Origin of the sequence: Chroococcidiopsis sp. CCNUC1 (genome assembly GCF_023546805.1) — a bacterium.
GTDB classification, from domain to species: domain Bacteria; phylum Cyanobacteriota; class Cyanobacteriia; order Cyanobacteriales; family Chroococcidiopsidaceae; genus Chroococcidiopsis; species Chroococcidiopsis thermalis.
The window spans coordinates 4,670,871-4,727,462 of the sequence record NZ_CP097480.1 but is presented as its reverse complement, the minus strand read 5'-3'; the positions used below and the strand labels follow the sequence as shown (position 1 = coordinate 4,727,462).

Sequence of the window (56,592 nt, the reverse complement as noted above, 5' to 3'; positions counted from 1 at the left end):
AGAGCATTCAAGCAATGCCCGTAATTCCCGCAGTACCCGCACCTGTAGTGACTCCAACAACAACTTCACCATCAGATAATTCCACCAATCTCAATCAACCAACTAACTCTCAACCAACCAACTCTCAACCAACTAACTCTGGCGATTCGGGTAATATTCCCGAATCTGCCGCACCAACTCAACCCGAAAATAACTCAACTTGGTAGTGGTTAAGTCAGTGTAGAGACGTTACATGTAACGTCTCTACACTGACAACTGATGCGTCAGCTAGTTCAAAATGATGAGAAAATACTTAAACAACTCATCATAGAAATTTACAGCTCGTCATTATGGCTCAGATTCAGTTTTCTAAAGGTGTTACCGAAGAAACAGTCCCAGATGTACGCTTGACGCGATCGCGAGATGGGAGTAATGGTACGGCAACTTTTTATTTTCAAAACCCCCAAATTTTGAGCGAGGGTAGCAATGAAGAAGTGACGGGGATGTACTTGATTGATGAAGAAGGGGAACTTGTGACCCGCGAAGTCAAAGGAAAATTTATCAACGGTAAACCAGAAGCCATTGAAGCGATCTACCTGATGAAATCGACCGAAGAGTGGGATCGGTTTATGCGGTTTATGGAAAGATACGCCAACGAACACGGCTTGGGATTCAACAAATCGTAGTTTTTTAGAAATCTGTGACACATCAGCCTCACCCTGACATACCAGGATTGACAGTCAGTTGTGCTGTTATCACCGTCAGCGATACCCGTTCACCAGAAACAGATAAAAGCGGTCGCCGAATCGAGCAATTGCTCGTAGCAGCGCGTCATACTGTGGGATTTTATGCGATTGTTAAAGACGAACCAGAGCAAATTCGATCGCAGATAGAATCGTTCAGCCAGCGTGTAGATTTAGATGTGGCAATTTTTAATGGGGGTACGGGTATCGCCCCCAGAGATACAACCTACGACGCGATCGCCTCTTTACTAGAGAAAACTTTACCAGGATTTGGCGAATTATTTCGGTATCTGAGCTATCAAGACATTGGTTCCCGCGCCATAGCTTCGCGAGCGATCGCGGGTGTATATCAGGGTAAACTCATTTTTTCGCTTCCAGGTTCTACTAACGCCGTACAACTGGCAATGGAAAAGCTAATTTTGCCAGAGTTGACTCATTTAGTCAGACAGTTACGCAAGTAGTTGGCGATCGCCGATCGATGTGCAGACATCTAGCAAAAGATATAAGTAGAAATATAAAATTTTGTCTCTCCACCATTCAAAAGAACTGACAAGTTAATCTAAATATTTCTCATAGTAATCTTTTCGTAACTTGCATAAACTGCTAGGCATAGTGTAGCGGTTGTTGCATTTTTATCGATGGAATTAAGCTTGCAATTTGACTGCGATCGAGCAAATTGTCGAGCTTGCCATGCTCTCTTTTCTACATTCTTCTAGCTTAAATTGCCAAAACTAGAAGTAAAAAGACAATCTTCGGGTTTTTAAGTACAAACAAATTGCTGGTCAAAAATATTTTTGGCAAAAAATGTGCTTAGGCTCTATGCAATTTCAGTCATAAAAGTTAAGAGGATTCTTGTTGAATGGCAACGTCTGAAAATGACAATAACGGTAACGATATGACCAACAGTGAAGATACACCTTTTGCTGTTGGATCGAACGTTACATTGCAACTTCCTGCTGATAGCAATCTACCAACTGATAGTAGCGAACCCTTTGCTGTAGGTACGAATATGACAATACAATTCACAGATGAGAGCGGTCAACCACAAGGCGAACAGTTAAGTTCGGATAACATTGTAGGAACAAACTCAGCCCCTTGGGGCGATCGCGAGACTTCGAGCGATTCAGGTGAAACATCAGAAGGTAGCGATTCTCTAACTGGTGGTGCTACTGGCGATTCCGGTAGTTATACATGGGATTTTAGTCAGGTATCTGGCGGGGAGTCCAACCCCGATAGTGAAGGTAGTGAAGGTAGTGAAGGTAGTGGTGACAGCACTGGGATGAGCGACAGCACCGATATGGATAGCCTCTTTCAACGATCGCCTTGGGGTTCGTTGCAAGAAGTTGGCATCGACAGCTTTGAAGATGTCTTCGGCAATGTTGGCGCTTCTGGTGGTGGTGAAAACCCCTTCGGTGGCGGTGCTGGCGGTGGCGAAAATCCCTTCGGCGGCGGTGCTGGCGGTGGTGAAAATCCCTTCGGCGGTGGTGCTGGCGGTGGTGAAAATCCCTTCGGTGGCGGGGGCAATCCTTTCGGCGGTGGTGCTGGCGGCGGATTCATGTAGTTCTGTGGCGCGATCGCCGTTTAACTGATCGCGATTCTCAGTCCAGTGCATAAAACTTGTAGGGGCGCACAGCTGTGCGCCCCTACGAAATATCCCTACAAAATGTCTATGTCTACGCCCCTACGAAATTTTTATGGTTTGTTTTTCAATCGCTCAAGCCAGCCAAATAGATACCAAAGCCAAAAAAGCATTAATTGCATAGAATACGGCAACCACTTGTAGTTCCGACCATCCAGACAATTCTAAATGGTGGTGAAAGGGAGCCATTTTAAACAGACGCTTTCCTTTACCATCGGCTCCTTTGGTGGCTTTGTAATAACTAACTTGTGCGATCACTGATAAAGATTCGACAAAAAAGATCCCACTGAGAATAAATAGCGCCCAGAGGGTGTTACTCATGAGAGCGACTCCTGCTAACGCGCCTCCTAGTGCTAAAGAACCCGTATCTCCCATAAAGACGCGAGCGGGATTGCGGTTATGTACTAAAAAGCCGATACAGCTACCGCTCAAACAAGCACAGAAAATTGCCAAACTGGGGAAATTAGGCGCGACGATCGCTCCCAATCCTAAAAGCGCGATCGCTACCGTTCCTCCTGCCAAACCATCCACACCGTCGGTTAAATTAGTGGCATTGCTTTCCGCAGTCAAGACAAACACTGCTAACGCCCAGAATAGCAAACCCAAGGGTAAAGCAAGCCCAAACGGTAAAGCGATCGTCGTCAGATCCCCCGATCGACTCCACAGCCACAGGCAATATAGGCAACCGAAACCAACTTGCAGAGCCAGTTTCAGACGTGGGGAAATACCTTTATTAGACTGGCGACGCAAAATTTGCCAATCATCCAACCAGCCAATAAACCCGTAACCGACCGTAATTCCAGCGATCGCCAATACAGGGGCGAGGTTTTGGATTCCCAGCACCAGCGCCGATAAGATGATGCTAGCGATGACCGCTACAGGTACAAAAAATATGCCACCCATCGTCGGCGTACCTGCTTTTTTTAAGTGTGCTTGGGGACCGTCTTCGCGAATGACTTGTCCGGCTTTTAACTGCTGAAGGATCGGGACTATCCAAAAACCAACTGCGGCAGTGACAGCAGCGCAGAATAAGAAAGGAAAAGTTAGCGATCGCCCTTGCCAGGGTAGGCGCTGCGCTGTTAGATCGAGAGTCAGCGAGGCGGTAGCGAGTGCAAGGCTTAGGACGATAAGCAGTCTCGTACCGGAGAGATGGAAAGACCAGAAAGAAGATGATTTCGCGTCCACAACAAAGTTGCCTTTTGACTAGATACGTGCTGAGGACATTATCGGAACTGAATCGAAAGTGCTGCCTTGAAAGTATTTAAATGTAATATTTTTGAAGAGTCATTGGTCATTGATTCTTCATCATTTGTGAGTTGCTAATGACCAATGACAGATGACAAATGACTCTCAGCTACGCATCATCAGCTTCATCAATATCTCCTAAATCATCGTCATCATCGTAGAAATCGCCAACATCATCACCTTCAAGCAAGTCGAGAGAAGAGTCGCCGTCTTCCACTTCGGTTAGCAGATCTGGTTCCTGAACGCCATCGCGGGGGATCAACCGACCGTTAGATTGCAACCAGTCAATGAGTGACGATTCTTGTTTTAAAGGAATGACACGAGCTGGCTGTTCCCGTGGTTCTTCTCTAAGCGGAGAGTTGTGCATACCTAAGCTTTATCTAGACAGGGGGATGTAATTATACACCTAAAGTTTATCACTTGGTAATTGGTAGTTGGTAATTGGTAGTTGGTTGTTGGTTGTTGTAAGTGACAGATGACTGCAATAACAGCTCTGACAAAAAGATTTATCTAATAATAGATAGCAAAAACTACGTAGCTCCGTATGATGAGATTATATATAGCAATCCAAATTGATTTTTGAACGTTTCCCGTGTAGAGACGTTACATGTAACGTCTCTACACCCGACCAAGAGGAGATAAAAATGTTAGGAAAAGAAACACTTTTGGAAAAGATTGCTGGTAAGAATCGCGGGTTGTTATCAACAGAAGTAGATAAACAAGCTGTCCTTGCCGCGATCGCTCAGTTAGAAGACCGTAATCCTACACCTCGTCCGGTAGAAGCTAGCGAACTTTTGAATGGAGACTGGCGCTTGCTCTATACGACAAGTAAAGGATTGTTAAATATCGACCAATTCCCATTACTCAAACTCGGACAAATTTATCAATGCGTTCGCGTTCAAACTCAAAGTCTTTACAATATTGCCGAGGTTTACGGTTTACCTTTTCTTGAAGGGGTAGTTAGCGTTGTAGCTAAATTTACTCCTGTCTCCGAACGCCGGATTGAAGTTAAATTCGAGCGATCGATTATTGGGTTACAACGCTTATTTAGCTATCAATCTCCTGCTAGTTTTATTCAAGAGATAGAAGCAGGAAAAAAATTTCCGGCTTTGGATACCAAGATTAACAGTAACAGACAACAAGGCTGGGTAGATATTACCTACCTTGATAGCGATTTACGCATCGGACGGGGGAATGAGGGTAGTATCTTCGTGTTAACTAAAGTTTAATTTTTGAGATTATAGTCATTATTTCAATCTGGCAATTCACCGAAGCGTTCTCGGTAGCGTGCCAACATAGACTCTAACTCTATTGCCTGTTGTTGCGCTGCTTGTGCTTGCTGTTGCGCTGCTTGTGCTTGCTGTTGCGCTGCTTGTGCTTGCTGTTGCGCTAGTTCTCTTTGCTGCTGTTCGGCGATCGCCACTTCTTGCGGAGTCGGTATTAATTGACCATCAGGAGTAAAAAACCTTAATTTCTCTTCATAAATTCCCAAGTACAACTCTAGCTGCTGACTCCACAACCAACCTTGAGGATTTGGCTGTAGTTCTTGGTATTGACCTCCAACCAATTGAAAGCCCTTAAATTCAAAAGTTTTTGGGTCGAACCAGAAATATTCTGGAGTGCGAAAAGTATCTTGGTAAATTTGTTTTTTTAAACCCCTATCAGTTTTGGCGGTTGTATCGGAGAGAACTTCTACGATGACATTCGGATACTTACCATCTTCTTGCCAAACAACCCAGCTTTTGCGCGGTTTGCGTTCTGTACCCAGCACGACAAAGAAATCGGGACCCCGAAATTGTTCTGATTTAAGTTGGCGAGGACTGTAGTATATGGTGAGATTGCCGAAAGCATAGAAATCTTGACGGTCTTTCCACCACAATTCCAAGCATTCAATTAGCAGTAGCAGTTGGCGTAAATGCAGTTCGCTTTCCAAAGGCGGTTCGTCACTCCATAAGTCCCCAGGAGGAAAGATAACATCTTCTGGTTCAATTTCTGGAGTTTCTAGGTCTTTTGCCAGGGACATCGCATTTAAACCTGGGAATGCAGACACACGTATTATAGTCTAGTGCAAGAAGGCAGCAACGTTTGATAACTGATAACTGAAACTGACTACCGATCGCTAAAATTTGCCGTGTAGAGTTTCGCACCTTGGAAATTCGCGCCAGTTACAACAGCACCGTCAAAAATTGTACTTGCTAATTGTGCTTGTTGAAAATTAGCACCTTTTAAATTTGCATCAATTAAACTTGTATCGCTAGCCAAAACTTTCTGCAAATTGGCTTTTTGTAAGTTAGCACCCTCTAAATCTGCACCTTCTAAATTGGCATTTGTCAGGTTAGCACCTGATAAATTTGCATTTCGCAAATCCGCACCAATTAAATGAGCGCCACTCAAATCTGCCCCAGAAAGATCGCAACTCGGGCATTCTCCGGTTGCCAGTAATTGTCTGACATGAGCTGGGTTTTCTGCCCGTACAGGAGTCGCAATCGAAAGAGCAGCGATCGCAACCGTAGTAGAGAGCATTGCTAGTTTCATCTTGCTTCACCTCAATTCACGGATGCAGCTATCTAGTAGCTTGTTACTAGGATCGCGCAACTAAAATGCTATTTCCATCAGGCAATAGGTGGAACTGGATAGCAATTATACTCAACCTTAGAGAGAAAATATCAAGGCTTGCAGCAAAAAAGATGTATTTTGTCAATAGCCTTGCACCTAATTTTTTGTCAACATTCCCAGATTTGGAACGCGCACGTTGCTCGCTATTTCCAGAGGGCGATCGCTAATCGCGCGACTAGGTTGAGGCACGACTGCTACTAAATATTTTTGTACTAGCTCGCCCAACACAGCAACCCCGCGATCGATGTCTGCAAGGGAATTAGAAAAATTTAAGCGCAGGGCTGGATAACCTTGGTGATTGGGAAAAAATGCCGTTCCAGAGGCGACAAGAATCTTACGAGATAATGCTTCTCGACAAATCGCTTGTACGGATATACCTTCTGGTAAATGTACCCAAAGAAATAGCCCTCCCTGGGGAATAGTCCAACTGGCTTGGGCAGGAAAATAACGCTCTAAAGCCTGAAGCATGGCGTTACGGCTGTGAAGATGGTTTGTCCGCAAGCGGTTGAGATAGCGACGATAATGTCCGCCAGCCAAAAACTCGCTGACAATTGCTTGCGAAACTGTAGATGAGTGCAAATCTTGCAGAATTTTCTGTTCTAAAATTGGTTGATAATGCTTGCCCGTCACAACCGTGTAACCGACTCGCAATCCAGGCATTAAAGTTTTAGAAAACGTACTAATATAGGTGACAATATCGCTGCGATCTAAAGCTTTAATTGGAGCTGCAACAGGCTCAGATTCAAAATTTAGCGCTTCATAAGCATTATCTTCCAAAATGGGACATTCGTATTGTTGAGCCAGAACTAACAATTTTTGGCGATGAGTTTGGGAAGTCGTAATCCCAGTCGGATTGTGTAAAGTACTAATTGTATAAATTAATTTAGGGCGATGACTGCAAAGATATTGTTCCAGTAACTCCAAATTCATACCTTCTGCTGTCATGGGAATACCAATAACTTTAACGCCCAAATTTGCTAGTATTCCCAAAGCTCCGTGATAGGTAGGCGTTTCAACTATTACCCAATCTCCAGGCTGAAGATAGTAACGCATTGCCAGCGATAATCCTTGTTCCGAACCATTGGTCACGATAATTTCTTCAGGGGAAACTTCTAGACCTTGGTTTAATAGCATCTGAGCTATTTGTTGGCGTAAAACAAGCTGTCCTTGTGGCAGATCGTAGCGAAATAAAGTATCGGTAGAATTGGCGATCGCTCGTTTGGCAATGCGTTGAAAATTAGCCGATTCTTGTGTTAGAGGAAATCCAGAACTAAAATTAATAATGTCTTTTTGTTGTTGAGCTTGCAAAGTAGCCATAATTTGCTCGCAAAAAGTTTCTCCCGTTTCAGAAATCGTCACTTTTTGAGTTGGAGCAAAATGCGATCGCCATTGTGGTGAGGATACAGTATTGCTGACAAAATATCCCGCACCTGGACGAGATTGAATTAAACCGTCAGCTTCTAATACAGCATAAGCCTCAACAATCGTCAATTTATTCACACCAACACTTGCTGCTAAATTCCGAATTGAAGGCAATTTTTCCCCAGGTGGGAGTTTACCAGATTGAATCAAACGACTCAAATAATTGCGAATTTGTAAATAAAGCGGTTGGGAAGAATGGCGATTTAAAATAATTTTCATAATAAATTGGTAATGGGTAATGGGTAATTGGTTATTTCACTTGTCACGCACCACTGATAACTGATAACTGACTTGTGTACGGGCGGGTTTTGACCAAAAATTTACCGTTTTAATTGTCAATCTATTGGCTAAACCCGCCCCAACGATAACTGATAACTGATAATTGCACTATAAAAGATTTTTCCAAACTGTACCCGGTACAATTCAGTGTATTTGAACTAGGACAGCTGAGAATTGCGATCGCTGTACTGGTAGATAAACTGATTTTTCTGTAGCAATCCTAGATGAATCGTGAAATCGGTTGTCCGTGTAGAGACGTTACATGTAACGTCTCTACACGGGAAACTGTCAGGAGATCGCCAGTTATTGAGCCAAGTTTAATCCATCACCTTCAATACATCTCTTGGCAAGAGCTTATCTTTAAACCAAACAATCCTAGCTGGCACATCATTCATTTTGACACCTGCTTTTTCTAAATTCAATCGTTCGGAAATTGCCAAAATCAAATTATCGGATTGAGCGCGACGAACTTGAGAAAATTTCTTTTGTAAATATTCCGGTCGCCAGTACCCCACAATTTCTAACAAAAATACTCGTCCGTCAGGATGTACCAAACGAAAATCGGGAATCATGACGCTACCAGGAATTGGAATTAGATCGACTTCTCGCTCTAGTACCCATTCGGTTTTTGTAGCATTCCAACGCTCGACAAAAGCCGCTTCTAGCATACTGTCATAAGGTTTACCTGGTGGATAATGAGAGACTAAACCGCACTCAGAATTCAGCGTAAATCGTCCTGTTTTCCAGTTATTAGTGTAGAAATCGCGGGTTTGTAAAATTGCGCTCAAACTCCATTTGGTGACGTGGAGTAAAGCCGGAATAAGTTTGGCGATCGCCAGCCCATATCTCGTACTAGGATTAAATAAACTCGCCGGACCATCAACCGTAATTGTAAATCCGTGGTCGGCATCTCCTTCGATGTATGCCATTAATTGAAATAATTTGAGATAGCGAAATAACAGCTTGTATTCTCCTGGAACGTTGCGATGAGCGTTGAGAGTCAGGTGGCTGGCGCGATAAAATACCCCTTGAACTTGGGATAAATTGTAGCGGTGCAGTAGTGCTTCTGGTGTTGGCGGCTCGAACCGCGTCATGATGCGATTTTCTGCTAAGTCTGCATACAAACCCGTGCGAATTTGTTCGGGGAAGACTTCTTTGTCTAATTCGCGGCTGAGTTGTAATGCTAACTGTTCTAATACCTGGTGGCTTTGCTGGGGACTGGGAGCCGATTGTGCTGCAAGGGCGAAGACTCGTTCGCGCAGCATGGGTGGTTCTAAGGGGCTGACAATTTCAAATTCACAGAAGCTACTACGCAGGAGATAAGCTAAGCCGCGTTTGAGGCGATAATCCGGGCTATCTCCTTCGAGTTCTTGTAGTTGTCGGTCGAGTGCTGCTTGGATATTACCGAGATTTTCTTGGAATGTGGTAATAATATCAGTGGCGATTTCTAGATTGTGTTTGTCTATTTTGAGCCGTTTAGGGGTGATTTCTTCCCCGTTTTGGCGGTGCATGAGTAAGTCGGTTGGAAGCATAGATTAAGATTTGGTCGCGCAAAGACGCAAAGGCGCAAAGGGACAAAGTTATTCTTCGGTTTCTAGGGAGTTATTATCGTCCCATTTTCCTGAAGATTCAGCGGCGCGTTGGCTGGTGCGATCGCCACTTCCATAGGTAATCTGTTTGGTAGGTAAGATCTCTAACTGCGTAACTTTCCCCTCACTCCTTGCCCCTCGCTCCTCACTCCTCTTCACTCCTCGTCTCCTCACTGAAGTTCTTTCTTCGCTGGTGTCTTCGGCTACGACTTCATACATGAGGGCAAATTTGTCTTTGTCTTTACCTTTACGTAGAACTCGCCCTAAGCGTTGAATGTATTCCCGTGCTGAGCCTGTACCGGATAAAATAATGGCAATTCTGGCGGCTGGTACGTCTACACCTTCGTTGAGAACGTGGGAGGCGATGAGGGTTTTGTATTCCCCTTCCCGAAATTTAGTTAAAACTTCGTGGCGTTCTTTGACGGGGGTTTGGTGGGTGATGGCGGGAATGAGAAATTCTTGCGAAATGCGGTAGACTGTGGCGTTGTCGGCGGTGAAAATTAGCGTTCGTTCTGGATAGTGTTCTGCTAACAAGTCGGCGAGAATTCTGATTTTGCCATCCGTACCTAAAGCAATTTCTTTGGCTTGACGGTGTGCTATCATGGCTCTGCGTCCGGCGGCGGATCTGGCACTAGCTTGGACGAATAATTGCCATCCTTTAAGGCTACCAAGAGAGATTTTGGCTTCGCGGAGAAAGTCGTTACGGGTTTGAATCAGTTGGTTGTAGCGATCGCGTTCGTGTTGTGATAGTTTGACTTTAATCTGCACGACTTCGTGTTCTGCCAGCGCTTTACCGGCTAAATCTGCGGCAGTTTTGCGATAGATTTCTTGTCCGATGAGCAGATTTAAGTCTGAGTGTTTGCCATCGGTGCGTTCTGGGGTTGCAGTCAGTCCGAGACGATATGGTGCGATCGCGTATTCGGCAATGACGCGATTAAAATCTGTGGGTAGGTGATGGCATTCGTCAAAGATCAACAGCGCGTAACGGTTGCCTAATGCTTCGGCATGAATTGCCGCACTATCGTATGTCGATACTAATATGGGCGTGCGATCGCGGGAACCACCCCCTAATAATCCCACTTCAACATCGGGAAATGCTGCTGTTAAGTGAGCGTACCACTGGTGCATCAAATCCAAAGTTGGCACGACAATCAACGTGCTGCGGGGAGTGGCTTGCATCGCCAACTGCGCTAGATAAGTTTTCCCCGCCGCTGTTGGTAACACGACAACTCCCCTACGTCCGGCTAGTTTCCAGGCTGCCAATGCCTCGCTTTGATGCGGATATGGCTCCATTTCCATGCTAGGAGATAGTTCTAGCGGTTCAAAGGCTTTAGCTTCGTCGCTAAAGTAACTTCCTTCTGCTTGTAGTGCTTCTACAACTTGGCGATATTGAATGGCGGGAATGCGAAATTTTTCTACCCTGTCATCCCACGTCGCATAGTCCATCCACGATTTACCTCTGGGTGGTGGGTGCAAAATTAACGTACCGCGATCGAACGATAAAGTAGGAGTACGAGGCATTAAAAAAAGTTGTAAGTCGTAAGTTGTAAGTCGTCAGTGATGAGCAGCTGACAATGAGTGCTGATGTTTGTTTACTTTACTCACTCTATAAAGAGACTGGAACGGCTGGCAATAATCAGTTATCAGTTATCAGTGAAGAAAGGGTGTAGGGTGTGGGAAATTTGTTGTTGGTTGTTGGTTGTTGGTTATCGCTCCTCTGCTCCCCTGCTCCCCTGCTTCCTTGTCCCCCTTGTCCCCATTTTGAATGCGCGAGCGTGAATTTTGTCTCCGACTCCCGACTCCCGCCTACAATTGCGGTTACTTACGTAAATCTACGCCAGTATAGTTCACACTTCGCAAAATATGAATCATAATATACAAACTTGAGTTAATTAGCATCTCACTTGTTTAGATAGCAGTCGTTGCAAGGTAGGGAAGTTATGCTAGGGCAAGCTTGGAAAAAATTACTTTGGCTGACGATAGTTTCGCTCTGTATCAGCATAGCCGTGCCAATTTTTGCCCAAAACTCTCCTGTCAGCGCTTATCAATCTAATTACTGGCAGCCAGTATCGCGAGTGAATCCTGGTGGTCCTGTTAATGTGATGTTAGTTAATCGCACCAAGTCACCTTTAAAATACAATTTTCTCGACGATCGCGACGAGAAAGATTTACCAGTCGGGGACAGCGTTCAAGAAAAAATTTCCTTCCTCCCCATCGATGTTGCTATTTACGATCCCGCACCTCAAACTCCTACTAGCAAGACTGGCGGATTGAAGTATAAAACGACTGTTGATAAACAAAACAATGATGTGACAGTCCAAGTTTTATCTAGAGAAGATAGCAGAATGAGTGTAGTCAGAATTGCTAAGAGTGGATCGATTTACATTTTTTAGAAGAGCATTTATTAGAAAAACCTAACAAAAAATATTACTATGCCGCGACACAATCCCTACAACTTGCAGATGGAAATTACTCGCTTGTTCGAGCAGGGACAATCGTTTTTTGCCACAATCAAGGTGCAAGATTGGTTAAAACAACGTAACGAAAATCCTGCTGACTACGACATTCTTTTCCATCAAAAACCAGCTCCACCTGGCTCCAAAGCCGTCATTGCAGTTGAAATCGAACTACGGCGCAAAGACGGACAACCAGTCGATCCTTGGTTGCAAGAACAAGCGAATTTACATGCATAAAATTGGGAGCAGGGAGCAGAGGGAAGAGAGCTGAGGGAGACAAGGGAGACAGGGGAGACAAGGGGGACAAGGGAGAAAACAACCAAATAGCCATCAACTCACTTTTCGAGCCAATTCACTTACAACCGCAGCTAATTTATCGGGATTGACTGGCTTGGCAATATGTTGTTGAAAACCTGCTGCTAAAGCGCGATCGCGGTCTTCTGTTCTAGCATAGGCTGTAAGCGCGATCGCGGGAATTTGTCCGCCTTGTTCTGGTGGTAGTTGTCGCAAGCGATGAATCAAAGCATATCCATCCTCTTCTGGCATTCCAATATCGCTGACGAGGACGTGCGGCTGAAATTGAGCGATCGCCTCAATTGTCTCCCGGGCAGTTTCACGAGTCACGACTTTAGCGCCATACTGGGTCAAAACTGTATTGAGTAAGTCTCTGGCATCGGCTTCATCATCGACGACGACAATCCGTAAACCGTCTAGGGATGGAGGCGCGATCGCAGTTTCTTCTTTTTGGCTGTGAGGTTGCTCTGGCTCATTCAGATTGTAATCTACGGCGCGAATTGGCAGAGCGACAGTAAATGTAGCCCCTTTACCCAATCCCGCACTTTCAGCTCCTACCGTACCACCATGCAGTTCTACCAATTGACGCACGATCGATAAACCCAGTCCTAAACCACCATACTCTCTGGTCGTAGTGCTGTCTGCTTGCAGGAAGCGATCGAAGACGTGGGGTAAAAACTCAGGACTAATACCTTGTCCGTTATCAGCAACTCGTACTTGTACTTGAGAATCAAACTGAAATAAACGCACTTCAATTCGTCCGTCTCTGGGAGTAAATTTAACGGCATTAGCAAGCAAATTCCAGAATACCTGCTGCAAGCGATTGGCATCTCCCATGACCGATCCAATGCTAGAATCTAATTTCGATTCAATCTGAATGTTTTTGGCTGTTGCTGCGGGTAAGACGGTTTCAATCGCAGCAACGATAACTGGTACGATGTCTATCGTACGGATCTCTAAATGCAGCTTTCCCGTAACGATCCGCGACATATCTAAAATATCTTCGATCAACTGCGCCAGAGATTTGGTGTTGCGATCGATAGTCTCTAAAGCGCGTGCTGTCGTCTCTTCATTAAACTTGCGGTTACGAAGTAACTGCGTCCACCCCAGCATTGCATTTAAAGGCGTGCGTAATTCGTGAGATAGAGTAGCCAAAAACTCGTCCTTGATTCGGTTGGCTGTTTCTGCTTCTTCGCGAGCTACCTTTTCCCGTTGTAACAATCGTTCTCGTTCTACTTCTGCTTGCTTGCGTTCCGTAATGTCCGTATGAACGCCGATCCATTCCCTCACGCTACCATCTGTTTCTAAAACTGGCACGCCACGGGCATTCATATACCTATACTCGCCGTCATAGCGCCGCACCCGATGCTCCATCTCGTACACGCTGCGATGAGCCAGAGCTTTTAACCATGCTTGCGCAGTGCGATCGCGATCTTCTGGATGAATCGCTGCAATCCATCCCCATCTCTGATACTCTTCAAACTTTTGTCCGGTAAAAGCACTCCATCCAGGCAGTTCGGTAACGACTTCCCCTTCTGCTTTGGTATCCCAAATAATGTTTGTCGTCGCTTCTACCAAAGAACGATAACGTTCTTCACTCCAACGTAGAGCTTCCTGCGCAGCTTTACGATCGCTCAAATCTAGAATAAAGCCGATAATTTCTGGTTGAGGCGTATTTGTATCTGCTAACAAAGCTGCACCAATTAGAATTGGGACTCGCGTACCATCTTTACGGATATATTGTTTCTCAAATGGAGCTGCAATTCCGCGTTTTTTCAGTTCTTCAGCTGCTTGAAGATCTAAAGGAAGAAACTCCGCAGGAGTTAAACTGTCCCAATGCAATCTCCCTGCCAGCAAATCTTCTCGCTCGTAACCTATGAGTTGGAGAAAATAGTCGTTTGCGTAATGAATTTTTCCCTGAAAGTTCCCAAAGGCAACGCCAAAAATATTTGACTCTACCAAACGTCGAAACCGCTTTTCACTTTCTGTAAGAGCTGCTGCCGATCGCTCGGCGGCTTTGCGCGACGAAGAGAGCGAGTGTGTCATGGCAAATAGAATCATACTCATTGCCACTCCAATAAAGGCAACGAAAGGCGCAAGATCGATGTCTGAAGCTAGTTCTAATTCAGGGCGAGAGGTAAAAACTAAACTCCAAGTACGTCCGCCAAGATCGATCTTTTTGTGAGTCTGAAATTGCGGGCGATCGCGGTTATTTAGCGTATGAGATCTGGATGAGTGTAGCAAATTTGCCGAGCTGACATTGTGACTATCGTAAATTTCAAAATTCACCAAGCGGTCTTCATCGCCAAAAATACCATTCATCAGATCGTCAGCCCGAAAAGGACTGTAAATAAAACCCATTAACTCTGTTTGCCTTTGCCTTTTTGTGGCGGGAATATTACCACCACGGTAAACCGGAACATAGATTAGAAAACCCGCTTGCTTGTGTTTGTCAATTTCTTGAACTAAAGTCACTTTACCTGAAGCAGCGGGAATACCAGTATCGCGGGCGCGTTCCATCGCAGCGCGGCGCACTGGCTCGGAGAACATATCGTAACCAACTGCAACTCGGTTGCGACGATCTTGTGGTTCTAGATAAATAATGGCATGATATTCCAAACGAGGATAGTTGGGGCGGATATTGAAGTTAGCGATTCCCTGTTGCCGCATCTGGGTGACAAAGGCATCTTTCGCTGCTGCTGGCACTCGCGCCGAATAGCCAATTCCTTGAATCCCAGGATAGCTACCGCGCAATTTCATCCGATTCACAAAAGCCCGAAATTCTTGCGATGTTACTGTTTCACTCGCGGCAAATAGACCACTTCCTGCCCGCAACAGAGTTATGTAAGCCTCAATCCGATCTTGAATCTTGGCTTGAGTTGTTTGGACATCATTTTCAAACCGCAACCGCTCTTTATTTTGAACCGTACTCGATACATAATAAGTAGCTGCCGTAGTAAATAAGAGCGAGATCGTCAAAACAAAATAGGGAATCCAGCTTCGACGTGGTTGTAAATACCTCCCAAATAAGTTTGCTTTCATTCGTCGCTTCAAATTACAGAATATCAGCCTAAGATAGCAATAAAGCTTAGTCATAGTCGCGCGTGACTTTTCAGGCGATCGCACCCCCGATCTACACTTGACTGCTTAAGACTCCATATATTGCTACAGACAATATTAACCAATTATAAAAATAATCTGATAATTTCTCGCTCATCTCTACACCCCACACCCTTTCTTCACCGATCGCTTTGTAGAGACGTCACATGTAAAGTCTCTACACTGGTAACTGTACGAGCGGGTTTAGCATATAGATTGACAACCAAAGCTCTAAATTTTTGGTCAAAACCCGTTCCTACGATAACTGATAACTGATAACTGTTATCTGTATTCAGACAGACATTTAACTCTTCAATCGCAACAATTGAATCTCTGTTCGTTGGTTCCGATTATCATAGGGAGAAATATCCCCTCTGAGTTGGCTAAAACCTTTTCCTACTGCAAACATTTTGTGTTGCAGACCGCGTTGTTTGAGATAATTAATAACTTCTTGCGCTCTTTGCTGACTTAATTTTTGATTCAAATCGGCTAATCCTTTTCTAGAAGTATGACCGATTACTCTTATAGCTACAGTCTGCGAATTAAACTCGGCTATTTGCTTAGCCAATCTATCGAGTGTTTGCTTACCTTTCCTAGTGAGTGTAGTCGAGCCAAATTGAAACTCTATCTCTCCTTGTACGCGCAAATTTCCCAGATTAGAGGCAGTTTCAAATTTAGAATTAGTATCGTTCGCTACTCCTTCTAGTAGACTATCAGCTAGTTTTGGATTGTCAGAGCGGATCGAACTAATGAGTTTCTGGGTATGACTAGCGGCGCGATCGAGGAACTGGTAAGTAAATAAGTTTTGAGGAGCTGGAGGCACTTGCTTCATCCTACCTGTTAGTGCCAACACCGCAGCTGTAGAATTTATTCTTTTTTCTAGCGTGCCATCCCTCATCCAGTTTTTCGCCTCAACTGACGTAAAAAAATCAATTCCTTGCATGACCGTTGTTGCATCGCTAGCTGATAAATTACCATCTCGAGCGATTTGATTTTGCAACAACAGACGATCGCTAGTGGATGTATCAATTAAACGATAATAAGCTTCTAAAAAAGCTGAGATTTTTTCAGGTTGCGATTGGAGAAGGCGATCGCCAGCAACAATAACATCGACAATTGCACCTGGAGTATCTCGACTTGATAAGACTACTGTATATCCTTGTTGCCGAGCTTTCGTGACAAAAGGTTCCCAAAGTATAGCTGCTGCTAGATTTGAATTAGATTGCAATTGCTTCCAGGCATCAGCAGCATCGACTACTTTTATTGTTTGAAAATCTAATAATCTAAATGCTTCAAATTTAGCATCTAGCAACAAACCTAGATATTCACTGGGAGAATCGCCAGCAAAAATAATGCTTAGCTGGTTCTGCGATCGCCTCTGCTGTACTAATTGGTTCAGAGCTTGGAGCGATCTGAGGTTAGGATATTGTTTCGTGTTTAAAACAACTGCATCACCTCCGATTGTATGGTTAATCAAACCAACTATTTTCCCTTGGGGTTTTTGTTTTAAAAACTGATCTAGAGTTGTGACTAAGAAATCGGCTTGTCCTTCATTTAAAAGTCGAGCGCGTCTAGCTTGATTAAATTCATCTTTATAGTGCGCTTCAATTTGAAATTCTTTGAGTGCTTGCCGCAATCGATCGCTCCGAAAAGTACTGTAGCCGCTAAAGGTGTCGCCCAAAATTACGATTGCTTTTGAGTTACCCCGATCTCCTAACCGCTGAAAATTTTGAGTGCTAACGCTTTGACTGCGCCAAAAGAACAAGCTTCCTCCCAGTAGCAGTGATAGTATTGACACTAATGTCAACCAAGTATTAGGCAGATAAAACCGATACCGAGTTGTTTTTTTACTATTAGATACACTATTTCTAATAGTACTATTGCTATTTAAAGCATAATTTAGCTCTAGTGGCTGCTTGCATAAATCGCACCGAATGGCAGTAATAGAATTGCCATCATAGCCACAGTTATGACAAGTTATGGATGATTTTGGTGGTTTTGGAGCCATATTTCTGCTTGACAAAAACCAATTATTTGCTTAACTATTTTGGTCTAAAATTTCAGCTCGATTAATTTTTAGTAAATATTGGTAGCACTCTATATATACTTCCATACAAACTGGATGCAGTTTTATCAAAATTTCCTGACACAATAATTCTGTTTGAGTCCAGCTTAAACTATGCCATTTTTGCAGAGGACAGCTTACTGTTGCTTCTATCTCGCTAAGTAATTTGATTATGTCTACCTTTTGCTCTAAGCGCTGTTTTAAAATAGGTGCAAAGACTGGCTCTTGAGGACATTGTTGGCTAAACCAACTTTCCAAAATCGTCAGAGAGCGATCTGTATGAGTTATGGAGGCAACGCGATCGCCTGTCTGTTGTATGAGCTGGCTAACTAATTGACCGAAGCGGTCGTAAATTTCAGCATTAAATGTAAAGTAGTATCGCTTGGCAAGCGCTTCTACAACTGCTTCCCAGTCAGTCTGTCGCCGACCGAATTGCCGATCGCGCGGTTCAATTCTGGTTTTTAAATTGCTGTAAGCGCGTTCCGCTGCCATCGCTTTTTGCAATAACTCTTGTTTTTGAGCCTCGCATTCCTCTGCTAATCGCTGGAAGATCGCGCTCAAAGTTTCTAATACTCTTAGCACCGAGCGCGAACCGGAGTGCTGTAGTGAGTTGAAGAACTCCTGCATCTGAACTTGGTGCTGCGATCGCATGGCTTCCACATTGGACTGTAATTGCGCTCTGAAGCCGTCGGCTGGGTAAGAAGCTGTGCGTTGAGTAAATTCAACTAGATCGGCAGCTTTCTGCTCGATCCATTCTTTGATATCAGAATCTGAAGATTGCCAGCCGAATTTGTCAATCGACTTCACGTTCGCCACCAACTCTACAGAAATCAGCGTTCCTTGCTCCATCCGATCCAGAGCTGTAACAATGGGATAACTATTTTCTGTCTTGATGAACCCCAGTCGATCGAGAATTGTCCCTACAGCAATTTGCTCTGCCGAGCGATCGCGCCATTGTGCAATCAGTTGAGCTGCCAACCAGTAACTCCATAACTTCAGATCGGGTACTGGTAAGCGGACAGGTAGGAATTGTAAGTCAGCCAACTGCTGATAACTTTTTTTCACCCTAGAAAGTAGATGGTGTAATAGCGCAACGCTCTCCTCGTCCTTGCTATTGAAGTTAAAGAGTAAAATAGCATCTTCCTGTTTACCATCATGAGGCTGCCAGCTTTCTAGCACCATGTTCCAAACTCCAACTACACAAATATGAGTGCGTAGCGGCTTCCCAAAGGGAAGTTCGCTGGCGCGGACTGAGGAAATTTACAGCTTTTGAACCTGTGTGGTGCGCTTCGCACAGTGCCAGCGCGATCGGCAGGTTGTATCTGTATAGTTCCACGACTCGCAGTCGCCAAGTACAAGTAGATATTTCCTAAATTATTTCAACTTGTTGCATAAATATATTCTATCGACTGCAAATAAAATGAGTTACGCATTGTGTTTTCATAGCAAAGTAAATATGTTTCTATGTTGCCCTTTATACAATACTGATTATGGCTCTGCATATGTTGGTAATGCTTTGGAATTACTTGACTGCCTCGAATCCAATTCTATCGATTTAGTTATTACTTCTCCACCTTTTGCCCTACAACGTGAAAAGAGTTATGGTAATGTCGAGCAAGAGGCTTATGTAAATTGGTTATTTAATTTTTGTGAAAAAGTCTATCGAGTCTTAGCACCACACGGTAGTTTTGTCCTCGATTTAGGAGGAGCATATCAAAGTAAACGTCCCGTGCGATCGCTCTATAATTACCGTATTTTAATTAAACTTTGCGACGAGCTAGATTTCCGTCTTGCAGAAGAGTTTTTTTGGTATAATCCCTCAAAATTACCATCTCCGATTGAGTGGGTCAATAAACGCAAGATCCGCACTAAGGATGCTGTCAATACTATTTGGTGGTTATCAAAAACTGATAATCCCAAAGCTAATGTGAGTAATGTACTCGTGCCTTACTCAGAGCGCATGAAAAAATTACTCCAGAATCCAGAAAAATTTTATCAACCAAAAGAACGTCCATCAGGACACGATATCGGTAAAGCTTTTGCTAACAATAATGGAGGAGCAATCCCTTCTAATTTATTACAAATACCCAATACTGAAAGTGGCTCTCGTTACATCCAATTATGTAAAGCAGCTAAGATTGGCGCACATCCAGCACGTTTTCCGCAGAAACTTCCCCAGTTCTTTATTAATTTTTTGACAGAACCAGGCGATACAGTCCTCGATATCTTTGCAGGTTCTAATACTACAGGTGTAGCAGCCGAATCATTACAACGACATTGGATCGCGTTTGAACAAAATAGATCGTATCTCGCAACTTCTGCATTTCGATTTGTTGATGCTAATCTGAATCAATCACAAGCTAATACTCTATACACTCAGTTGATGTCAAGTTCGCAGACAGTAGCTTTGAAGTGATTCGATACTCATCGCATAGTTGATTAAATATTGTTACTAATGTTTTCTCAACGCGATCGCATCTAAAAATAGATTTATTGCATCAAAATTAGAATTGTAAACCTTTGACTGGATATTTTGTTATTTCTGATAGATTCAACTCGGTCTATCTAAAATAGGTATTTATCAAATCGAGTTATTTCTACAAAAAAAATAAGTCGATCCGGCTAAACTTTAAATTTTAGTGCGATCGATCGCGTTCGTCAATATTACCGAGGCGATCGCTAATCGTGCCGACCTAAAACTCATTATTATAGTGAAGTTATATGACTTAATTCTATGAAAATAAAAGTTAAAATCTCTTATCTCTCGCTCTGCTATTTAGTAACGGGATTATTATTTTATCTAAATACAGTTGTCAAGGCGATCGCTATTTCACATACAAGCATAAAATCTTCTCCTCAGATAAATAAAATCAACTTATATAACATTCCCATATATGATGTCGAAGCTCTCATCCCTAGCGATCGTACAACTGTCGATTTGATGCAAATTGTACCACCAATTCGTTTGGTCGAACTGAGTCAGAAATTTAAAATAGCATTACAAAAAAAATCCGATAGTGAATGGTTATCGAGCTTAATCAAAAATACCTCTGCCGGACAACCTCTACCTTACGATTCTCGGCTTGGTGTTTCTAAAACTGAGTATCAAGAATTTCTTAGCCTCTCTCACAAATTAATCATGAAGAAGATAGGAACGTCTATGTTACAAATCAAACGTGAGGGGAATAAATACGTATTTTTAGGTAATAATTCTTTATCTGATTTAGCCGGAATCACACTCGATCTTGACCGCAATCTTCTAGAAACTCCGTATGGGACAACGGTAGAAATATTAGAAGTTGTAGCTGATGCAGAGCGACAACGCCTGACTGGTGCGTGGAGTGGATTCATGTGGAAATTAGAACAATTCGATCGCCATACTAACTCTAATATTAAAATCCAATTTAGTTTGGGTAGAATGACGCATAATGGACGAGGAATTTTGCATTACGGCATCACTAGAATTAGCGGTCGTGCTGTGGCAAAATCTACTCTTCTCATCCTTCAGTACGATTTAGTTTCATTCCATTAATTCGATAGAGTTTGAGTTTTTCATACGTTATTTAATTTTCGATACTCATCGATTTACCTTGCCAAGCTTTAACATATATTTATTTTTCTATCTGTAAAATTACTGAATAAATGTGGACTTTATGAATTAGTTTAATAATTCCTAAAAGTGAGTCATACTAGTGTTGTCCATGCCACCTTCAGTGTGATTCATTGAAAAGTTATACAGCTTTGTTTTGAAAACTATGCAGAATCAAAAATCCAAATTCATCACGGATTATTTGAAAGTTTGCAGTAGGTGAAACTAAGTTGAAATAGCAATTTGAATTCGATTTAAGCTGTTCGTTTGTAGATGCTTGTATTAATTATAAAAAACTGGGGAAACTATGTATAAAAGATTATTATTATCGAGTGTCAGTGTCATTACAGCATTACTGGCGATCGCCGCTCCGCGCTCTCTAGCCGAACCGTCAAGTTATTCTATTTGGTCTGACTCTACACCTTTAAATGCAGTTGTAGACAAAGATACTAAACCTGTGGAGCTAGGTCTAAAGTTTCGTAGCGATGTAGATGGGGAAGTATCGGCAATTAGATTTTATCGAGCCGTAGCAAACGAAAGCGGTTACTTCGTTCATCTTTGGTCTAGTACTGGAGAATTACTCGGTACGGGCATGGCTTTTGAAGGACAGCAACCTGCTCCAGGTTGGCAAACCGTACAATTCTATCCACCCATACCAGTTAAGGCGAAACAAATATATATTGCTTCTTATTACGTCAACTCTGGGCGATATGTCGCCAGCGAAAAATTCTTCGAGAATGCTGGGGTAGATAATGGGTTTTTACACGCTCTGCGTAATGGTGAAGCTGGAAGTAACAGTACATACATTTACGGTTACGGCGGTGGTTTTCCAACTCAGTCATACAATAGCACTAACTACTGGATAGATGTTGTCTTCAAACCTAAAACAACGAGTATTTGGACTGATTCTGTAGCTCCATCTTCCATTGCCACTTTTGATTCTAGAGCAATAGAGGTAGGTGTAAAGTTTAAAGCCACGAAAGAAGGCTTTGTGACTGGCATTCGATTCTACAAAGCCGCGACTAACACTGGTACGCACGTCGGCTCTTTATGGACTGCTGGGGGTCAGCTCGTCGCACGCGGTACGTTTGTTTCCGAAACAACTTCTGGCTGGCAACAACTTAAATTCGACCAGCCAATTCGGATCTCGGCAGATACGATTTACGTAGCTTCCTATCACGCTCCAAAAGGTAACTACGCTTACACGCTGAATCACTTTGCCAGCCCTATGAGCAATTCTGGTTTGCAATTTCTTGATGGTAATAATGGCGTGTATAAATACGGTAACTCCAGTTTCCCCAGCCAAACATATAAAAGTAGCAATTACTGGGTAGACGTTCTATACACTCCGATTGGAGATTAATCGGCAGCTCCTACTGCCTCAATCGCAGCTTCTAAGGCGATCGCCACGTGCGTCCAATGAGTACCCCCTTGACAAAAGATCGCGTATGGCTCCCGTAAAGGACCATCAGCCGAAAATTCCGAGGTACTGCCATCAATAAACGTCCCCCCAGCCATCACTAACTCGCTCTCATAACCAGGCATTTCGGCGGGTACGGGGTCGAGATAAGAACCGATGGGCGAGTTTTGCTGAATTGCCCGACAAAAAGCCACTAATTTTTGTGGCGAACCCAATCGAACTGCTTGAATCGTGTCTCGACGCGGAACCAGTGGGGCGGGATTCACCGAATATCCTAACTTGTCGAACACGTATGCAGTCAGGTGATTACCTTTCATCGCCTCTCCTACCATTTGTGGAGCGAGAAATAGTCCCTGAAACATCAGTCGATGCTGGTCGAATGTCGCCCCGCCAGCACTACCAATTCCTGGGGCTGTGAGGCGACAGGTAGCTGCTTCTACGAACTCTTCTTTCCCTGCGACATAGCCGCCAGCCGTGACAATCGTGCCACCAGGATTTTTAATCAAAGACCCCGCCATCAAATCCGCACCGACCGCCGTAGGTTCTCGATCTTCAATAAATTCGCCGTAGCAGTTATCGACAAAACAAACTGTATTCGGGTTTTGCTGTTTGACGATGTGGACGATCTTTTCAATCTCGGCAATGGAAAGGCTAGAACGCCAGGAATAACCGCAAGACCGCTGGATCGAGACTAAACGGGTGCGATCGCGCACCGCCGTTTCTAACACCTGCCAATCAATCGTTCCGGCTGCGGTTAGATCTATTTGGCGATAATTAATGCCAAACTCTATCAAGGAGCCTTGTCCGCTGCCCCTAAGCCCGATCGCTTCTTCCAGCGTATCGTAGGGCGCACCTGCAACCGCCAGCATCTCATCCCCTGGGCGCAATACACCGAACAAAGCACAGGCGATCGCGTGGGTTCCAGAGACAAACTGGACTCTCACTGCGGCTGCTTCTGCTTGCATCACCTCAGCAAATACCCGATCTAACGTCTGACGACCCAGATCGTCGTGACCGTAGCCGCTGACAGAAGCAAAATGATGCGCCCCCACCCGCTGGTGGCGAAAAGCACTCAGCACTCGTTGAAGATTTTGCTTGACCTGAGCGTCAATTCCAGAAAAAATCGGAGATAGTGCCTGTTCTGCTAGTTGCAGCTGTTCGTAGCTGTTCATCGTCAAATTTATCGCTTTAGATTAACTTAATAGGTGGATCTTTGATTCTGGCAGATCGGACGCTAGTTTTTGAATTTAGGTTATCGCATGACGATTGCTACCCCAACCAAACTGACAATCAACTGGGTCAATACCCTATTTTTTATTGGTTTGCATTTTGGAGCTTTATTTGCTCTACTCCCTAGCAACTTCAGCTGGCAAGCAGTTGGTGTTGCCGTGTTTCTCTACTGGGTCACTGGCGGTTTGGGAGTTACTCTAGGCTTTCACCGTCTTGTCACCCACCGCAGCTTTCAAACTCCAAAATGGCTGGAGTATTTCTTGGTCTTTTGCGGAACACTCGCCTGTCAAGGAGGACCGATTGAATGGGTAGGGACGCACCGCGCCCATCATCTTTACTCCGATACCGAACCCGATCCCCACGACTCTAACAAAGGTTTTTGGTGGAGTCACATCGGCTGGTTAATTTATCGCAGACCGATTGAATTAGATCTTGCTCGTTTTACAAAAGATATTGCTGGCGATCCAGTTTATCAATTTCTAGAAAAAAATATGATTTTCATCCAGATCGCTCTGGGTGTCGTCCTATTATTACTTGGTGGCTGGTCATTTGTCGTCTGGGGAATTTTTGTGCGAGTCGTGTTCGTCTACCACTGCACCTGGTTGGTAAACAGCGCCACGCATAAATTTGGCTATCGCAGCCATGAATCCGGCGATCGCTCGACCAACTGTTGGTGGGTAGCCCTGTTGGTGTTTGGCGAAGGCTGGCACAACAACCACCACGCCTTCCAATACTCTGCCCGACACGGCTTAGAGTGGTGGGAAGTCGATCTCACCTGGATGACGATCTGCTTGCTACAAGCTCTTGGCTTGGCTAAAAATGTGAAGCTGGCTGAAAAGTAGTGGTTAGTAGCTAGTGACTGGCGGCTAGTGAATAAAATTCTTCCTTAACAGATGTGAGTGAGAGTTGTAGCTGGAGTGCTACTTGTAGTCCATCTCCTTGCTTACCTTTTCATTTCTATCTGTCTCTAACCGCTAAGCACCAGCCACTAGCCACTAGCCACTAGCCACTCTATCTGTCTCTAACCGCTAACCACTAGCCACTAGCCACCAGCCACTAAAATCTACTATTCCCCTGCACGATATGCTTTACCGTCGTCAGGCTTTCGGGGCTAATTAGTCCTCGGCGGTGTCCTTTCTGATTTGACATGCCCAAAAAGATCGACTCTCCTCGGGCGGGATTGCGGCAAAAGCGCGGGGAGGCGTTGATATAAGTGGAGGCGCTATTCACCCGCAAAGCAAAGTGACGGCTTTCTTGATAGGACTCAGTAACGATGCAGTCGGCATGACCGCTACTATAACGATTGATCCACGAAATGGCTGCTTCTAAGTTGTCTACTACCTTAAAAGCTACTGTTTTGTTTAAATATGATTGACTCCACTCAGAATCCTTTGCTAGTTGTAGCTGGGGAAATGCTTCAACTAATGCGGTATCTCCCCTAACTTGAAAACCTTTTTCTTGCAAGCTGTTCCACAGGGTAACGAGGGACGAGGGATTGGTGGTGCGGTGAATCAAGACTTTCTCGATCGCATTGACCGGATCGGGTTCGCTAGCATGACTGTCTAAAATCGTCCAGCGCATCATTTCAATGCTGCCAGATAGCGACCAGTAAAGGTAACAGTTCCCCATCGCCGATTTCAAAACTGGGGCGGTGGACTGTCGCACGACTTGCTGAACTAAGCTGGGGCGACCGTAGGGAATGACAAGGTTGATGTATTGGTCTTGGGTAATTAATTCCTGTGTTAAGCTCCCTTCCTCTGTCTCAATTCTTTCCAGACAACCGGAAGGCATTCCGCTTTCCTCTAAGGCAATTTGCAGAACCTTGGCAATAGCAGCATTAGAGTGACTGGCTTCTCCTCCACCTTTGAGAATGAGGCTGTTACCAGTTTTGATACACAGTCCTGCGGCGATCGCCCCAAGTTCTGGAAATGCTTCGTAAACTAAGGCGATCGTTCCCAACGGCATGAGCTGGCAGTAAGTTTGAGAATCGGCAAGCTGGTAGTCAGCATTTCTAATCCGTCGCAAAGGGTCTGACAGTTCGCTCAGACGTTGCAAAATTTCTACCGCAGCTTGGAGGCGTTCGGGAGTCAACTTCAGCCAATCCACGATTAATTCTGGCACTGCCATTTCGCGACTAGCTTCCAAGTCCAAAGTGTTGGCTTCCAAAATGTCATCGAAAGATTGCTTGAGTGCTTCTGCCATCTTTTGCACGGCACGGCTGCGGTCTGCTCCCTTACTAATTCCTAGTTTTAGGGAAGCTCCGTAGGCGCGACGAGCAGTAGCGACCAAGCCTGAGTGAGTATGAGATGTGTCACCTGTCATCGACTTAACGTCTGTAAATCAGCCAGACCATTAGTGCTGGCAGTACTGCTAGCAGTACTGCTACTAATGCCCATACTAGAATACTGGCATGGTGTGGCGATCGCAGTGCCAAAGGCAACCAAAAAATTAGCAGCCCAAACACTACTAATAGTGCTACTGGAAGATAGCTCTGTCCCAAACGTGGCTTAGCTACGCTCCAGCGATTGCCCAGCCAGCGCCATGCTCTCTTGTAAGGGTAGCTAGTGGATAATTGTTCTAATACATACCCGTTTTCTTCCACAACGAAGAGTTGCTGACAGCGATCGCAACCAAACGCTTCTGTCAGCGTAATCGGAATTAATCGCCCGTGTCGGCGACAGGGACAAGGGTAATCTACACTCAGATCGATTTTTTGGGTCTTTTGAGGTTGCACGAGCCGCCGTAGAACCAAAATGTGGCTATCCTACGAGTTTACATAATACTTTCTAAGTCTAACCAAATAATTCTCAGCTTTCCATTACATTTTCCAAATGCCAAGTTATTTACTCTCGACTTAGATTGCTTCTTGTTGCTTAACGCAACGCGAGGTTAGTAGGTTTTCCCTCCTATCTGAGATTCTAGAACAGATAAAATTCGCTTTGACTCTAGGCAGAGCGATTATTTAATTAACTTATTCGTTCTAAATCTTTTCTCTTCTATTTTTCAATTTACTTTAAGCGGGTAACGCGATTCGAACGCGCGACATCAACCTTGGCAAGGTTGCGCTCTACCACTGAGCTATACCCGCAATTTACTGTGCATTTATTAATGTCTCAGATTTGGCTGAGTTTGTCAAGTTTTTTTTTGCGAGGTTGTCAGTTATCAGCGAGTGGGGAGCAGGGAGCGCACGAGCAGGAAGCAGTTAATTCTCTACTTACGACTTACGACTTACGACTTCTCCCTTCTAACTTTCAGTACTAGGTATAAATACTATGCGGGGGGGGGTAGATTGTCGCAAGTGGTTTTTTGAGCTGCCTGAAAATAGCTCGATCTCCTGGCGCTGTCTTTCTACAGCTACCATGACTTGCTGTACTTGTTTGCCAATTTTGTCTATCGCCTCTAAGAGTGCAGTACCACCATCGCCATCGCTATCGGATTTTTTAATATAAGTATTTTTAATAGCTTCACCTGTGAGTTGGTGAATTGACTTACCTGTTTCCCGTTCAATTCTGGTCAATAACTCTATATCTTCTGGTTCTAACTCAATACCAATTGTGTTTCCTCGCATTTGTGCTACCTAATTTAGTCTGAACTACAAACTGAAAACTTATGTTTGATAGCGTACATTACTGGCTTATAGTTTGTCATTAACTTAATGCCAATATATGTGCTGGAGATCGGCTCAAAGCAAAGACTTCAACTGCCACGAACTTAACCTAATTTCAACTTATTGATATACCTCGATTGGAGGATTTTTACTAGACAAAAAAGGTAGCGCATATAACTAACGCTACCTACCATTTTTCAGAGTATTGAGTAGCATTTTTCACTTGCCACTCCTGCATTGTCACTCGCCACTTTCTGTAATTGGCGATCGCTCGTTAGCAATGGCACTTTTCAGCGATGCAGCGGGCAAGGATTGAGAATTATTGTTGTAGGATTCTACAGTAATATCGGAATGTAGTTGCCGCATCAAGCTAGCCATCTCAATCGCGTTCATGGCGTAGTCCCAACCCTTGTTGCTCTTAATTCCGGCTCTTTCCAGAGCTTGCTGCATCGAGTCTACAGTCAGAATACCAAAAATGACTGGTACGCCAGTTTGAAATCCTGCCGCAGCAATGCCCTTAGCTACTTCTCCCGCAACATAATCGAAATGGGGAGTTTGACCGCGAATGACTGCTCCAAGACAGATCACGGCATCATAGCGATGAGATAATGCTAATTGTCGCGCCACAATTGGCACTTCAAAACTACCAGGGACGTAAGCGTAATCGACTTGACTGCCGTGAGGATTCGGATCGATGCCATGACGTTTCAAGCAATCTTGACATCCTTCTAACAGCTTACCAATCACTAAATCGTTAAACCGACCGATGACGATCGCAAACCGTAAAGGTTCTGTCTGAGTAAAAGTTCCCTCGAAAACTGCCATTACTAAATCAGTTGTCAGTTGTCAGTTGTCAGTTGTCAGCGTAGAGACATTACGTGTAAGTCTCTACAAAGTAGCGATCGCTTACTTGTCAATCGCGACGATCGACAAGGGCGATCGCCTCAAGTTGCTTATACGACCAAAAAGTTCAAAACACCGATGACGATCACTAGACCGAACCAGGCGATCGAACCGATCCAAAGCAGCCTTTTTGATTCCACCCAATTTTGGGGAGTAGCGTAAGCCACGGGAACGCCAATTACCAAAGCAAAGGACAAGAATACCAGGGCAACTAAAGCCAATTGAAACAGAGCAGATAACATCAGTATGTCTCCCTACACAGCAACAAACCAGAATAGATCTAGATTAAGCTTAAAGCTTGCTAATTTTGCTTATAACCTATATGTAACCTATCAGAAATTGGCACAATATAGGGAGTCGGTGAAGAGAGCTGAGGGAGCGATCGGGGCTGAAGGAGCTGAGGAGAATAACAACCCATTACCTATTACCCATTACCAACCACCAACTACCAACTACCAATTTCCCACACCCTGCTCATCACGCACTACATGGATCTAATTCTTTGTCATACAACAGCAGATTTTGATGCGCTGGGGGCGGCTGTGGGGCTGTCGCGGCTGTGGGCGGGAGCGAAGATCGTGCTGACGGGTGGTAGTCATCCAGCGGTAAAGGATTTTTTGGCACTGCATCGGGACGAATATGCATTGATCGAACGCCGTTCTGTGAATCCAAAACAAATTCGATCGCTGATTGTCGTCGATACACAACACCGCGATCGCTTGGGTGCGGCGGCGGAGTGGCTGGATTTGCCCCAAATCGAACAGATTGTTGTTTACGACCACCACTTAGAGATCGATCGCGATATTTCGGCTACGGCAACTCATATTGCTGATGTGGGAGCGACGACGACGCTAATTGTCGAAGAATTACAAGCTCAGCAGGTGGAAATCACGCCGTTTGAAGCAACTGTGATGGCGTTAGGCATCCACGTCGATACGGGATCGCTGTCATTTGACCAAGCCAACCATCGCGATGCATTGGCTCTAGCATGGTTGATGCAGCAAGGAACTAGCTTGCATGTCGTGCGGGATTACATCGATCCTGGGTTTTCGCCGCAGTTACAGGTGTTATTAACTGAGGCACTGGATAACTTCCACTGCGATCGCTTGCGAGGATATACAGTCGCTTGGGTCTTGCTAAAAACTCCAGGTTATGTATCTGGATTATCTAGCTTGGCAGCGCGACTAATGGAATTGACCGAAAGCGATGCCGTCCTACTGGGGGCAAGGTATGCTTTGGGAGATAGTGGCGAAGAAAGGCTGACAGTTATTGGGCGATCGCAAATTCCTGGCACAAATCTGAATGAATTGTTTCAGCCCCTCGGTGGTGGGGGACATTCTCAAGCTGCGTCTCTCTCGTTACGGGGTGTCGATGGGCAGGTAACTTTACAACAATTGGTCGAACGACTCAAAGCTACGATTCCCCATCCGCCGACAGCTAGGGAATTAATGTCATCCCCCGTCCGCACGATCCGCCCAGATACGACGATTGCCGAGGCACAGCGGATTTTGCTGCGTTACGGTCACTCTGGATTGTCTGTGGTCGATCCTACGGGCAAGTTGGTAGGAATTATTTCTCGTCGCGATATTGATATTGCCCTGCACCACGGCTTCAGTCACGCACCCGCCAAGGGGTATATGACGACAAATATCAAGACTATTACTCCAGAAACGACTCTGCCAGAAATTCAAGCGTTGATGGTGACATATGATATCGGACGCTTGCCAGTGTTGCAAGACGGAGAATTGCGTGGCATCGTCACCCGTACCGACGTACTGCGGGAATTGCATCAGGAAGGAGCGAGGAGCGAGGAGCTAGGGGTAAGAGGGAATGCTGTTGGGATTATTCCACCTGCGGCATTCTTGAGATTGTTGAGCGATCGCCTCGCCGCACCTTTTTGGGAACTGCTGACTCAAGCCTCTGCTCAGGCAGAACAGCGAGGTTGGCACTTGTATTTGGTTGGGGGAGGAGTGCGCGATTTACTGTTGGCAAAACAGAACGGTGCAGCACCCCTGTATCTACAAGATATCGATCTAGTTGTAGATGGCTTTCATCGCACTGCTGATGTAGGCGCGGGAGTGGAGTTAGCTCGCGCCCTTCAGCAACTTTACCCTGCTGCTCGTCTCGAAATTCATGGGGCATTTCAAACAGCAGCATTGTTGTGGCACAAAGACCCTATTTTCGGCTCTCTTTGGATTGATATTGCCACTGCACGCACGGAATTTTATCCCTATCCTGCTGCCAATCCTGAAGTAGAAGCGAGTTCCATTCGCCAAGACTTATATCGACGCGACTTTACAATTAATTCCCTTGCCGTCCGTTTGACACCACCAAGAGCAGGGGAAATGTTAGATTTCTTTGGTGGATTGCTCGATTTACAGGCAAAGCAAATTCGGGTTTTACACGCCAACAGCTTTATTGAAGACCCGACTCGGATTTATCGTGCCGTCCGCTTTGCCGTACGTTTAGAATTTGCGATCGAACCTCAGACGGAAAATTATATTCGCTATGCCATTGACAGCGGGGTTTACAAGCGTACCCAAGGCAATAATTCCAGAGCGCCTGCTTTACAAACGCGATTGAAAAACGAGCTGAAATACATTTTGCAAGCACCCTACTGGCAAGCAGCATTAAGTTTACTGGGAGATTTAGATGCTTTGCAATGCCTGCATGAAACTTTGAAACTGGATAAAACTCTTTGGCAGCAGTTGCGGTTTTTAGAACGTTGTTTGAGACGATTTAATCGAGAAAGTCAAAAGTCAAAAGTTAAAAGTCAAAATGTTCCTATCCCTCCTTGGCTGTTACGTCTAGAGGTTCTCATTGCATATCTTGCCCCAGAATACCGCGATCGCGTTGCCCAAAATTTACAATTACCCGATGACAGTATCTATCGCTTGCGCCACTTACAACAGGCACAAGAGCGAGTCTTAACAGCTTTGCCTTCCTGTCGGCTACCCAGTCAAGTATTTGACTTGTTGCGGCAGTACGACCTACCGATGCTAATTTTAATTGCTCTACGCAGTCCTCGCCCAGTGCGATCGCTTGTCTGGCAATACGTCACTCAGTGGGCTAACGTCCAACCACTATTAAGCGGTCACGACTTGAAACAACTGGGATACAAACCAGGACCTCAATATCGTCAAATTCTCGACGATCTACTTGCTGCCACTTTAGATGGAATTATCCGCGATCGCACGGAGGCTGAGAGTTATCTATTTGAGCATTATCCCCGTTAATTGGGAGACAAGGGAGAGAAGAGAGCTGAGGGGGACAAGGGGGACAAGGGGGACAAGGGAGAGAAGAGAGCTGAGGGGGACAAGGGGACAAGGGGGACAAGGGGGACAACTACCAACTACCAACTACCACTGACAACTACCACTGACAACTGATAACTGACAACTGACAACTGACTGACTGGTGCTGGTTGCATTTCGCCACGAAAGTCTAGTAGTTGTACGAGGAGGAGATAGGCGATCGCCAGTAGGATTGAAATTGCCCCTGTGATGATAGCAACGATTTTCGAGCGGTTCATGAATTGCCTCAAAAGTTAATTTTTTTTACTACTTATATATAATCTGGCATTTTTACCCATACTTAACTCTCTTCTCCCCCCTCTCCCTTGTCTCCCTTGTCTCCCCCCTCTCCCTTGTCTCCCCCCTCTCCCTTGTCTTCCCCCTCTCCCTTGTCTCTCCCCTCTCCCTTGTCTCCCCCTCTCCCTTGTCTCCCCCCTCTCCCTTGTCTCCCCCCTCTCTCTTGTCTCCCCCCTCTCCCTTGTCTTGCTGCCAAACCAAGCCTTAACTAGAAAGAAATAGGTGCGATTGCTGTCGGCATTGGGCGATCGAGTGAGCCATAATAACTGTTGTCATTTTTGTTTGGAGCAAAGGTAGTTTGACGCGATGAAGACTGTTACTACTGATTCGCCTACTTTTGAATCTAATCCTTCCGAGCGCCCAGCAGTCATTCAAACTTCTCAGTTGCGAAAAGTTTACCGTACTGGCTTTTGGATGAATCAGAAAATTCCCTCGCTCAAAGGTTGCTCTCTAACGGTATATCGGGGCGAAACTTTTGGTCTTTTAGGTCCCAATGGAGCGGGTAAAACAACGCTATTAAAATTATTATTGGGTATTCTTCGCCCCACGAGCGGACAAGGTTTATTATTAGGTCAACCTTTAGGCGATCGCCCAATCAAACAACGCATCGGCTATCTACCAGAAAATGCTTATTACTACGACTATCTAACTGGTTGGGAAGTTTTAGAAATGGCAGCGGGACTGTTTCAAATTCCCCGCAGCGTTCAACGTCAGCGCATTCCTCAACTGCTGGAATTAGTCGGACTGCCTTTAATTGCTGCCCGCAAAAAGCAACTCCGCCAATATTCTAAGGGTATGGTGCAGCGGGTAGGGATGGCACAAGCTTTGATCAATGACCCTGAATTAGTGTTTTTAGACGAGCCGATGTCTGGTTTAGATCCGTTAGGACGCTACCAGATGCGACAGATTATTCTTTCTCTCAAAGCTCAAGGCAAGACTATTTTTTTCAACAGTCATATCTTGTCTGAAGTCGAGCAAATTTGCGATCGCGTTGCCATCTTATCCCAAGGACATTTAATTTGTAGCGGTTCCCTGGATGAATTATTGGGAACGACTGATGCTTATCATGTCAAAGGCAAAGGTGGTGATGTAGAAATACTCCGCCAATGGTTAACTAATTTGCAAGTAGAAGCTGATGGAACTTGGAAAGGCGAACTTAGCGGCGAGCCCTACGATTTTCTGGCAAAGTTACGTTCTCTCGGCGGGCAGATCGTTGGCATGAATTTGTCTCGTCCTTCTTTGGAAGAGTTTTTCTTGCAACAAATTTCTGCTACATCAGGGAGCAGGGAGTAGGGAGTAGGGAGCTGGGTGTAAGTGTTTGGCAGGCGATCGCGCTGGTAAACTAGCTTAACGTCACCGCAGTTTAACTATTCGATCTATTATGCCTAATTAACCAGAACAGAAGTACTAACAGTAGTACAGCAATTGAAATTCTGGCAATGGGGGCAGTATACCAAACGACAATTTCATAACGCCTACCAAGCAGGTATCCAGCGTAAGCTAAGGCAGTTTGCCAGATTGCCTCACCAGATATGACATGGAATAAGAATGGTAGCAATCTCATTCCACTGATACCTGCTGGTAGCGCAATTAACGTGCGGACGCTGGGGATGGGGCGACTAAAAAAGACTGTTTTCCCACCGTGGCGATCGAACCATTGTTTGGCTCGCTCTATTTCTCCAAAGGACAGTTTTAACCACTTACGGTTGCGCCTAGCAAATACTTTCAAGCGCCGTTCGCCCAAGTATTTACCTGCTAAGTACCAAGGTACGATTGATAGAGTACAACCCAAAACTCCAGCTAAAATCGCGTGTGGCAAGCTGAGCTTGCCTTGTGCAGCTAAAAAGCCCGCGAAGGGTAAAACAATTTCTGGAGGAGTTGGAGCGATTAAGACTAGCAGGAAGATGCCCAGATATCCAAAAGAGTTAATAGCATCCGTCATTCCTTCAAGCATTCGATCGCTTCCTGCTAAATATTATGTTAGTTACTGTTCTAACACCTAGCTGGAAGTCCCTTGACTAGAAGCCGCAATCATTGCTATTTCAATCTCATCTTCAGTAGGTTGTGTGACTTCAATACGTATCCCAGGACCAAAAAAACTTTCCATTTTGTCTTGTTTTTTTTGCCACTGTTCCAGTGTCACGAAAGGAGAATCAAATTCTAAAATTAACCCATAAGCACCATCGATTTGCGTTTCTCGCACGCCCTTAACAATCGGTCTTTCTTCATCCGTTGGCGCAAGTCCCAGCCGTTCTAACGCTGTATCTAAATGAGCTGACTGACCGTAACGATAGCGGGTAATATCCTGACGGACTTGATTTTGAGTTGCTGTAGCTTGCTGTTGGCGCAAAGCAACTACTTCAGGGGAAGTTGGTTGAGTGTATGGCACTGGCTTCAGTTCCGCTGCCGTCAAAGCTAAACCTCCTAATAAAAGGGGAATGCCATAAAAAAAACCCACAAGGTTGAGTGTGGGATTATCAATAAAATAGGCAACGAATCCCACAATTGTAATTAAACCACCAACAACTAAACCTAGCTTTCCTAAAGATACTTGTCGCAACATACACGATCGCTTAACAACTTCTGCTTTATTATCAGCGATCGGGGAGCAGGGAGCGCACGAGCAGTCAATCGTCAACCAACTACCAACTACCAACTACCAACAAATCACTTGTCACTTTTAGCAATTGTTGATGTATTGTCCAATAATTCTACTGCTGCTAAATATTGTGGATCTGCTGCCGTGGCGATTTGGTCGCGACTGAGGCGATCGGTTGCTACGTTAAGATCTGGGACAATGCCCTGCTTGTGAATGTCTCGATGATTTGGGGTTTCGTATTTGGCAACGGTAACAGCCATACCCGAGCCATCCGATAGTTCAAACAAAGATTGAATTAAGCCTTTACCAAACGTCTTTTCACCAACAATTTTTGCTCGTCTGTTGTCTTGCAGCGCTCCAGCGAGAATTTCACTGGCGCTAGCCGTACCGCGATCGACTAAGACGACTAGGGGGTCGTGAGTTAATGCCGAGCCAAAAGCTTCAAAATTTCCTTGGATACCTTGGCGGTTAACCGTATAGACGATTGTGCCTTCATCTAACCACAGACGGGCAATTTCAATTCCCGATTGCAATAAGCCTCCAGGATTATTGCGTAAATCCAAAATGTATGCGTCAGCACCTTGTTTTTCTAAATTGGCGATCGCGTGGGCAACTTCTGCTGTGGCGTTGGCATTAAATTGAATCAGGCGTATGTAGCCGATCTCTGCTCCGCTAGGTGAGGTTTGGAGTTGGGCAACTACGGGATTGACGGCAATGCGATCGCGGGCTACTTGGATTTCTTTTGGCGAACCATCCCGTTCTACTATCAGCAGGACTTTACTACCTGCCGGACCCCGCATTTTGGCTGCTGCTTCATCAAGAGTTAATTGGGTAGTCGGGATACCATCGATTTTGAGAATGCGATCGCGAGATTGAATACCTGCTTTTTCCGCTGGAGAACCAGCAATTGGTGCTACGACCTCTAACTGTCCTGTTTTGGAATTGAGGGCAATTTGCAGTCCTACACCCGTCAGTTCGCCAGAAGTATTAACTTGTAAACTACGATACTGTTCTGGTCGTAAAAAGCGAGTAAAGGGCTCGTTCAAACTTGCCAGCATTTTCTCGACTGTTGTATATGCTGACTCTGGGTTGTCAAGGGGTTGTTTGAGTGCTTGTTGCCGTACTGCCGACCAATTTTGATGGTTAAACGTATCGTCCAGATAGGCGCGATTGACAATTCGCCATGCTTCTACTACCACTCTCTGCTCTTCCGTGATGGCGGTAGCTGGCTGAGTCCAAATACTCAACGCTAGCAGAATTGGCATGACCAACAAAACTCCGATCTGGAAAATTCGCTTTGACATCATCAGTTATCAGTTACTCAGTTATCAGTGGAACTAGGGAACAGGGGACAGGGAGTAGGGAGCAAGTAAATTCTGACTTCCGACTTCCGACTTCCGACTTCCGACTTCTTCCAACTGTCCTCTCGACTATGTTACTTTTTTTATAGAATCTGATGCAGTCTGGACGAGCAAATTGTTCGCGATCGCGATTAAGATCGAAATGACTGGATTTCCAGCCATTAAGAAACCTTGAAAAGACGATCCCTGCAAAGACAATCGGGAATTTGAACAGACGCAATCCATTTTTAGGAACTTTTGGTTGATGTTTAGTAAACAGGTAACTGATTCAAAAGCATACAACTGGTTTGAGGAGCGCTTGGAGATCCAGGCTCTTGCTGAAGATGTAACCAGTAAGTACGTCCCCCCACACGTCAATATTTTTTACTGTCTCGGTGGTATCACCCTGGTTTGCTTTTTAATCCAGTTTGCGACTGGATTCGCCATGACTTTTTATTACAAACCGACTGTAACTGAAGCTTATGCTTCCGTACAGTACCTCATGACGGATGTAAACTTCGGCTGGTTGATCCGCTCCATTCACCGCTGGTCAGCCAGCATGATGGTGCTGATGATGATCTTGCATACATTCAGAGTTTACTTAACTGGCGGTTTCAAAAAGCCCCGCGAACTGACATGGGTAACAGGCGTAATTTTGGCAGTAATTACCGTTTCCTTTGGTGTAACGGGTTACTCCTTACCTTGGGATCAGGTCGGCTATTGGGCGGTAAAAATCGTTAGTGGTGTACCAGAAGCGATTCCAGTCGTCGGTACTCTCATTGCTGACTTGTTGCGCGGCGGTTCGAGTGTAGGTCAAGCAACGCTAACTCGCTACTACAGCGCTCATACCTTTGTCTTACCTTGGGCGATCGCTGTCTTCATGCTGCTGCATTTCTTGATGATCCGCAAGCAAGGTATTTCTGGTCCGTTGTAATTACAGTTAGCAGTTAACAGCTATCAGTTGTCACTGTTAACTGTTAACCGATAACTGATAACTGAAACAAAGGAGAACAACTTTAAAGATGGGAACACTAAAAAAACCAGACCTGAGCGACCCTCAATTACGTGCCAAGCTGGCTAAGGGCATGGGTCATAATTATTATGGCGAACCTGCTTGGCCTAACGACTTGCTCTATATTTTCCCTGTGGTAATTTTGGGAACGGGTGCTTGTATAGTCGCTTTGTCCGTACTAGACCCAGCAATGGTAGGCGAACCAGCAAATCCTTTCGCTACGCCTCTGGAAATTTTACCTGAGTGGTATTTATACCCAGTATTCCAAATTCTGCGGTCAGTCCCCAATAAATTATTGGGAGTCGTGCTGATGGCTTCCGTACCACTGGGGTTAATTCTGGTTCCATTTATTGAGAGTGTCAATAAGTTCCAAAATCCCTTCCGCCGTCCAGTCGCAACAACTGTGTTTTTAGTTGGAACTTTAGTTACCTTGTGGCTCGGTATTGGTGCTGCTTTCCCGATTGACAAATCTTTCACTTTCGGTCTGTTCTAATTGTTCAGTTCTGCACTTAATCAAGTGTATTAAGTACAGATTTGTCTTGACACCTGTGGGTTTCTCAAAAAGTGGATCTACCGAATGAGAAACGTTAACAGGTGTCAATTTTAGTTACAGAGACTTGATAGTAGTCGCGATTACAGAATAAAAAAAGAATAAGTAAACATTTATTGAGTTGGCAAGCAATTAACATCGGATCGCGGTCAAGCCGTGGCATGTTGGAGCAAAATCATCTGAGGGTGTGTAGCGATTTAAAGTTACTGAACCAGGTACAAGACTGGTTTGAAGATTTTTGTCTTCAACATAGCGGTCAAATACCTTGGTCTGAGGGTCAACTATATCGCTTAAATTTAGCTTTAGCAGAAGGATTTACGAATGCGGTCAGACACGCCCATCAAGCCCTACCGCGAGAAACGGCAATAGATATCGATCTGTTATTATGGAGCGATCGCATTGAGATTAGAATTTGGGATCGGGGTCAGCCTTTTAACCCCGATGCAATTGCCGAACCTAAACCAGGAACCTTACAAGAAGGAGGCTATGGCTGGTTTCTATTGCGGCGCTTAGCAGACCGAGTCGTATACGAACGGGCTGCTGACGGCAGAAACTGCTTACTAATTGTAAAAAGCGATAAAAACCGCCAAGAAGTTAAGACATAAATCGCGCAGGGTAATTGGTATTGTGTAATTAATGACAAATTTTTTACAATTCTCCTACTCCCCTGTACGGGCGGGTTTAACCGTAGAATTGTTTGCTCTTCGATAGGTGTGCTGAAAACCCGCCCCTAAAACTCCCGACCCCTAGCTATCCTAGAGGCAGAGCAGCTTAATAGAAAGAACATGAGCCTCAAGTCTTTTCAACTTAGTTTTTCCCGCCTCTCCGGTTGGCTCACCCTATTCCTCTTCATCTGGTTATTGGGTGCGGTAGGTCTTGGCTGGTTGGTCAACTCATTTCTAATTTTAATGGGACTGCTGTTGTTGGCTCCCGCGATCGCATTCGTCTGGTTTCGCTGGTGGCTGCAACGCAACCTCGTTCAGTCTGAATGTCCGGTGTGTAGCTACGAACTAGCAGCACTCAATCGTACCCAACTTCAGTGTCCTAGTTGTGGCGAACTCTTGAAAGTAGAGCAAGGCAAGTTGAGTCGCTTAACACCTCCAGGGACGATTGACGTGCAAGCCGTGGAAGTCGCAGCCAGCTCGGAAGAGTGATAATTCAGTTGTCAGTGTAGAGACGTTACATGTAACGCCTGTACAAAGTTATCAGTTGTCATTGGTCGTGAGTGCAGTGTTAACCAATGACAAATGACGAATGACAAATCTATTCACCTTTTTTCTGAGAGATTGAAAGGGTATAGGGATATTGTCCTTGAGTGCGATCGCCAACGTATAGCGAGTATTTTCCTGCTTCCCAGTAACCTGATATTTCGGGAGCTTCTCCTGCTGCTGTATCTGCCAGTACGCAAAAACGTCGTTTTCCTGGTCCTTCAATCAGTAGTGTAGGTTCTCCTTCGCTCTGTACTTGTAGCTTGAGATATGGTAAAGGTTCTGGTACTTGTAGCACCTGACTGGGAGTCGTACTGATGTTACCGCAATCGCTGTTTTTTTCTCCTCCAGATCTACCTTTAACAACTAAGGGGTCTGCTTCTAATTGGGGGGGAACTTTTACCACTGCTTCCTGAGCGAAAGTTGTAGCTGCGGTCGCACAACTCATAATTAAAACGGAAGGTAGTATATTCCACTTTATTAACTTGTACATAGTAGCTTGCTTTGTCATTTTATTTATCCATTACGGACTTTAAATTACTAGGTTTAAACCACCTGAAATGCAGGTCATTTATTTGCTTTTCGAGAATCAAATGCTTGAATCTACTGCAACTATCACAAGGCTGAATCTGTTACTACCTCATAACCTCCGCCGCTAAATCTGCATCTTCCGATAGAGTTATAGCTGTAATTTGCAATTAATTTACAGAGACGGTTGAACTGCTATTGAATCTAATTATAACAATTGAATTTTCTCAAAAACTTGCGTAATTTCTCCATTTTTTGGGCGGAAAACCATTCATAACAAACATATATAGTTGTTTGTCAAGTTTTCCTATCCAAGTCAGTGTGTAGTTGTGCTTTGCATTAGCTACAATCGCCCTAATAACAGTGAGCAGTGAGCAGTGACTAGTGGCTGGTGGCTAGATGCTTCCGACATGTGACTGGTGACTCGTGACTTGTAACCGCTCACCACTCTCTTACTTTTTGGTAAAAGCATATGAATCCTCAATCAGATCGAGATTTGCAACAACGCTTAGAACAACTAGAAAGAGAAGCTAATTCTGCATCTGCGGAGGTGACAAGACCGCAGCCTGCAACACCTCAAATAATACAAGAGACAAAAATCGCTGCTAGCGAGCCATCGCCTTTGGGACAGTTTTTTAACTGGTTTCGTAATCTATCGAGCGTCAGCAAGCTTATAGTCATAAGTGTTGGAGCTGTATTTGGAATTGCAATTCTCAGAGCGGTGCTAAACCTAGTAGCAGCTGTCATCAGCTTAGGAGTGCTGGCATTGGTGTTGTATGTGGGATATCGGTTTTTTGTCAGTCGAGCTGAAACAAATAACCGATAGCTTGATGCCCGCGATCGAGGAGTGAAAACAAAGATAAGGGGAACTATTAAGATGGCGAATTCAAGTGTGAGGAGAAATGCCAATCGCGCTCGTCGTTCGGTGCAGGCGAAAAGCAAACCGCTACCATTAGCAACTAGACGCTTTGCCGCGTGGGCAGTAGAAGTATCGCTCGTTGCACTCAGCGGACTGATACCCTATAGCTTGGGAGAACAAGCAAAATTAGAGCCATCGGGGGAGCAAGTTACCCCAAATCCAGTGGTCGCCCTCACTCAAAAAGCGATCGCCAGTACCCTAACTATATCCACCGAGCCGAGCGATCGCCGTCTCGTCACACCCCTGACGAATATATTTTGGTCTGTCGCTGTCGTCACTCCTTTGTTAGTAGGGGGATGGCAGCTGTATTTGCTGGGAAAAACAGGCAGTACTCTACCCAAGCGCTGGTTGGGGGTACGGGTTGTTTCTGCTGCTGGCACGGTTCCAGGTCTATCGCGGATCGCGATCCGAGAAGCTTTGGGAATGTGGGGCTTACCACTCTCCGTAGCCTATATTATGTGGCGGGCGACGGCTTTTCCTCATTTGGGCATATTTTTCGGCTTGTCTTGTTTCTTCGTACTAGGTGAAGGCATGACTGCCCGTTTTCACCGTCAGCGTCGCTGTTGGCACGATTTAATTGCAGGCACTTACGTGGTAGATGCCAATCGCGCTATGACTATTTTGCCTGGGACTAGAGCGAAACAGTTAATAGGGAGTAGGGAGCAGGGAGCGGGGAGTAGGGGGCTTTATAGTAGTCCTTCGCCTCGGTTACAGCCTCAGCCATCAGTTGGTAAATCTGTCACCACTAAACCAAAAGTGCGGCGTAGTTGGTGGCAATTGATGCGCCAACATCCTAATGTGTTACTATTTTTAGCTTTTTTGTCCTGCATGGTGGCAGTATTAGGAACCTTGATTGGAATTCAAATCTACATTCAAGCGCAAAAATACCAGCGGCAGTTAGCAGAGAATAAAAGCACGCAGTTTCTCACTCTAATTCAACACCTAGATGCTCGTGGCACTACCCTGAGCGATCGCCAAAGGGCAATTTTGGCTTTGGGTACGATTGGCGATCCGCAGGTACTTCAGTTACTTGTCGATCTGCTCGGACAAGAGCAACGCCACGAGATTATCGGCACAGTACAGCAAGCTTTGGTTAGTTCTGGTTCCGCTGCTTTGCCATACTTACAGCGCTTGAATCAATCGATCGCAAATGAAATAGCTGCCGGACGTTATAGTAGTAGCCCTACCGAATTAGCTAAACGGACGCAACAATTGCAAGCCACTCAACAGGCGATCGCTAAAATTCTGGCAGTTTATGGTGGTAGGTTACAGGGCATAGATTTGAGCCGCGTTAATCTCGCTCCTAGCACCAGTCAAGATCGGGCTTTTACTCTAGAGCTAGAACGAGTCAATTTTGCTGGCGTAGTATTCAAAGGCGCTAATCTGAACCGTGCTAGTTTACCAGCCAGCCAGTGGCGTGACGCTGGGGCAGATCGGCACTGGGATACTTTTGACGACGCGATCGCCAATTTGAACCATGCCCAGATGAAGGGTGCTAACCTAACTAAAGCTAATCTCAGCCGCGTACCGATGGAACGGATCGAGCTGATGCAGGCAAATCTCAACCAAGCCAATTTATCTGCTGCTAGTCTCGGTCATGCTAATCTCAGTAGCGCCCAACTCGTAGGGGCTAATTTACAAGCAGCAACTCTCGTAGATGCTAGCTTGACAGGAGCGAACTTAAGTACGGCAAATTTGTCTGATGTTAATTTACACGCCGCTCGTTTGAGCCGCGTCAGCGCTTTAGGCACGCGCTTGCAGTCAGCTAATTTGACCAAATCGAATTGGCAGGGGGCAGATTTATCGAGTGCGGATCTGAGTAAATCCAATCTCAGTCATGCTGACTTGAGCCTAGCGCGTCTCAGTAGCAGTAATTTAAGTCATGCCCAAATGCAAAATATCAACCTGCGTCAGGCAGATTTGCGAATGGCAGATTTGCGCGGAGCAAATTTAGCAGGAGCTGACTTCCAGGGGACGATCCTGTTTAGTCCTCAACCTCCGGCATCAAGCGATCGCTTCATTGCCACGCCACCAGAATATACTCAAGCAGCACTAGTGCAGGGTGTAAATTTTAGCCAGGTGAAAAATTTAGATGCCCAGCAGATTGCTTATATTTGCGTTTACGGAGGATATCATCCACGTTGTCCTTAGCGCTCTATTCTTCTGCAACAAAGCGAACTTTTGCAGTTTGACCGACTAATAAAGCTTCCTGCGGGTTTTGAAATTGTACCTCGACTATATGAGTCCGATCTTGCTCTGGAATCGGATTAATTGTCACGACTATTGCCTCAAATTGTCGGGCTTCAGCTGCTTTGCCTAGTTGCACGACTGCTCTTTGTCCTAAACGTAATGTATTAATTAAACTAGTACTAACAGAAACTCGTACTTTTAAAGATTTTAATTGCGCTAATTCTACTAAACTTCTACCTGCGTAGATGCGATCGCCTACAACTACGGGCAAATTGACAACAACGCCTGTTGCTTTAGCCGTGACTGGAAACGATTCTGTGAGATCTGATTCTTTTGGTAACAAAGAGCGCTGCTGGTGAAGCAGATTTAGCCTCTGAGTTGCTTGACGAGACTGCGAACGAGCAAGTTGTATCTGTCCTTCGATCGCAGCAAGTTGTTGTTGGTGTTCGAGTAGCGTTAGTTGTTTGCGAAGTTGCCACTGTCGGCGTTGTTGTTGCTCAATTTCTTGTAGGATTGCGCCTGTTTCTGCTTTAACTAAATTTGTTTTAGCGGTAGCTAACTTAGCTTGCGATCGCTCTATTTCACTTGAGGATACTGCACCCTGACTAGCTAATTTTTTGAGGCGATCGTGCTGCATTGCTGCTCTTAGGTATATGCCTTTAGCTTTTTGGACAACATCTTGCTGTTGTTGCCATAATTGTAAATTTAATTCAGTCTTACTCAGATGTATTTCTGTGTCAAATAGCTTTCCAATCGTACTGATTTTACGCTTGATAAGCGATGCTTGCTGATGGAACTGCGCTATTTCCTGAATCACATCCTCCCGCTGTTGCCGAGCTTTTTCAATTTCTAGATTAGCGTCAAATCGCTCCTGTCGTAACCGATCGAGCTTTTGTCTATTTGCTAGACTTTCCAATTTTAATATTGGTTGATTAGACTGAATGCGATCGCCAATATCGATATAGACTTCTTTTACAATTGCTGCTGTACTAGCAGAAACCTTCATTTTTTTGGCTGGATAAACTGTACCAGTAAACTCTAAATTTTCCACCGGAATATCTTGTTTGATAACACTTGATGATGCGAATGAAGGTCGGTTATTTTGGCAAGTAAGATAAATGACTGAAGTTAAGCCAAACGCATAAATTGATAGCAATAATGATTCCCGCAAGCCGATATCTTTAAACCAGTTAAAAATGAGGCGATCGCTATCATTCTGACTAGAATTTTGTTGGTATTGATTTAAAGGGTTTTTTCCAAATAAAAGCATTGTCTGACGATAACCTGTGACGTTAATTATTTATCTCTAATATTTGACTGCAATAAAAACTGATTTATTACATAGTTTTAATATAGATAAGCAAGTTTTATTGTGAGTGGGCAATGCCCACTCTACACTCTCTTTCAAAATGTGAAAGTCAGACCATTCTTAGCCCCCCTTAAAAAGGGGGGTTGGGGGATCTTCTATGGCAAGTTTTATTGTGAGTGGGCAATACCCACCCTACACTCTCTTTCAAAATGTGAAAGCTAGACCATTTCTTCGCCCCCCTTTTTAAGGGGGTTGGGGGATCTTTTATGGCACAGTTTTAGTGAAGTTGTAAATCAATTTGTGTAAACTTAACTAACTACCAGAGAACTACGTAGAATTTCGGATCTATAACTTAGTGGAACTAAAATCAGTATGGCATAGGTATTTAAAATCACAGTGTAAATTCACACTCACTTGATTCAAGACTATAGAAACTTGTCATTTTAATAAACACCATCAACAAAATAATCGTATTTTTACTGATATCGACGCTCTCATTCGCTCCACAAACAACTTATGTTGCATGGCGAGGGTGAGCGGTCAACTACCAACTACTGACTACCAACTACCATAGAATTACAGAAATTGTTGGAGGTTTTGCCTCATGACCGCCCCCCTGATAGAGTGCCAGAATTACATCAACGGTCAATGGGTTGCCGCATCAGGTGAAACTCTAGAAAGCCGCAATCCCTCTGATTGGCGTGACGTAGTAGCAACTTTTCCCCGTTCCAGCGCTGCTGATGTCGATGCAGCCGTAGCAGCTGCCCGTAAAGCCTTTAAATCTTGGCGACTCGTACCTGCTCCCGCCCGAGCCGAAATAATTTATCGTGTAGGAGAATTATTGCTCCAACACAAAGAGAAACTCGCTCAACTCATTAGCAGGGAAATGGGTAAACCCCTGACAGAAGCCCGAGGAGACGTGCAAGAAGGCATTGATTGCGCCCTCTACATGGCAGGAGAAGGACGAAGGATGTTTGGGCAAACTACCCCTTCAGAAATGCCCAATAAGTTCGCGATGACAATGCGGATACCTGTAGGAGTTTGCGCCCTCATCACTCCCTGGAATTTTCCTGTGGCTATTCCTTGCTGGAAAGCTTTTCCCGCTTTGATTTGCGGTAATACAGTCATTCTCAAGCCAGCGGAAGATACTCCAACTTGCGTTCATTATCTCAGCCAGTTATTTCACAAAGCAGGCTTACCAAATGGCGTTGTTAATATCGTGCATGGTTTGGGAGAAGAGACAGGACGGGCGTTAGTCGAACATCCTGACGTAAATTTGGTGTCGTTTACCGGATCTTCGGAAACGGGGGCTGAAGTGGGTTCTGTTTGCGGACGCACTCACAAGCGTTCCTGCTTGGAAATGGGAGGTAAGAATGCTCAAATCGTGATGGCAGATGCCGATTTGCAACTGGCTTTAGATGGGGCTGTTTGGGGCGCTTTTGGCACTAGCGGGCAGCGTTGTACTGCTACGAGTCGGCTGATCCTCCACCGCGATATTAAGGAAGAATTTACTAACTTGTTGTTAGAAAGAGTTCATCAGTTACGATTAGGTCTTGGTACAGATCCGCAAACTGAAGTGGGACCGCTGATTAATTCTGCCCAATTGCAAAGAGTGAACCATTATTTAGAAATTGCCCGTGCTGAGGGAACAAAAGTATTAACTGGTGGGGAGACAGCTAATACGGAAAATCTCGCACATGGCTTTTTCTTTCAACCGACAGTATTAGATCGAGTCACGCCAGAGATGCGCGTAGCGAAAGAAGAAATTTTTGGTCCTGTAGTGGGGCTAATAGAAGTTGGTTCTTTTGAAGAGGCGATCGCGATTCTCAACAACACCCCATACGGTTTATCTTCTTCGGTTTATACCCGCGATGTCAATCTAGCGTTTCAGGCAATGCGCGATATTGAAGCTGGAATTACTTATATTAACGGTCCTACAATTGGGGCAGAAGTCCATTTGCCTTTTGGTGGTATGAAACAGACGGGAAACGGGCATCGGGAGGTGGGAACTGCGGCTTTAGATGTGTTTACGGAATGGAAAACTGTTTATGTAGATTATTCTGGGAGTTTGCAACGCGCCCAAATTGATAATCGCGATTAAGCAAGTCAAAAGTCAAAAGTCAAAAGTTAAAAATAGATGTGATTGTCAAACTTTTAGCGACTGAATAATGTTAGCAAACCCGAACCTACTGTATTTTTAACATTCTGGCTAACCTGTTGCGTGCTGCTGCTTGCAAATCGATGATTCTATCTGTTTCATCGACAATTTCCCCTGTAAGGATTTCTAATACGTCTTCGAGAGTGACAACACCGGAAACCGTGCCATATTCATCGACGACGACGACGAGGTGATTGCGGCTTTTTTGAAATGCTCTCAATAAGCGATCGGCATGAATCGTTTCTGGCACAAATCGAACTTTACGGGTGAATTCAGCAATTTTACGCTCGCGCTTTCCTTCTACCATTGCGGTCAGAAGTTCGTCTTTTAAAGTAACTCCAATAACTCGATCTAATGAATCTTCTATAACAATAATTCGCGTGTGCTGAGAATTAATTATGTCCACTCGGCTTGCAGCTAGAGTCAAATCACCTCGTAAGTAAGTTAAAGCTGTTCTAGGAGTCATTAAATCGGCAGCCGTGAGGTCGTTTAGCATAAACACTCTCTGAATCATTTCGGCTTCATCATCTTCAATAATTCCCTCTTGATAGCCAATCTTGGCTAGTAGCATGATTTCCGATTCATTTGTAGTCGGCAGTTTTTCTTTGCGGGTAAAAGGTGCTGTGACTTTCTCCATAATCCAAACTAAGGGAGTGAAAATAAAAGTCAGTGCAGTCACAGGTAGAGCAGCAAGGAGCGCTAATCTTTGAGAATATCGTTCACCTAAAGTTTTGGGAATGATTTCACCAAAAATGATGATGAGAAAAGTCAAAAGTCCAGAAAAAACCCCCAATAAAGTGTTACCTAAAACTGTCTCGGCAATGCGGGCGATCGCAATACTACCAACAATATTAAAAATATTATTTAGAACCACGATTGTCGCGATCGGGCGATTCATGCGATCGCGAATTGCTAGTAGTGCGACTGCGGCAGGATTTTTTGACTGTGCTAGCTGTCTGGCTTTAAGTGTAGAGACAGAAAATAAAGCGGCTTCTACGCTAGAACAGAGGGCAGAACCAGAAATGACGATCAGTACGGCAACAACTAAGGCAAGCATGGCAAAATTGAGAACTCAGAATTCATAATTATTAATTTAGAAGTCATCGTAGAGGTATCGGGCTTATGGTGTATCTTTTGTCAAAAAGAAGACAGAATCAGCGATCAGTGACCAGTTATCAGTTATCAGTGAAAAGTGGTAGTTGGTAGTTGGTAGTTGGTAGTTGGTAGTTATTCCCCCTTGTCCCCCTTGTCCCCCTTGTCCCCTAATCCCCACGACCGAAGGGAGTGGGGAAGAGCGAGTTCCCCCTTGTCCCCCTTGTCCCCTTGTCCCCCTTGTCCCCCTTGTCCCCTTGTCCCCCTTGTCCCCCTTGTCCCCTTGTCCCCTTGTCCCCCTTGTCCTTACCCATGCTAAGTATCCCAACTAAACGCCCTCTGCCGCTTGTGCCTCACTTAGTGACTTCCTTACCTGGTCCCCGCGCTCAAGTATTGGTAGAACGCGATCGCGCTGTCACGTCACCTTCCTATACCCGTGGCTATCCGCTTGTGGTTGCCCGTGGTGAGGGCTGCATGGTGGAAGATGTCGATGGTAACGTATTTTTAGATCTAACCGCCGGTATTGCCGTAGCATCGACTGGACACGCTCATCCTGAAGTTGTCGCAGCAGTTCAAGCACAAGCTGCCAATTTGCTCCATATGTCGGGAACTGATTTTTACTACGAGTCGATGGTGGAGTTGGCGGAAAATTTAGCAACTCGCGCCCCCTTTCTGATTCCGGCAAAAGTCTTTTTTAGCAATTCTGGGGCTGAGTCTAATGAGGGGGCGCTGAAACTTGCTCGTTACTATACCAGACGTTCTCAAGTTGTTGCTTTCTTGGGTGCATTCCACGGGCGTACCTACGGGGCAATGTCGCTGACGGGTTCTAAAGCCGTGCAACGACAGCACTTCGGTCCTCTATTACCAGGAGTGACTCACATTCCCTATGGTACTCATGCAGCGTTAGACTATCTAGAATCAAAGCTTTTTCCTACCGTTCTGCCTCCAGAAGATATTGCAGCAATTTTCGTCGAACCAATTCAAGGGGAAGGCGGCTATATCGTACCGGAAGATGGTTTTTTAAAACGAATTCGGCAGATTTGCGATCGCCACGGTATTTTGATGGTTGTCGATGAAGTGCAAGCGGGAATGGGTCGGACTGGGCGCTTATTCGCGATCGAGCATTGGGGTGTAGTGCCGGATATTATTACTTTGGCAAAAGGCATTGCTAGCGGTCTACCTTTGGGGGCAATTTTAGCGCGATCGCACCTGATGACTTGGCAACCTGGCTCTCACGCTACGACATTTGGAGGTAATCCCGTGGCTTGTGCGGCGGCTAACGTAACCTTACGGTTGTTGGAAGGTGGTTTGATTGAAAATGCTCAAAACATGGGCAACTTATTGATGTCCGGGCTTACGGAGCTGTCACAGCAATTTTCTTGGATCTCCCCTCCACGCGGCAAAGGATTGATGGTAGCAGTTGATATCTTGGATGCAGATGGTAAGTTAGATTCAGAGCGGCGCGATCGCATTATCGATTTTGCCTTTTTAAAGGGTTTGTTGCTCTTAGGTTGTGGCAAAGCAGCAATTCGTTTTTGTCCGCCATTAGTTATTGACAGCGCTCAAATTCAAGTTGCCCTGCAAATTCTTAGAGATATATTGCTGGAAGCGAGCGATTGTTAGTAGAGTGGGCAATGCCCATACAGGAAAATTCATGACCGAAATTAATTTAATTTCAGAATATAAATGCTTTGACGGTACGCAAGGTTTTTACCGCCATCATTCTCAAACTTGCAATATCGAAATGCGATTTGCAGTTTATCAACCTCCTCAAGCGCGATCGCAAGCCGTTCCCGTCCTCTATTTTCTCTCTGGCTTAACCTGTACCGAAGAAAATTTTATCACTAAAGCAGGGGCACAAAGGTATGCTGCCGAGCATGGATTAATTTTAGTGGCTTCAGATACTAGCCCCCGCAATACGGGCATTGAGGGAGAAGATAAGGATTGGGATTTTGGTACGGGTGCAGGTTTTTACGTGGATGCGACAGAGGAACCGTGGCGATCGCACTATCAAATGTATAGTTATGTAGTGAAAGAATTACCCACGTTAATTGCTTCACATTTTCCCGTCCAAGTCGAACGACAAGGAATCTTTGGTCATTCTATGGGCGGACACGGGGCGTTAGTTTGTGCTTTACGTAACCCCGAACTATTCAAATCTGTTTCTGCTTTTGCACCAATTGCTGCGCCAATGCAGTGTGCTTGGGGACAAAAGGCTTTTACAAATTATTTGGGAACCGAGCGGGAAACTTGGCGAAATTATGATGCAAGTGAACTAATAATCACTAACAAATACACTTCCCCAATTCTCATCGACCAAGGTACAGCAGATAAGTTTTTAAGTCAACAGTTGATGCCAGAAATATTTGAACGAGCTTGTCATCAGGTTAAACAACCTTTAACCCTGCGTTTGCAAGAAGGTTACGACCACAGTTATTACTTTATTTCTACCTTTGTGGGGGATCATATTCGCCACCACGCTGAGACTTTGTGTGGGTAGAGACGTTACATGTAACGTCTCTACATTAAAGGTATCTAATTTGCCGATTCGATCTGCTTCACCTCTTTTTCCTGTAGCAATAAACCTGTCAAATGAATAATAGATAGAACGATCGCGCCACCGGAAAGCAGGTAACTGTGGATGGTAAACAGGTGCTGAACTGTGACAGTATTTACCGCGCCGCCACCCGTAAGAATATTACGAAGCTGAGAACCAATCGCTGGAAGCGCTTCAATCGTACCTAACTCAATTGTGAATCGCCAGTAACCAATTTGCGTCCAATCAAGTAATATTGCCGTCCAGCTTAAACCGATCGCAGTAAGTGTTAGTAAAATACCGCTAATCCAGGCAGTTATCCAGCTTGGGCGAAATCTTTCTCCTAAAAACATGACAACGATTTCAACCAAGGAGACACCGATTAAGCCATTACCAGCAAGAGAGTGAATCCGTCTGATTAACCAACCGTTAGGAATCTGAGTTGCGATCGCCCTCAGAGAATTGTACGCTCCCCCTGCTGTTGGTTCGTAGTAAAATGCCAGTAAAATTCCTGTCAGTGCGGCGATCGAGCTTAAAGTCAACATCACTACAGCCAAAACTGTAGCCAGTCGTCGCAGTACAAAAGCGTAATAGCCATCTATCATGACTGAACCCTGCTTTTGATGAAAGTTCTTTGAGTATTTTTACCTTAGTATGAATTTTTATTACTAAAATGTCAATCAGGTATTAGTTACTAGTAACTGGTGGCTAGTGGCTAGAAAAGAGTCTAGTTACTAGTCACCAACCACTAGCCACTCACTAACTACTCAAAAACTCCCGCATATACTCATTGACTAATTCGGGTTTTTCCTGTTGTACCCAGTGGCTAGCATCTGGAATGTATCTAACTTGGAATGGATTTACGTAAGTAGCAGTACCATAACTCAATTCCCTACCCAAGGCTGTATCTTTTTCACCCCAAATCATCAATGTTGGTACGTTGAGTACACCCCAATTTGGGTTAGTCATACCTTGTTGCAACATATTGCGATAATAATTGAGGGCTGCTGTTAGCGCTCCACGCTTAGCTGCTGCATCTTTGTAAGCCTCAATATCTGCGGGAGTAAAAGCGCTCTTATTCACAGCCATACCTTTCAAGCCATTTTCAATTGCTTGGTAATCTCCCGCTTGAAGCAGCATTTCTGGTAAGACAGGAAGCTGGAATAGAAACATATAAGAACTCTTCAGCAATTGTTGCGGCGTGCGGAAACCCTCAGCAAATTTGGCAGGATGGGGTATATTTAGTACGATTAGGCATTCTACCATTTCTGGGTGAGCGTAGGCAAAACTCCACGCGATCGCTCCTCCCCAGTCGTGTCCGACTAAAATACACTTGTCGTATCCCAGTCCCTTAATGACACCCTCAATATCTTTGATAAACTCAGCCATGACATAAGCTGATTGCGCTTTTGGTTTGTCGCTGTCGTTATATCCCCGCAAGTCTAATGCTACGACTTTGTAATCCTTGGCAAACTCAGGGATTTGATGTCGCCAAGAGTACCAAAACTCAGGAAAGCCGTGTAACATCAACATCAACGGACCTTCACCTTGGGTGACGTAGTGCAGCCTCAGCCCGTTACTGATAATGTATTCGTGTTGCCAAGTACCTTCTAGTACGGACATAGCAATCGCTCCTCAAAAGTCAAAAGTTAAAAGTCAAAAGGCAAAACTGATAGTTGTATCTAGCTATTGGGAAGCTGACCGTAGTAATTAGACCACAGTAGTTAAATTTTCTCTGTGTCTTAAGGATGACTTTCGCACATGTCTCCCTGAGCGCGATCGCGACAAGATAGAAGATATAGCAGGCGAGCGATCGTCTATTATTTATTATTGACCAATGACCAACGACCAATGACCAATGACCAATGACCAATGACCAATGACTTTATTCTATCCGCGTCGGCAAAAGCAATTACAAAGCTTAGTCAATAAACTGGGAATCTCGACCTCAGCTCAAATCAATTGGCAATTGCTAGATTTAGCATTAACCCATCCTACTGTCTCAGCTCAAGCAAACTACGAACAATTAGAATTTGTCGGAGATGCAGTTGTGAGACTCGTAGCAGCCGAAGTCTTATGGGAAACTTACCCCGAATGTCCAGTGGGAGAATTTGCCGCAATTCGGTCAGTTTTGGTCAGCGATCGCATTTTGGCGCAACTAGCCACAGAATACGGCTTGGAACTCTATCTGCTTGTTTCTAACAGTGCTTCTACCGATAGAGCCGGACGAGAATCGCGACTAGCAGATGCTTTTGAAGCTGTTCTCGGCGCTCTTTATCTCAGCACCCGCACCCAAGAACTCGTGCGTCCTTGGCTCGATCCGCATTTTAAGCAACTAGCAGCAGAAATTCGCACCGATCCAGCAAGACACAACTACAAAGCAGCCCTGCAAGAGTGGACTCAAGCACAATTTAAGATTTTGCCAGAATATCGCGTCCGAGAATCTCTACAGCCTCACGGAGCTTTCGAGCGTTTTAGTGCTGAAGTTTGGTTGCAAGGGCGTTTACTAGGTCAAGGGACGGGACGCTCAAAAAAAGATGCCGAACAAGCTGCGGCTCAAGTTGCCTTTATTGCAGTGACCAGTGACCAGTGACCAGTTATCGCTCAACTACCAACTACCAACTACCAACTACCCATTACCATTTTCCAATAACATTTCTGGCAACCGCTTCAGTACTCTTTGAAAGGGTGCAGTGTCGTCCATGCTTCTAGCTAAGACGAGAGAGCCTTGAATTTGAATAATAGCGTCTTCTGCTTTTTGGCGGGCAAGTGTTGGCTCGATCCTTGCTTCTACTAGAACTTCAGCTAAAGTATCGATCCAGCTCTTAAGTGCTTGCTGAATTTGAATGTTAAATAAATCCTTGGCTTCTCCCAAAGACAGCACGGCTAATATACAAGTTTGTTCGCCGCCGCAATACAACCGATCTACATTCTCGCTCATTTTCTCTAGGCGATCGCGAGGCGTACCCGCACCTTTTAAGGGAACAAAAATATTCGCTTTCATCCATTCATCAACAAAGTTAAGTACGGCTTGTGCCATCTCTTCTTTGCCATTGGGAAAGTAGTGGTAGAGACTGGCTTTACCCAAACCCGTCGCTTTGGACAATCGCGATAGGGTTGTTCCTTCATAACCATACTGCCGAAAGACTTTTAAGATTTGGGCGATCGCTTCTGCTTTGGACATTTACAAAGATTAAAATTTTTGATTCTAATTGACATTGTACTGAACGATCGGTATAGTAAATTTACACCGAACGATCGGTACAAAAAAATTGACGCTCCACATAGAGGAACTAATGATTCAGCTATATGACTTTGTACTATCTGGTAATTGCCATAAAGTCAGGCTGTTGCTGTCGATATTGAACTTAGATTATGAGTCAGTACCCGTCAACTTAAAGGCAGGAGAACACAAAACCGAACGATTTCTGCAACTCAACCCTTGCGGACAAGTACCAGTTTTTGTGGATGGTGATGTAATATTACGAGATTCCCAGGCTATTTTAGTGTACCTAGCCCGACGCTACGGCGGCGAAGATTGGTTACCTCTAGAGCCTGAAGCGATCGCAAAAATTATGCAGTGGTTGTCTTTTGCCGCGAATGAGATTGCCAATAGTCTAGCGGCGGCGAGGAGATATTTTATCTTTAAAGGGCAATTGGATATAGATTTAACTCAACAGAAAGCTTATCAAGTATTGCAAATTCTCGATCGCCATTTAACGAATAACCAGTGGTTAGAAAGCAGCCATCCTACAATAGCCGATCTTGCCTGCTTCCCCTATGTCGGACTAGCCGCAGACGCAAAAGTTGCTTTAGATAACTATCCTCACGTTATTGCCTGGTGCGATCGCATCAAGCGGTTACCAGGTTACGTCAGTATGCCAGGACTGTAAGTCAAAAATCAAAAGTTAAAAGTCAAAATTGTGACACTCATTATGCAGAGTGTTTTGGTTTCAGACATTTTGTAAACTAAATGCGTAACATATCAACTTATCATGCAGGGGAACTAACAGTTCAAGCACAAGCGGGAGTGCAGACAGAAGCAGCACATTTAACTAAAATTATTGGTGCGAGTATTAATCCAACTGCACGCGACTTTCTACGCACGCAAAGATTGGCGATCGCGAGTACGATTGACAAACATGGTAAAGTTTGGGCATCGCTGCTAACAGGAAAACCTGGTTTTGTACAAGTAGTAGCAGAACAACTCGTTCAGGTTCAAACAACAGCTAATTCTAGCGATCCGTTACTAAAAAACCTGTCAATACATGACGATATCGGTATTCTTGTTATCGATTTAGCGACTCGGCGGCGCTTACGGATTAACGGCAAAGCAGAACTGAAGCAAAATGGACGTATTGACGTGCAGACTCAGCAAGTCTATTTCAACTGTCCTAAATATATTCAAACCAGAGATTTAGTGGCTGAAAGCGATCGCCAAACAGCGATACCCGAAGTTTATAGTTATACAGCCTTGACTCCGGCACAACAGCAATGGATTACTCAAGCAGACACATTTTTCATCGCTAGCTTCCACCCCCAAAGTGGTGCTGATGCATCTCATCGGGGAGGATATCCAGGTTTCGTACAAGTGTTGAACGCGACTGAATTGGTATTTCCCGATTATACGGGCAATAATATGTTCAACACTCTTGGTAACATTGCCCAGTATGCTCAAATCGGCTTACTGTTCCTTGATTTTGTCTACGGACATACCTTACAACTAACTGGCACAGCCAATATTATCTGGGATACAAATCGCATAGCACAATTTATCGGTGCAGAACGCTTAGTAGAAGTCCACATCGATTGGGTGTTAGAAACAACACATGCGACTAATCTATGCTGGGAATTTGCACAATACTCGCCGTACAATCCCAAATAAGTAAGTCAAAAGTCAAAAGTTAAAAGTCAAAATGTCTGAAGTTGGTAGTGGTAAGCGTTTCGATCTTACTGATAGTACAAGTTAAATGCGTGACAGCTTAACAGTTTAGCCAACTACCAATTACCAACTACCATCAATCACTTCACCACCTGGGAGCTATGTAAACGTGGATCGTCAGTTTCAGAGGATGGAGTAACATTTGCTTCGTATTTGGAGACTTGACCGCTAGCGGAAGTATAAGGCAAGGGCGCATCATTTAATAAAGCTTCTAAGTTACTTACCATAATACTGCGCGGTTGTTCTCCGATCGCCTGCGCGATCGCCTCTCCTTGTTTACCTAGATACACGAAATGGGGAATCCCGTCAACTCGATATTTCAGAATCTCTGGCAACCACTTGCTGTTATCCACATTCAGCATGACAAAGTTTACCTTGCCGGCGTACTCTTGTTCTAGCTGAGCAATATCTGGAACCATTTTCTGACATACCGTACACCAGTCAGCATAAAACTCCATCAGCGTTGGCTTGCTGTTGCTCAAAGCCACTTCTAGCGGTGTCGAGCGATCGCTTAATGTTGCTAGCGTCACTGCACCCGTTTGAGTCCGTAAGCCAAGGAATAAGGCGACACTCAGAGCGATCGCAACTAAAACTACAATTAAATTTCTAACCCGCTTTCCTACCGTCAACTCAGTAGGCTCAATTGGAGGATCTGGAGTATTCAAACTCATAAAGCTTTTATCAAAACTTAATCAAGCAACAGTTTTCATTTTAATCGAACGGTCATCAAAGGTTTTTGTTACAAATTAGAGAAGATAGGAAAATTCGGAAGTAGGACATAACTACTCCCTGCTCCCAACTCCCTGCTCCCTAATGAAAAAAAGAGTTACCCTGACCTTCCCTCGTCGTGCCATACAAGTACCAGTGACATACAGACTGGCAAAAGATTTTAACGTTGCTGCTAATATTATCCGCGCTCAAGTTGCCCCTAATCAAGTTGGTACGTTAGTTGTAGAATTGTCAGGAGATATCGATCAACTCGATGCGGCGGTTGATTGGATGCGATCGCAAAACATCAACGTCTCTTCGGCAATGGCTGAAATTACCATCGATCGCGAACTTTGCGTAGACTGCGGTTTGTGTACCGGAGTTTGTCCCACCGAAGCCTTAACCCTTAATTCTGCCACATTTGAACTGACATTCACGCGATCGCGCTGTATTGTCTGCGAACAGTGCATTCCTACCTGTCCAACGCAAGCCATCTCAACAAACCTTTAAAAAGTCAAAAGTCGTAAGTTATTGCTAACTACTCTTTTCTAGTCACTAGCACTAGTCACTAGTCACTCTCTACTGATAACTGAATACATCTGCCCACACGCCACCTTCACCCTCCAATCTTGCTGCGGCGGGCGCGTCGTAAATCACCAAAAGCGACGGAGTTTGAGTATATTCATTAAACGTAATCATTCCTTCTGCGTGGTCGTCTCCAATACCGAAAGGGATTTCTAACATAACCTCTGGGTAAGATAGCGTATTTTCAGCTATATTTACACCATTGTGCCAGCGATAAACTCGGACTGGACCATCTAAATCCATTGTCGGTCCCGCTAAGATTAAAAAATCTTTTTCATCTACGTGTAGATCTCGAATACCTAAGCCATTCAAATAAACAAAATGCTTTTTATAAAGATTTTGTTCTGCTCCAATTTGCTTTAGCTTTAAAGTGTCTTCTCGAACATCTATTTCTAACTCTAACTCTAAGATCGCTGCCCAGCCCCGCAATACTGGACCCCGTAAACCAAGAAAAACTTTTTGTTGATATATTGCTATTCCTTCTACGTCAAAACCATTATCTTTACCGGGAATATTAGTCTTGACAAAATCGCCAAGGTGGGGATCTGTTGCTAAAGCTTCAGTAAGCATATTACCCCCCTCTGTTAGTTTAACTTTTGCCGCAGTCAAGGTGACATCTGGATTTTCAGGGTGGGGACATGACTGACGCAAATTGCCATCAACTAAAGGAATACGCCCAATAATATAACGATTTTCTTCCGTTTTTATCTTAGCTAATCGTTCAATATTCTCCACATCAGTATGTTCTGGTTTTGGCTTTTTGCGCTTCCAACTATGAGAACCAATAAACCAGAGATAGTAATCGTGATAAGCTAATCCTTCAATATCAATTTCCTCGTCTTCCGGTTTTGGTAGCTCAATAAAATCTTGAACGTGAAATGTGTGATGTTCGGCAAAGCAGTTTTGCTGCTCTACAAAAGTTAGACGTTCGATAGTCGATGTTTCATCCGAACCAACCCACAAATGATGTTTGGGAAAAAGGAGTACTGCTGAAAGATCTGTTCGACTTTTTTTGAAGCTGTCATTAAACTTGAGTAGAATGCGATCGCATTTGCTAGGAGAATAATTCATGGTAATTGGTAATTGGTAATTGGTAATTGGTAGTTGGTAGTTGGTAGTTGTTCGCTGACAAATGACTAATGACTAATAAC

Annotated in this window: 59 protein-coding genes and 1 tRNA gene (1 of these 60 cut by a window edge); 28 read left to right on the top strand and 32 right to left on the bottom strand. The window is 44.6% G+C overall.

Features of this window, described 5'->3' with window-relative positions; genetic code table 11:
* From M5J74_RS21745 to M5J74_RS21730, 4 genes are all read left to right on the top strand, one after another.
* Nucleotides 1-206, top strand: partial view of a tetratricopeptide repeat-containing serine protease family protein gene (locus tag M5J74_RS21745; protein ID WP_250013122.1) — the end only. Its footprint begins 1,561 nt before the window's first position; the window shows 206 of its 1,767 coding nt (coding positions 1,562-1,767); the start codon falls outside the window, past its left edge; it ends in the stop codon at nt 204-206.
* Between the two features lie 123 nt (nt 207-329).
* Complete coding sequence (gene psb28 / locus M5J74_RS21740; protein ID WP_015156105.1) at nt 330-665, top strand: photosystem II reaction center protein Psb28; 336 nt, start codon at nt 330-332, stop codon at nt 663-665.
* A gap of 14 nt (nt 666-679) precedes the next feature.
* A complete protein-coding gene (locus tag M5J74_RS21735; protein WP_106167815.1) occupies nt 680-1,183 on the top strand; it encodes a molybdenum cofactor biosynthesis protein B in 504 nt (167 codons plus the stop codon).
* 398 nt (nt 1,184-1,581) lie between these two features.
* Nucleotides 1,582-2,283: a hypothetical protein gene (locus M5J74_RS21730; RefSeq protein WP_015156103.1), complete on the top strand. Its 702-nt coding sequence runs from the start codon at nt 1,582-1,584 to the stop codon at nt 2,281-2,283.
* Nucleotides 2,284-2,436: 153 nt separating this feature from the next.
* On the opposite strand, the gene mraY is transcribed toward M5J74_RS21730, so the two are convergent.
* Nucleotides 2,437-3,546, bottom strand: a complete 1,110-nt coding sequence (mraY, locus tag M5J74_RS21725; protein WP_250013121.1) for a phospho-N-acetylmuramoyl-pentapeptide-transferase — start codon at nt 3,544-3,546, stop codon at nt 2,437-2,439.
* 169 nt (nt 3,547-3,715) lie between these two features.
* The gene (locus M5J74_RS21720; RefSeq protein WP_015156101.1) at nt 3,716-3,973 is read right to left on the bottom strand and encodes a DUF3134 domain-containing protein; all 258 of its coding nucleotides are present in this window, start codon (nt 3,971-3,973) and stop codon (nt 3,716-3,718) included.
* Nucleotides 3,974-4,250: 277 nt separating this feature from the next.
* On the opposite strand from M5J74_RS21720, the gene M5J74_RS21715 reads away from it, so the two are divergent.
* Nucleotides 4,251-4,835: a PAP/fibrillin family protein gene (locus M5J74_RS21715; RefSeq protein WP_015156100.1), complete on the top strand. Its 585-nt coding sequence runs from the start codon at nt 4,251-4,253 to the stop codon at nt 4,833-4,835.
* A 23-nt stretch (nt 4,836-4,858) separates the two neighbouring features.
* Here the strand turns inward: M5J74_RS21715 and M5J74_RS21710 are convergent, their stop codons facing one another.
* From M5J74_RS21710 to M5J74_RS21690, 5 genes are all read right to left on the bottom strand, one after another.
* On the bottom strand, nt 4,859-5,629 hold the full coding sequence (locus tag M5J74_RS21710) for a Uma2 family endonuclease (RefSeq protein WP_250013120.1): 771 nt from the start codon (nt 5,627-5,629) through the stop codon (nt 4,859-4,861).
* Between the two features lie 86 nt (nt 5,630-5,715).
* On the bottom strand, nt 5,716-6,141 hold the full coding sequence (locus M5J74_RS21705) for a pentapeptide repeat-containing protein (RefSeq protein WP_015156098.1): 426 nt from the start codon (nt 6,139-6,141) through the stop codon (nt 5,716-5,718).
* A gap of 177 nt (nt 6,142-6,318) precedes the next feature.
* A complete protein-coding gene (locus tag M5J74_RS21700; protein WP_250013119.1) occupies nt 6,319-7,863 on the bottom strand; it encodes a PLP-dependent aminotransferase family protein in 1,545 nt (514 codons plus the stop codon).
* A gap of 377 nt (nt 7,864-8,240) precedes the next feature.
* Nucleotides 8,241-9,455: a DUF790 family protein gene (locus M5J74_RS21695; protein WP_015156096.1), complete on the bottom strand. Its 1,215-nt coding sequence runs from the start codon at nt 9,453-9,455 to the stop codon at nt 8,241-8,243.
* A 48-nt stretch (nt 9,456-9,503) separates the two neighbouring features.
* Nucleotides 9,504-11,033, bottom strand: coding sequence for a DEAD/DEAH box helicase family protein (locus M5J74_RS21690; RefSeq protein WP_015156095.1), 1,530 nt, complete (start codon nt 11,031-11,033; stop codon nt 9,504-9,506).
* A gap of 419 nt (nt 11,034-11,452) precedes the next feature.
* On the opposite strand from M5J74_RS21690, the gene M5J74_RS21685 reads away from it, so the two are divergent.
* The gene (locus tag M5J74_RS21685; protein ID WP_015156094.1) at nt 11,453-11,905 is read left to right on the top strand and encodes a hypothetical protein; all 453 of its coding nucleotides are present in this window, start codon (nt 11,453-11,455) and stop codon (nt 11,903-11,905) included.
* Between the two features lie 39 nt (nt 11,906-11,944).
* Nucleotides 11,945-12,205, top strand: a complete 261-nt coding sequence (locus M5J74_RS21680; RefSeq protein WP_015156093.1) for a hypothetical protein — start codon at nt 11,945-11,947, stop codon at nt 12,203-12,205.
* Between the two features lie 93 nt (nt 12,206-12,298).
* Here M5J74_RS21680 and M5J74_RS21675 read toward each other — a convergent pair whose 3' ends face one another.
* The 4 genes from M5J74_RS21675 to M5J74_RS21660 all read right to left on the bottom strand — a co-directional run bounded on the left by M5J74_RS21675 (nt 12,299) and on the right by M5J74_RS21660 (nt 18,762).
* Nucleotides 12,299-15,304 carry a CHASE domain-containing protein gene (locus tag M5J74_RS21675; protein WP_250013118.1) on the bottom strand — a complete coding sequence of 1,002 codons (3,006 nt, stop codon included), beginning with the start codon at nt 15,302-15,304 and terminating at the stop codon, nt 12,299-12,301.
* Between the two features lie 361 nt (nt 15,305-15,665).
* Complete coding sequence (locus tag M5J74_RS21670; protein WP_250013117.1) at nt 15,666-17,369, bottom strand: OmpA family protein; 1,704 nt, start codon at nt 17,367-17,369, stop codon at nt 15,666-15,668.
* 30 nt (nt 17,370-17,399) lie between these two features.
* Complete coding sequence (locus tag M5J74_RS21665) at nt 17,400-18,608, bottom strand: hypothetical protein (protein WP_250013116.1); 1,209 nt, start codon at nt 18,606-18,608, stop codon at nt 17,400-17,402.
* Nucleotides 18,580-18,762, bottom strand: a complete 183-nt coding sequence (locus M5J74_RS21660; RefSeq protein WP_146139840.1) for a hypothetical protein — start codon at nt 18,760-18,762, stop codon at nt 18,580-18,582. The genes M5J74_RS21665 and M5J74_RS21660 overlap by 29 nt, the downstream gene beginning before the upstream one ends.
* 120 nt (nt 18,763-18,882) lie before the next feature.
* Here M5J74_RS21660 and M5J74_RS21655 point away from each other — a divergent pair, with 120 nt between their 5' ends.
* From M5J74_RS21655 to M5J74_RS21645, 3 genes are all read left to right on the top strand, one after another.
* On the top strand, nt 18,883-19,842 hold the full coding sequence (locus M5J74_RS21655) for a site-specific DNA-methyltransferase (RefSeq protein ID WP_051033284.1): 960 nt from the start codon (nt 18,883-18,885) through the stop codon (nt 19,840-19,842).
* Between the two features lie 318 nt (nt 19,843-20,160).
* Nucleotides 20,161-20,958 (top strand): hypothetical protein, encoded by a 798-nt coding sequence (locus M5J74_RS21650; RefSeq protein ID WP_015156088.1) that lies wholly within the window; start codon nt 20,161-20,163, stop codon nt 20,956-20,958.
* Nucleotides 20,959-21,322: 364 nt separating this feature from the next.
* Nucleotides 21,323-22,378: a DUF4082 domain-containing protein gene (locus M5J74_RS21645; RefSeq protein WP_015156087.1), complete on the top strand. Its 1,056-nt coding sequence runs from the start codon at nt 21,323-21,325 to the stop codon at nt 22,376-22,378.
* Here M5J74_RS21645 and M5J74_RS21640 read toward each other — a convergent pair.
* Nucleotides 22,375-23,607 carry a methionine gamma-lyase family protein gene (locus tag M5J74_RS21640; RefSeq protein WP_250013115.1) on the bottom strand — a complete coding sequence of 411 codons (1,233 nt, stop codon included), beginning with the start codon at nt 23,605-23,607 and terminating at the stop codon, nt 22,375-22,377. The genes M5J74_RS21645 and M5J74_RS21640 overlap by 4 nt on opposite strands.
* An 87-nt stretch (nt 23,608-23,694) precedes the next feature.
* Between M5J74_RS21640 and M5J74_RS21635 the strand changes: the two genes are divergently transcribed.
* Nucleotides 23,695-24,507, top strand: a complete 813-nt coding sequence (locus M5J74_RS21635) for an acyl-CoA desaturase (protein ID WP_015156085.1) — start codon at nt 23,695-23,697, stop codon at nt 24,505-24,507.
* Between the two features lie 214 nt (nt 24,508-24,721).
* On the opposite strand, the gene M5J74_RS21630 is transcribed toward M5J74_RS21635, so the two are convergent.
* The 6 genes from M5J74_RS21630 to psbZ form a co-directional block, all read right to left on the bottom strand.
* Entirely contained in the window at nt 24,722-25,987 is a 1,266-nt protein-coding gene (locus M5J74_RS21630) for a glutamate-5-semialdehyde dehydrogenase (protein WP_015156084.1), read from the bottom strand.
* 4 nt (nt 25,988-25,991) lie between these two features.
* Nucleotides 25,992-26,399 carry a hypothetical protein gene (locus M5J74_RS21625; protein ID WP_015156083.1) on the bottom strand — a complete coding sequence of 136 codons (408 nt, stop codon included), beginning with the start codon at nt 26,397-26,399 and terminating at the stop codon, nt 25,992-25,994.
* 282 nt (nt 26,400-26,681) lie between these two features.
* Nucleotides 26,682-26,753 (bottom strand) — tRNA-Gly (locus M5J74_RS21620).
* A gap of 156 nt (nt 26,754-26,909) precedes the next feature.
* Nucleotides 26,910-27,233, bottom strand: a complete 324-nt coding sequence (locus M5J74_RS21615) for a hypothetical protein (protein ID WP_250013114.1) — start codon at nt 27,231-27,233, stop codon at nt 26,910-26,912.
* Between the two features lie 279 nt (nt 27,234-27,512).
* On the bottom strand, nt 27,513-28,097 hold the full coding sequence (gene ribH / locus M5J74_RS21610; protein WP_015156081.1) for a 6,7-dimethyl-8-ribityllumazine synthase: 585 nt from the start codon (nt 28,095-28,097) through the stop codon (nt 27,513-27,515).
* 128 nt (nt 28,098-28,225) lie between these two features.
* Nucleotides 28,226-28,417 (bottom strand): photosystem II reaction center protein PsbZ, encoded by a 192-nt coding sequence (gene psbZ, locus M5J74_RS21605; protein WP_015156080.1) that lies wholly within the window; start codon nt 28,415-28,417, stop codon nt 28,226-28,228.
* 4 nt (nt 28,418-28,421) lie between these two features.
* On the opposite strand from psbZ, the gene M5J74_RS21600 reads away from it, so the two are divergent.
* The 3 genes from M5J74_RS21600 to M5J74_RS21590 are packed head-to-tail and all read left to right on the top strand — an operon-like array spanning nt 28,422 to nt 31,544.
* On the top strand, nt 28,422-28,673 hold the full coding sequence (locus M5J74_RS21600; protein WP_127022976.1) for a hypothetical protein: 252 nt from the start codon (nt 28,422-28,424) through the stop codon (nt 28,671-28,673).
* Nucleotides 28,664-31,411, top strand: a complete 2,748-nt coding sequence (locus M5J74_RS21595) for a CBS domain-containing protein (protein WP_106218426.1) — start codon at nt 28,664-28,666, stop codon at nt 31,409-31,411. The genes M5J74_RS21600 and M5J74_RS21595 overlap by 10 nt, the downstream gene beginning before the upstream one ends.
* Nucleotides 31,392-31,544: a hypothetical protein gene (locus M5J74_RS21590; protein ID WP_250013113.1), complete on the top strand. Its 153-nt coding sequence runs from the start codon at nt 31,392-31,394 to the stop codon at nt 31,542-31,544. The genes M5J74_RS21595 and M5J74_RS21590 overlap by 20 nt, the downstream gene beginning before the upstream one ends.
* On the opposite strand, the gene M5J74_RS21585 is transcribed toward M5J74_RS21590, so the two are convergent.
* Together M5J74_RS21585 and M5J74_RS21580 are read right to left on the bottom strand one after the other, a co-directional pair.
* A complete protein-coding gene (locus tag M5J74_RS21585; RefSeq protein WP_250013112.1) occupies nt 31,528-31,707 on the bottom strand; it encodes a hypothetical protein in 180 nt (59 codons plus the stop codon). The genes M5J74_RS21590 and M5J74_RS21585 overlap by 17 nt on opposite strands.
* Before the next feature lie 52 nt (nt 31,708-31,759).
* Entirely contained in the window at nt 31,760-31,966 is a 207-nt protein-coding gene (locus M5J74_RS21580) for a hypothetical protein (RefSeq protein ID WP_250013111.1), read from the bottom strand.
* 105 nt (nt 31,967-32,071) lie between these two features.
* Here M5J74_RS21580 and M5J74_RS21575 point away from each other — a divergent pair, with 105 nt between their 5' ends.
* A complete protein-coding gene (locus M5J74_RS21575; RefSeq protein ID WP_015156076.1) occupies nt 32,072-33,058 on the top strand; it encodes an ABC transporter ATP-binding protein in 987 nt (328 codons plus the stop codon).
* Between the two features lie 70 nt (nt 33,059-33,128).
* Here M5J74_RS21575 and M5J74_RS21570 read toward each other — a convergent pair whose 3' ends face one another.
* The 3 genes from M5J74_RS21570 to ctpA form a co-directional block, all read right to left on the bottom strand.
* A complete protein-coding gene (locus tag M5J74_RS21570; protein WP_015156075.1) occupies nt 33,129-33,719 on the bottom strand; it encodes a DedA family protein in 591 nt (196 codons plus the stop codon).
* A gap of 45 nt (nt 33,720-33,764) precedes the next feature.
* On the bottom strand, nt 33,765-34,328 hold the full coding sequence (locus M5J74_RS21565) for a DUF2854 domain-containing protein (protein WP_041463346.1): 564 nt from the start codon (nt 34,326-34,328) through the stop codon (nt 33,765-33,767).
* A gap of 104 nt (nt 34,329-34,432) precedes the next feature.
* A complete protein-coding gene (gene ctpA, locus M5J74_RS21560) occupies nt 34,433-35,668 on the bottom strand; it encodes a carboxyl-terminal processing protease CtpA (RefSeq protein WP_199755939.1) in 1,236 nt (411 codons plus the stop codon).
* Nucleotides 35,669-35,969: 301 nt separating this feature from the next.
* On the opposite strand from ctpA, the gene petB reads away from it, so the two are divergent.
* The 4 genes from petB to M5J74_RS21540 all read left to right on the top strand — a co-directional run bounded on the left by petB (nt 35,970) and on the right by M5J74_RS21540 (nt 38,420).
* A complete protein-coding gene (petB, locus tag M5J74_RS21555) occupies nt 35,970-36,638 on the top strand; it encodes a cytochrome b6 (protein ID WP_015156072.1) in 669 nt (222 codons plus the stop codon).
* Nucleotides 36,639-36,726: 88 nt separating this feature from the next.
* A complete protein-coding gene (petD, locus tag M5J74_RS21550; RefSeq protein ID WP_015156071.1) occupies nt 36,727-37,209 on the top strand; it encodes a cytochrome b6-f complex subunit IV in 483 nt (160 codons plus the stop codon).
* Between the two features lie 218 nt (nt 37,210-37,427).
* Nucleotides 37,428-37,871 (top strand): anti-sigma regulatory factor, encoded by a 444-nt coding sequence (locus tag M5J74_RS21545; RefSeq protein WP_015156070.1) that lies wholly within the window; start codon nt 37,428-37,430, stop codon nt 37,869-37,871.
* Between the two features lie 180 nt (nt 37,872-38,051).
* Nucleotides 38,052-38,420 (top strand): hypothetical protein, encoded by a 369-nt coding sequence (locus M5J74_RS21540; protein ID WP_015156069.1) that lies wholly within the window; start codon nt 38,052-38,054, stop codon nt 38,418-38,420.
* 109 nt (nt 38,421-38,529) lie between these two features.
* Here M5J74_RS21540 and M5J74_RS21535 read toward each other — a convergent pair whose 3' ends face one another.
* Nucleotides 38,530-38,985: a hypothetical protein gene (locus tag M5J74_RS21535; protein WP_015156068.1), complete on the bottom strand. Its 456-nt coding sequence runs from the start codon at nt 38,983-38,985 to the stop codon at nt 38,530-38,532.
* 489 nt (nt 38,986-39,474) lie between these two features.
* On the opposite strand from M5J74_RS21535, the gene M5J74_RS21530 reads away from it, so the two are divergent.
* Both M5J74_RS21530 and M5J74_RS21525 read left to right on the top strand, forming a co-directional pair.
* The gene (locus M5J74_RS21530; protein ID WP_015156067.1) at nt 39,475-39,828 is read left to right on the top strand and encodes a hypothetical protein; all 354 of its coding nucleotides are present in this window, start codon (nt 39,475-39,477) and stop codon (nt 39,826-39,828) included.
* Between the two features lie 51 nt (nt 39,829-39,879).
* Nucleotides 39,880-42,072 (top strand): pentapeptide repeat-containing protein, encoded by a 2,193-nt coding sequence (locus M5J74_RS21525; protein WP_250013110.1) that lies wholly within the window; start codon nt 39,880-39,882, stop codon nt 42,070-42,072.
* A gap of 4 nt (nt 42,073-42,076) precedes the next feature.
* Here the strand turns inward: M5J74_RS21525 and M5J74_RS21520 are convergent, their stop codons facing one another.
* Nucleotides 42,077-43,381 carry an efflux RND transporter periplasmic adaptor subunit gene (locus tag M5J74_RS21520; protein WP_250013109.1) on the bottom strand — a complete coding sequence of 435 codons (1,305 nt, stop codon included), beginning with the start codon at nt 43,379-43,381 and terminating at the stop codon, nt 42,077-42,079.
* A gap of 643 nt (nt 43,382-44,024) precedes the next feature.
* On the opposite strand from M5J74_RS21520, the gene M5J74_RS21515 reads away from it, so the two are divergent.
* Entirely contained in the window at nt 44,025-45,521 is a 1,497-nt protein-coding gene (locus M5J74_RS21515) for an aldehyde dehydrogenase family protein (protein ID WP_250013108.1), read from the top strand.
* A gap of 85 nt (nt 45,522-45,606) precedes the next feature.
* On the opposite strand, the gene M5J74_RS21510 is transcribed toward M5J74_RS21515, so the two are convergent.
* A complete protein-coding gene (locus tag M5J74_RS21510) occupies nt 45,607-46,635 on the bottom strand; it encodes a hemolysin family protein (protein WP_015156063.1) in 1,029 nt (342 codons plus the stop codon).
* A gap of 63 nt (nt 46,636-46,698) precedes the next feature.
* Nucleotides 46,699-46,998 carry a hypothetical protein gene (locus M5J74_RS21505; protein ID WP_250013107.1) on the bottom strand — a complete coding sequence of 100 codons (300 nt, stop codon included), beginning with the start codon at nt 46,996-46,998 and terminating at the stop codon, nt 46,699-46,701.
* Between M5J74_RS21505 and M5J74_RS21500 the strand changes: the two genes are divergently transcribed.
* Nucleotides 46,983-48,293: an acetyl ornithine aminotransferase family protein gene (locus tag M5J74_RS21500; RefSeq protein ID WP_371933980.1), complete on the top strand. Its 1,311-nt coding sequence runs from the start codon at nt 46,983-46,985 to the stop codon at nt 48,291-48,293. The genes M5J74_RS21505 and M5J74_RS21500 overlap by 16 nt on opposite strands.
* Nucleotides 48,294-48,324: 31 nt before the next feature.
* A complete protein-coding gene (fghA, locus tag M5J74_RS21495; protein ID WP_250013105.1) occupies nt 48,325-49,170 on the top strand; it encodes an S-formylglutathione hydrolase in 846 nt (281 codons plus the stop codon).
* Nucleotides 49,171-49,205: 35 nt separating this feature from the next.
* Here fghA and M5J74_RS21490 read toward each other — a convergent pair whose 3' ends face one another.
* Complete coding sequence (locus M5J74_RS21490) at nt 49,206-49,811, bottom strand: cytochrome b N-terminal domain-containing protein (RefSeq protein ID WP_106168852.1); 606 nt, start codon at nt 49,809-49,811, stop codon at nt 49,206-49,208.
* A 154-nt stretch (nt 49,812-49,965) separates the two neighbouring features.
* Nucleotides 49,966-50,829, bottom strand: a complete 864-nt coding sequence (locus tag M5J74_RS21485) for an alpha/beta fold hydrolase (protein ID WP_250013104.1) — start codon at nt 50,827-50,829, stop codon at nt 49,966-49,968.
* Between the two features lie 256 nt (nt 50,830-51,085).
* Here M5J74_RS21485 and rnc point away from each other — a divergent pair, with 256 nt between their 5' ends.
* Nucleotides 51,086-51,799 carry a ribonuclease III gene (gene rnc / locus M5J74_RS21480; protein ID WP_015156058.1) on the top strand — a complete coding sequence of 238 codons (714 nt, stop codon included), beginning with the start codon at nt 51,086-51,088 and terminating at the stop codon, nt 51,797-51,799.
* Between the two features lie 36 nt (nt 51,800-51,835).
* Here the strand turns inward: rnc and M5J74_RS21475 are convergent, their stop codons facing one another.
* Nucleotides 51,836-52,390, bottom strand: coding sequence for a TetR/AcrR family transcriptional regulator (locus M5J74_RS21475; protein ID WP_015156057.1), 555 nt, complete (start codon nt 52,388-52,390; stop codon nt 51,836-51,838).
* Between the two features lie 112 nt (nt 52,391-52,502).
* Between M5J74_RS21475 and M5J74_RS21470 the strand changes: the two genes are divergently transcribed.
* Nucleotides 52,503-53,099 (top strand): glutathione S-transferase family protein, encoded by a 597-nt coding sequence (locus M5J74_RS21470; RefSeq protein WP_106216886.1) that lies wholly within the window; start codon nt 52,503-52,505, stop codon nt 53,097-53,099.
* An 80-nt stretch (nt 53,100-53,179) separates the two neighbouring features.
* Nucleotides 53,180-54,091 (top strand): pyridoxamine 5'-phosphate oxidase family protein, encoded by a 912-nt coding sequence (locus M5J74_RS21465; RefSeq protein WP_015156055.1) that lies wholly within the window; start codon nt 53,180-53,182, stop codon nt 54,089-54,091.
* A 137-nt stretch (nt 54,092-54,228) separates the two neighbouring features.
* Here the strand turns inward: M5J74_RS21465 and M5J74_RS21460 are convergent, their stop codons facing one another.
* On the bottom strand, nt 54,229-54,819 hold the full coding sequence (locus tag M5J74_RS21460; RefSeq protein WP_250013103.1) for a thioredoxin family protein: 591 nt from the start codon (nt 54,817-54,819) through the stop codon (nt 54,229-54,231).
* Nucleotides 54,820-54,961: 142 nt separating this feature from the next.
* Between M5J74_RS21460 and M5J74_RS21455 the strand changes: the two genes are divergently transcribed.
* On the top strand, nt 54,962-55,366 hold the full coding sequence (locus tag M5J74_RS21455; protein ID WP_015156053.1) for an NIL domain-containing protein: 405 nt from the start codon (nt 54,962-54,964) through the stop codon (nt 55,364-55,366).
* A 69-nt stretch (nt 55,367-55,435) separates the two neighbouring features.
* On the opposite strand, the gene M5J74_RS21450 is transcribed toward M5J74_RS21455, so the two are convergent.
* Nucleotides 55,436-56,512: a DUF3616 domain-containing protein gene (locus M5J74_RS21450; protein WP_250013102.1), complete on the bottom strand. Its 1,077-nt coding sequence runs from the start codon at nt 56,510-56,512 to the stop codon at nt 55,436-55,438.
* Nucleotides 56,513-56,592: the final 80 nt, after the last annotated feature.

Bases quoted from the DNA above. Each gene is read 5' to 3' on its own strand.
- M5J74_RS21670 (WP_250013117.1), bottom strand. From the start codon at position 17,369: ATGGCTCCAAAACCACCAAAATCATCCATAACTTGTCATAACTGTGGC.
- M5J74_RS21485 (WP_250013104.1), bottom strand. From the start codon at position 50,829: ATGTCCGTACTAGAAGGTACTTGGCAACACGAATACATTATCAGTAAC.
- M5J74_RS21640 (WP_250013115.1), bottom strand. From the start codon at position 23,607: ATGAACAGCTACGAACAGCTGCAACTAGCAGAACAGGCACTATCTCCG.
- M5J74_RS21675 (WP_250013118.1), bottom strand. From the start codon at position 15,304: ATGAAAGCAAACTTATTTGGGAGGTATTTACAACCACGTCGAAGCTGG.
- M5J74_RS21650 (WP_015156088.1), top strand. From the start codon at position 20,161: ATGAAAATAAAAGTTAAAATCTCTTATCTCTCGCTCTGCTATTTAGTA.
- M5J74_RS21630 (WP_015156084.1), bottom strand. From the start codon at position 25,987: ATGACAGGTGACACATCTCATACTCACTCAGGCTTGGTCGCTACTGCT.
- M5J74_RS21520 (WP_250013109.1), bottom strand. From the start codon at position 43,381: ATGCTTTTATTTGGAAAAAACCCTTTAAATCAATACCAACAAAATTCT.
- M5J74_RS21460 (WP_250013103.1), bottom strand. From the start codon at position 54,819: ATGAGTTTGAATACTCCAGATCCTCCAATTGAGCCTACTGAGTTGACG.
- M5J74_RS21540 (WP_015156069.1), top strand. From the start codon at position 38,052: ATGAGCCTCAAGTCTTTTCAACTTAGTTTTTCCCGCCTCTCCGGTTGG.
- M5J74_RS21690 (WP_015156095.1), bottom strand. From the start codon at position 11,033: ATGCCTCGTACTCCTACTTTATCGTTCGATCGCGGTACGTTAATTTTG.
- rnc (WP_015156058.1), top strand. From the start codon at position 51,086: ATGACTTTATTCTATCCGCGTCGGCAAAAGCAATTACAAAGCTTAGTC.
- M5J74_RS21730 (WP_015156103.1), top strand. From the start codon at position 1,582: ATGGCAACGTCTGAAAATGACAATAACGGTAACGATATGACCAACAGT.
- M5J74_RS21695 (WP_015156096.1), bottom strand. From the start codon at position 9,455: ATGCTTCCAACCGACTTACTCATGCACCGCCAAAACGGGGAAGAAATC.
- M5J74_RS21665 (WP_250013116.1), bottom strand. From the start codon at position 18,608: ATGGTGCTAGAAAGCTGGCAGCCTCATGATGGTAAACAGGAAGATGCT.
- M5J74_RS21530 (WP_015156067.1), top strand. From the start codon at position 39,475: ATGAATCCTCAATCAGATCGAGATTTGCAACAACGCTTAGAACAACTA.
- M5J74_RS21535 (WP_015156068.1), bottom strand. From the start codon at position 38,985: ATGACAAAGCAAGCTACTATGTACAAGTTAATAAAGTGGAATATACTA.
- M5J74_RS21595 (WP_106218426.1), top strand. From the start codon at position 28,664: ATGGATCTAATTCTTTGTCATACAACAGCAGATTTTGATGCGCTGGGG.
- M5J74_RS21615 (WP_250013114.1), bottom strand. From the start codon at position 27,233: ATGCGAGGAAACACAATTGGTATTGAGTTAGAACCAGAAGATATAGAG.
- M5J74_RS21455 (WP_015156053.1), top strand. From the start codon at position 54,962: ATGAAAAAAAGAGTTACCCTGACCTTCCCTCGTCGTGCCATACAAGTA.
- M5J74_RS21700 (WP_250013119.1), bottom strand. From the start codon at position 7,863: ATGAAAATTATTTTAAATCGCCATTCTTCCCAACCGCTTTATTTACAA.
- M5J74_RS21515 (WP_250013108.1), top strand. From the start codon at position 44,025: ATGACCGCCCCCCTGATAGAGTGCCAGAATTACATCAACGGTCAATGG.
- M5J74_RS21680 (WP_015156093.1), top strand. From the start codon at position 11,945: ATGCCGCGACACAATCCCTACAACTTGCAGATGGAAATTACTCGCTTG.
- M5J74_RS21565 (WP_041463346.1), bottom strand. From the start codon at position 34,328: ATGTTGCGACAAGTATCTTTAGGAAAGCTAGGTTTAGTTGTTGGTGGT.
- M5J74_RS21575 (WP_015156076.1), top strand. From the start codon at position 32,072: ATGAAGACTGTTACTACTGATTCGCCTACTTTTGAATCTAATCCTTCC.
- psbZ (WP_015156080.1), bottom strand. From the start codon at position 28,417: ATGTTATCTGCTCTGTTTCAATTGGCTTTAGTTGCCCTGGTATTCTTG.
- M5J74_RS21570 (WP_015156075.1), bottom strand. From the start codon at position 33,719: ATGCTTGAAGGAATGACGGATGCTATTAACTCTTTTGGATATCTGGGC.
- M5J74_RS21490 (WP_106168852.1), bottom strand. From the start codon at position 49,811: ATGATAGATGGCTATTACGCTTTTGTACTGCGACGACTGGCTACAGTT.
- M5J74_RS21655 (WP_051033284.1), top strand. From the start codon at position 18,883: ATGTTTCTATGTTGCCCTTTATACAATACTGATTATGGCTCTGCATAT.
- petB (WP_015156072.1), top strand. From the start codon at position 35,970: ATGTTTAGTAAACAGGTAACTGATTCAAAAGCATACAACTGGTTTGAG.
- M5J74_RS21475 (WP_015156057.1), bottom strand. From the start codon at position 52,390: ATGTCCAAAGCAGAAGCGATCGCCCAAATCTTAAAAGTCTTTCGGCAG.
- M5J74_RS21470 (WP_106216886.1), top strand. From the start codon at position 52,503: ATGATTCAGCTATATGACTTTGTACTATCTGGTAATTGCCATAAAGTC.
- M5J74_RS21525 (WP_250013110.1), top strand. From the start codon at position 39,880: ATGGCGAATTCAAGTGTGAGGAGAAATGCCAATCGCGCTCGTCGTTCG.
- M5J74_RS21545 (WP_015156070.1), top strand. From the start codon at position 37,428: ATGTTGGAGCAAAATCATCTGAGGGTGTGTAGCGATTTAAAGTTACTG.
- M5J74_RS21720 (WP_015156101.1), bottom strand. From the start codon at position 3,973: ATGCACAACTCTCCGCTTAGAGAAGAACCACGGGAACAGCCAGCTCGT.
- ctpA (WP_199755939.1), bottom strand. From the start codon at position 35,668: ATGTCAAAGCGAATTTTCCAGATCGGAGTTTTGTTGGTCATGCCAATT.
- ribH (WP_015156081.1), bottom strand. From the start codon at position 28,097: ATGGCAGTTTTCGAGGGAACTTTTACTCAGACAGAACCTTTACGGTTT.
- M5J74_RS21710 (WP_250013120.1), bottom strand. From the start codon at position 5,629: ATGTCCCTGGCAAAAGACCTAGAAACTCCAGAAATTGAACCAGAAGAT.
- M5J74_RS21635 (WP_015156085.1), top strand. From the start codon at position 23,695: ATGACGATTGCTACCCCAACCAAACTGACAATCAACTGGGTCAATACC.
- petD (WP_015156071.1), top strand. From the start codon at position 36,727: ATGGGAACACTAAAAAAACCAGACCTGAGCGACCCTCAATTACGTGCC.
- M5J74_RS21645 (WP_015156087.1), top strand. From the start codon at position 21,323: ATGTATAAAAGATTATTATTATCGAGTGTCAGTGTCATTACAGCATTA.
- M5J74_RS21685 (WP_015156094.1), top strand. From the start codon at position 11,453: ATGCTAGGGCAAGCTTGGAAAAAATTACTTTGGCTGACGATAGTTTCG.
- fghA (WP_250013105.1), top strand. From the start codon at position 48,325: ATGACCGAAATTAATTTAATTTCAGAATATAAATGCTTTGACGGTACG.
- psb28 (WP_015156105.1), top strand. From the start codon at position 330: ATGGCTCAGATTCAGTTTTCTAAAGGTGTTACCGAAGAAACAGTCCCA.
- M5J74_RS21600 (WP_127022976.1), top strand. From the start codon at position 28,422: ATGTCTCCCTACACAGCAACAAACCAGAATAGATCTAGATTAAGCTTA.
- M5J74_RS21450 (WP_250013102.1), bottom strand. From the start codon at position 56,512: ATGAATTATTCTCCTAGCAAATGCGATCGCATTCTACTCAAGTTTAAT.
- M5J74_RS21705 (WP_015156098.1), bottom strand. From the start codon at position 6,141: ATGAAACTAGCAATGCTCTCTACTACGGTTGCGATCGCTGCTCTTTCG.
- M5J74_RS21715 (WP_015156100.1), top strand. From the start codon at position 4,251: ATGTTAGGAAAAGAAACACTTTTGGAAAAGATTGCTGGTAAGAATCGC.
- M5J74_RS21510 (WP_015156063.1), bottom strand. From the start codon at position 46,635: ATGCTTGCCTTAGTTGTTGCCGTACTGATCGTCATTTCTGGTTCTGCC.
- M5J74_RS21465 (WP_015156055.1), top strand. From the start codon at position 53,180: ATGCGTAACATATCAACTTATCATGCAGGGGAACTAACAGTTCAAGCA.
- M5J74_RS21585 (WP_250013112.1), bottom strand. From the start codon at position 31,707: ATGAACCGCTCGAAAATCGTTGCTATCATCACAGGGGCAATTTCAATC.
- M5J74_RS21500 (WP_371933980.1), top strand. From the start codon at position 46,983: ATGCTAAGTATCCCAACTAAACGCCCTCTGCCGCTTGTGCCTCACTTA.